62 protein-coding genes and 2 pseudogenes (2 of these 64 running past the window's edge) are annotated in these 54,278 nt (G+C 62.4%); 33 read left to right on the top strand and 31 right to left on the bottom strand.

Annotated elements, in window-relative coordinates; genetic code table 11:
* The 3 genes from PMI04_RS01900 to PMI04_RS01910 all read right to left on the bottom strand — a co-directional run.
* On the bottom strand, positions 1-321 hold the 5' portion of the coding sequence (locus PMI04_RS01900) for a fasciclin domain-containing protein (protein ID WP_007714953.1). 249 nt of this gene lie to the left of the window's left edge; 321 of the gene's 570 nt are visible here — the first part of the coding sequence; the start codon lies at positions 319-321; the stop codon falls past the left edge of the window.
* A gap of 80 nt (positions 322-401) precedes the next feature.
* The gene (locus tag PMI04_RS01905) at positions 402-1,115 is read right to left on the bottom strand and encodes an anti-sigma factor (RefSeq protein WP_007714951.1); all 714 of its coding nucleotides are present in this window, start codon (positions 1,113-1,115) and stop codon (positions 402-404) included.
* Positions 1,108-1,668, bottom strand: a complete 561-nt coding sequence (locus PMI04_RS01910; protein ID WP_007714949.1) for a sigma-70 family RNA polymerase sigma factor — start codon at positions 1,666-1,668, stop codon at positions 1,108-1,110. The genes PMI04_RS01905 and PMI04_RS01910 overlap by 8 nt, the downstream gene beginning before the upstream one ends.
* Before the next feature lie 376 nt (positions 1,669-2,044).
* Between PMI04_RS01910 and PMI04_RS01915 the strand changes: the two genes are divergently transcribed.
* Positions 2,045-3,022 (top strand): crosslink repair DNA glycosylase YcaQ family protein, encoded by a 978-nt coding sequence (locus tag PMI04_RS01915; protein WP_238536009.1) that lies wholly within the window; start codon positions 2,045-2,047, stop codon positions 3,020-3,022.
* A gap of 77 nt (positions 3,023-3,099) precedes the next feature.
* Here the strand turns inward: PMI04_RS01915 and PMI04_RS01920 are convergent, their stop codons facing one another.
* A complete protein-coding gene (locus PMI04_RS01920; RefSeq protein ID WP_283184841.1) occupies positions 3,100-4,605 on the bottom strand; it encodes a L,D-transpeptidase family protein in 1,506 nt (501 codons plus the stop codon).
* 48 nt (positions 4,606-4,653) lie between these two features.
* Positions 4,654-5,625 (bottom strand): L,D-transpeptidase family protein, encoded by a 972-nt coding sequence (locus PMI04_RS01925; RefSeq protein ID WP_007714943.1) that lies wholly within the window; start codon positions 5,623-5,625, stop codon positions 4,654-4,656.
* A gap of 157 nt (positions 5,626-5,782) precedes the next feature.
* Between PMI04_RS01925 and PMI04_RS01930 the strand changes: the two genes are divergently transcribed.
* Positions 5,783-6,319: a YcbK family protein gene (locus PMI04_RS01930; RefSeq protein ID WP_007714940.1), complete on the top strand. Its 537-nt coding sequence runs from the start codon at positions 5,783-5,785 to the stop codon at positions 6,317-6,319.
* 504 nt (positions 6,320-6,823) lie between these two features.
* On the opposite strand, the gene PMI04_RS01935 is transcribed toward PMI04_RS01930, so the two are convergent.
* Positions 6,824-7,486, bottom strand: a complete 663-nt coding sequence (locus PMI04_RS01935) for a sigma-70 family RNA polymerase sigma factor (protein ID WP_007714937.1) — start codon at positions 7,484-7,486, stop codon at positions 6,824-6,826.
* A 223-nt stretch (positions 7,487-7,709) separates the two neighbouring features.
* On the opposite strand from PMI04_RS01935, the gene PMI04_RS01940 reads away from it, so the two are divergent.
* From PMI04_RS01940 to PMI04_RS01970, 7 genes are all read left to right on the top strand, one after another.
* Positions 7,710-8,468, top strand: a complete 759-nt coding sequence (locus PMI04_RS01940; RefSeq protein ID WP_007714935.1) for a hypothetical protein — start codon at positions 7,710-7,712, stop codon at positions 8,466-8,468.
* Between the two features lie 40 nt (positions 8,469-8,508).
* Positions 8,509-9,885: an NAD-dependent succinate-semialdehyde dehydrogenase gene (locus PMI04_RS01945; protein WP_007714933.1), complete on the top strand. Its 1,377-nt coding sequence runs from the start codon at positions 8,509-8,511 to the stop codon at positions 9,883-9,885.
* Between the two features lie 5 nt (positions 9,886-9,890).
* Positions 9,891-11,303 (top strand): dihydrolipoyl dehydrogenase, encoded by a 1,413-nt coding sequence (locus PMI04_RS01950; RefSeq protein ID WP_007714932.1) that lies wholly within the window; start codon positions 9,891-9,893, stop codon positions 11,301-11,303.
* 317 nt (positions 11,304-11,620) lie between these two features.
* Entirely contained in the window at positions 11,621-12,391 is a 771-nt protein-coding gene (locus PMI04_RS01955) for an SHOCT domain-containing protein (RefSeq protein WP_202947616.1), read from the top strand.
* 206 nt (positions 12,392-12,597) lie between these two features.
* Positions 12,598-13,380, top strand: a complete 783-nt coding sequence (locus PMI04_RS01960) for a transglutaminase family protein (protein ID WP_007714928.1) — start codon at positions 12,598-12,600, stop codon at positions 13,378-13,380.
* Between the two features lie 156 nt (positions 13,381-13,536).
* Positions 13,537-13,902, top strand: coding sequence for a hypothetical protein (locus PMI04_RS01965; RefSeq protein ID WP_238536008.1), 366 nt, complete (start codon positions 13,537-13,539; stop codon positions 13,900-13,902).
* Positions 13,903-14,320: 418 nt separating this feature from the next.
* Complete coding sequence (locus PMI04_RS01970) at positions 14,321-14,962, top strand: methyltransferase domain-containing protein (protein WP_007714926.1); 642 nt, start codon at positions 14,321-14,323, stop codon at positions 14,960-14,962.
* A gap of 34 nt (positions 14,963-14,996) precedes the next feature.
* On the opposite strand, the gene PMI04_RS01975 is transcribed toward PMI04_RS01970, so the two are convergent.
* The 7 genes from PMI04_RS01975 to PMI04_RS02005 all read right to left on the bottom strand — a co-directional run bounded on the left by PMI04_RS01975 (position 14,997) and on the right by PMI04_RS02005 (position 20,370).
* Entirely contained in the window at positions 14,997-15,194 is a 198-nt protein-coding gene (locus tag PMI04_RS01975) for a hypothetical protein (RefSeq protein WP_007714924.1), read from the bottom strand.
* Positions 15,194-15,637, bottom strand: coding sequence for a pyridoxamine 5'-phosphate oxidase family protein (locus PMI04_RS01980; protein WP_007714922.1), 444 nt, complete (start codon positions 15,635-15,637; stop codon positions 15,194-15,196). The genes PMI04_RS01975 and PMI04_RS01980 overlap by 1 nt, the downstream gene beginning before the upstream one ends.
* A gap of 62 nt (positions 15,638-15,699) precedes the next feature.
* Positions 15,700-16,497, bottom strand: coding sequence for an alpha/beta fold hydrolase (locus PMI04_RS01985; protein ID WP_007714920.1), 798 nt, complete (start codon positions 16,495-16,497; stop codon positions 15,700-15,702).
* Positions 16,494-17,612: a DUF3182 family protein gene (locus PMI04_RS01990; RefSeq protein ID WP_007714917.1), complete on the bottom strand. Its 1,119-nt coding sequence runs from the start codon at positions 17,610-17,612 to the stop codon at positions 16,494-16,496. Before PMI04_RS01990 ends, PMI04_RS01985 begins: the two co-directional genes overlap by 4 nt.
* 273 nt (positions 17,613-17,885) lie before the next feature.
* On the bottom strand, positions 17,886-18,866 hold the full coding sequence (locus tag PMI04_RS01995) for a TIGR03557 family F420-dependent LLM class oxidoreductase (RefSeq protein WP_007714911.1): 981 nt from the start codon (positions 18,864-18,866) through the stop codon (positions 17,886-17,888).
* A gap of 106 nt (positions 18,867-18,972) precedes the next feature.
* Positions 18,973-19,485 carry a hemerythrin domain-containing protein gene (locus PMI04_RS02000; RefSeq protein ID WP_007714909.1) on the bottom strand — a complete coding sequence of 171 codons (513 nt, stop codon included), beginning with the start codon at positions 19,483-19,485 and terminating at the stop codon, positions 18,973-18,975.
* Positions 19,486-20,208: 723 nt separating this feature from the next.
* Positions 20,209-20,370 carry a hypothetical protein gene (locus tag PMI04_RS02005; RefSeq protein ID WP_007714903.1) on the bottom strand — a complete coding sequence of 54 codons (162 nt, stop codon included), beginning with the start codon at positions 20,368-20,370 and terminating at the stop codon, positions 20,209-20,211.
* A gap of 744 nt (positions 20,371-21,114) precedes the next feature.
* Here PMI04_RS02005 and PMI04_RS02010 point away from each other — a divergent pair.
* From PMI04_RS02010 to PMI04_RS02025, 5 genes are all read left to right on the top strand, one after another.
* Positions 21,115-23,442: an arylsulfatase gene (locus PMI04_RS02010; protein ID WP_007714900.1), complete on the top strand. Its 2,328-nt coding sequence runs from the start codon at positions 21,115-21,117 to the stop codon at positions 23,440-23,442.
* 26 nt (positions 23,443-23,468) lie between these two features.
* Positions 23,469-24,923, top strand: a complete 1,455-nt coding sequence (locus PMI04_RS02015; protein WP_007714898.1) for a DUF1254 domain-containing protein — start codon at positions 23,469-23,471, stop codon at positions 24,921-24,923.
* A gap of 413 nt (positions 24,924-25,336) precedes the next feature.
* On the top strand, positions 25,337-26,341 hold the full coding sequence (locus PMI04_RS02020) for a transporter (RefSeq protein ID WP_007714894.1): 1,005 nt from the start codon (positions 25,337-25,339) through the stop codon (positions 26,339-26,341).
* A gap of 629 nt (positions 26,342-26,970) precedes the next feature.
* Positions 26,971-27,123 carry a hypothetical protein gene (locus PMI04_RS21255; protein ID WP_349293598.1) on the top strand — a complete coding sequence of 51 codons (153 nt, stop codon included), beginning with the start codon at positions 26,971-26,973 and terminating at the stop codon, positions 27,121-27,123.
* Positions 27,124-27,854: 731 nt separating this feature from the next.
* Positions 27,855-28,022 (top strand): DUF6771 family protein, encoded by a 168-nt coding sequence (locus PMI04_RS02025; protein ID WP_007714889.1) that lies wholly within the window; start codon positions 27,855-27,857, stop codon positions 28,020-28,022.
* Here PMI04_RS02025 and PMI04_RS02030 read toward each other — a convergent pair whose 3' ends face one another.
* The 9 genes from PMI04_RS02030 to PMI04_RS02070 all read right to left on the bottom strand — a co-directional run bounded on the left by PMI04_RS02030 (position 28,023) and on the right by PMI04_RS02070 (position 34,270).
* Positions 28,023-28,952 (bottom strand): HEPN domain-containing protein, encoded by a 930-nt coding sequence (locus tag PMI04_RS02030; RefSeq protein WP_007714884.1) that lies wholly within the window; start codon positions 28,950-28,952, stop codon positions 28,023-28,025.
* A gap of 54 nt (positions 28,953-29,006) precedes the next feature.
* Positions 29,007-29,639: a MarR family winged helix-turn-helix transcriptional regulator gene (locus PMI04_RS02035; RefSeq protein WP_238536007.1), complete on the bottom strand. Its 633-nt coding sequence runs from the start codon at positions 29,637-29,639 to the stop codon at positions 29,007-29,009.
* Positions 29,629-30,090: a hypothetical protein gene (locus PMI04_RS02040; RefSeq protein ID WP_007714880.1), complete on the bottom strand. Its 462-nt coding sequence runs from the start codon at positions 30,088-30,090 to the stop codon at positions 29,629-29,631. Before PMI04_RS02040 ends, PMI04_RS02035 begins: the two co-directional genes overlap by 11 nt.
* Before the next feature lie 49 nt (positions 30,091-30,139).
* The gene (locus PMI04_RS02045) at positions 30,140-30,502 is read right to left on the bottom strand and encodes a hypothetical protein (protein ID WP_007714878.1); all 363 of its coding nucleotides are present in this window, start codon (positions 30,500-30,502) and stop codon (positions 30,140-30,142) included.
* A gap of 60 nt (positions 30,503-30,562) precedes the next feature.
* The gene (locus tag PMI04_RS02050; RefSeq protein WP_007714876.1) at positions 30,563-31,144 is read right to left on the bottom strand and encodes a helix-turn-helix transcriptional regulator; all 582 of its coding nucleotides are present in this window, start codon (positions 31,142-31,144) and stop codon (positions 30,563-30,565) included.
* Positions 31,145-31,311: 167 nt separating this feature from the next.
* A complete protein-coding gene (locus tag PMI04_RS02055; protein ID WP_007714874.1) occupies positions 31,312-31,911 on the bottom strand; it encodes a GntR family transcriptional regulator in 600 nt (199 codons plus the stop codon).
* The gene (locus PMI04_RS02060; protein WP_007714871.1) at positions 31,908-32,780 is read right to left on the bottom strand and encodes a phytanoyl-CoA dioxygenase family protein; all 873 of its coding nucleotides are present in this window, start codon (positions 32,778-32,780) and stop codon (positions 31,908-31,910) included. The genes PMI04_RS02055 and PMI04_RS02060 overlap by 4 nt, the downstream gene beginning before the upstream one ends.
* Positions 32,777-33,403, bottom strand: coding sequence for an acyl-homoserine-lactone synthase (locus tag PMI04_RS02065; protein WP_007714869.1), 627 nt, complete (start codon positions 33,401-33,403; stop codon positions 32,777-32,779). Before PMI04_RS02065 ends, PMI04_RS02060 begins: the two co-directional genes overlap by 4 nt.
* A gap of 114 nt (positions 33,404-33,517) precedes the next feature.
* Complete coding sequence (locus tag PMI04_RS02070; protein ID WP_007714868.1) at positions 33,518-34,270, bottom strand: LuxR family transcriptional regulator; 753 nt, start codon at positions 34,268-34,270, stop codon at positions 33,518-33,520.
* Between the two features lie 588 nt (positions 34,271-34,858).
* On the opposite strand from PMI04_RS02070, the pseudogene PMI04_RS02075 reads away from it, so the two are divergent.
* A pseudogene (locus PMI04_RS02075) lies at positions 34,859-35,518 on the top strand (ArdC-like ssDNA-binding domain-containing protein); the annotation flags it as partial.
* A gap of 82 nt (positions 35,519-35,600) precedes the next feature.
* Here PMI04_RS02075 and PMI04_RS02080 read toward each other — a convergent pair.
* Genes PMI04_RS02080 through PMI04_RS02090 form a run of 3 tightly spaced genes read right to left on the bottom strand, consistent with a single transcriptional unit; the run spans position 35,601 to position 38,739 of the window.
* Positions 35,601-36,593: a tyrosine-type recombinase/integrase gene (locus PMI04_RS02080; protein WP_007711089.1), complete on the bottom strand. Its 993-nt coding sequence runs from the start codon at positions 36,591-36,593 to the stop codon at positions 35,601-35,603.
* Positions 36,590-37,531 (bottom strand): tyrosine-type recombinase/integrase, encoded by a 942-nt coding sequence (locus PMI04_RS02085; protein ID WP_007711087.1) that lies wholly within the window; start codon positions 37,529-37,531, stop codon positions 36,590-36,592. Before PMI04_RS02085 ends, PMI04_RS02080 begins: the two co-directional genes overlap by 4 nt.
* Complete coding sequence (locus tag PMI04_RS02090; RefSeq protein WP_007711085.1) at positions 37,528-38,739, bottom strand: tyrosine-type recombinase/integrase; 1,212 nt, start codon at positions 38,737-38,739, stop codon at positions 37,528-37,530. The genes PMI04_RS02085 and PMI04_RS02090 overlap by 4 nt, the downstream gene beginning before the upstream one ends.
* A 147-nt stretch (positions 38,740-38,886) precedes the next feature.
* On the opposite strand from PMI04_RS02090, the pseudogene PMI04_RS02095 reads away from it, so the two are divergent.
* The 3 genes and pseudogenes from PMI04_RS02095 to PMI04_RS02105 all read left to right on the top strand — a co-directional run.
* Positions 38,887-39,195, top strand: a pseudogene (locus PMI04_RS02095) (zincin-like metallopeptidase domain-containing protein); the annotation flags it as partial.
* The gene (locus PMI04_RS02100) at positions 39,192-39,572 is read left to right on the top strand and encodes a DUF2958 domain-containing protein (RefSeq protein WP_007711081.1); all 381 of its coding nucleotides are present in this window, start codon (positions 39,192-39,194) and stop codon (positions 39,570-39,572) included. The pseudogene PMI04_RS02095 and the gene PMI04_RS02100, both read left to right, overlap by 4 nt.
* 137 nt (positions 39,573-39,709) lie before the next feature.
* Positions 39,710-41,500 (top strand): ParB N-terminal domain-containing protein, encoded by a 1,791-nt coding sequence (locus PMI04_RS02105; RefSeq protein ID WP_007711079.1) that lies wholly within the window; start codon positions 39,710-39,712, stop codon positions 41,498-41,500.
* A 672-nt stretch (positions 41,501-42,172) separates the two neighbouring features.
* On the opposite strand, the gene PMI04_RS02110 is transcribed toward PMI04_RS02105, so the two are convergent.
* The 3 genes from PMI04_RS02110 to PMI04_RS02120 form a co-directional block, all read right to left on the bottom strand.
* Positions 42,173-42,490 (bottom strand): HU family DNA-binding protein, encoded by a 318-nt coding sequence (locus tag PMI04_RS02110; RefSeq protein ID WP_162129641.1) that lies wholly within the window; start codon positions 42,488-42,490, stop codon positions 42,173-42,175.
* A 58-nt stretch (positions 42,491-42,548) separates the two neighbouring features.
* Complete coding sequence (locus PMI04_RS02115) at positions 42,549-42,746, bottom strand: hypothetical protein (protein ID WP_238535933.1); 198 nt, start codon at positions 42,744-42,746, stop codon at positions 42,549-42,551.
* Positions 42,747-43,004: 258 nt separating this feature from the next.
* Positions 43,005-43,439, bottom strand: a complete 435-nt coding sequence (locus PMI04_RS02120; RefSeq protein WP_007711073.1) for a DUF488 domain-containing protein — start codon at positions 43,437-43,439, stop codon at positions 43,005-43,007.
* Between the two features lie 431 nt (positions 43,440-43,870).
* Between PMI04_RS02120 and PMI04_RS02125 the strand changes: the two genes are divergently transcribed.
* Complete coding sequence (locus PMI04_RS02125; protein WP_007711071.1) at positions 43,871-44,479, top strand: DUF4142 domain-containing protein; 609 nt, start codon at positions 43,871-43,873, stop codon at positions 44,477-44,479.
* 169 nt (positions 44,480-44,648) lie between these two features.
* On the opposite strand, the gene trxC is transcribed toward PMI04_RS02125, so the two are convergent.
* Both trxC and PMI04_RS02135 read right to left on the bottom strand, forming a co-directional pair.
* Complete coding sequence (trxC, locus tag PMI04_RS02130) at positions 44,649-45,062, bottom strand: thioredoxin TrxC (protein WP_052028077.1); 414 nt, start codon at positions 45,060-45,062, stop codon at positions 44,649-44,651.
* A 44-nt stretch (positions 45,063-45,106) separates the two neighbouring features.
* On the bottom strand, positions 45,107-45,289 hold the full coding sequence (locus tag PMI04_RS02135; RefSeq protein WP_007711064.1) for a DUF3008 family protein: 183 nt from the start codon (positions 45,287-45,289) through the stop codon (positions 45,107-45,109).
* 354 nt (positions 45,290-45,643) lie between these two features.
* On the opposite strand from PMI04_RS02135, the gene PMI04_RS02140 reads away from it, so the two are divergent.
* Positions 45,644-45,964, top strand: a complete 321-nt coding sequence (locus PMI04_RS02140) for a DUF736 domain-containing protein (protein ID WP_007711062.1) — start codon at positions 45,644-45,646, stop codon at positions 45,962-45,964.
* Positions 45,965-46,127: 163 nt separating this feature from the next.
* On the top strand, positions 46,128-46,523 hold the full coding sequence (locus tag PMI04_RS02145; protein WP_007711060.1) for a hypothetical protein: 396 nt from the start codon (positions 46,128-46,130) through the stop codon (positions 46,521-46,523).
* Between the two features lie 64 nt (positions 46,524-46,587).
* Here PMI04_RS02145 and PMI04_RS02150 read toward each other — a convergent pair whose 3' ends face one another.
* The gene (locus PMI04_RS02150) at positions 46,588-46,941 is read right to left on the bottom strand and encodes a hypothetical protein (RefSeq protein ID WP_157178139.1); all 354 of its coding nucleotides are present in this window, start codon (positions 46,939-46,941) and stop codon (positions 46,588-46,590) included.
* On the opposite strand from PMI04_RS02150, the gene PMI04_RS02155 reads away from it, so the two are divergent.
* The 12 genes from PMI04_RS02155 to mobF all read left to right on the top strand — a co-directional run.
* Positions 46,919-47,236: a DUF736 domain-containing protein gene (locus PMI04_RS02155; RefSeq protein WP_007711058.1), complete on the top strand. Its 318-nt coding sequence runs from the start codon at positions 46,919-46,921 to the stop codon at positions 47,234-47,236. The two genes, PMI04_RS02150 and PMI04_RS02155, sit on opposite strands and share 23 nt — an antisense overlap.
* Before the next feature lie 110 nt (positions 47,237-47,346).
* A complete protein-coding gene (locus PMI04_RS02160) occupies positions 47,347-47,547 on the top strand; it encodes a DUF6499 domain-containing protein (protein ID WP_037486624.1) in 201 nt (66 codons plus the stop codon).
* 7 nt (positions 47,548-47,554) lie between these two features.
* Positions 47,555-48,133 carry a DUF2285 domain-containing protein gene (locus tag PMI04_RS02165; RefSeq protein WP_007711055.1) on the top strand — a complete coding sequence of 193 codons (579 nt, stop codon included), beginning with the start codon at positions 47,555-47,557 and terminating at the stop codon, positions 48,131-48,133.
* 136 nt (positions 48,134-48,269) lie between these two features.
* The gene (locus tag PMI04_RS02170) at positions 48,270-48,533 is read left to right on the top strand and encodes a helix-turn-helix domain-containing protein (protein ID WP_007711051.1); all 264 of its coding nucleotides are present in this window, start codon (positions 48,270-48,272) and stop codon (positions 48,531-48,533) included.
* Positions 48,534-48,558: 25 nt separating this feature from the next.
* Positions 48,559-49,410 carry a replication initiator protein A gene (locus PMI04_RS02175; protein WP_238535932.1) on the top strand — a complete coding sequence of 284 codons (852 nt, stop codon included), beginning with the start codon at positions 48,559-48,561 and terminating at the stop codon, positions 49,408-49,410.
* Between the two features lie 220 nt (positions 49,411-49,630).
* Entirely contained in the window at positions 49,631-50,143 is a 513-nt protein-coding gene (locus PMI04_RS02180; RefSeq protein WP_007711045.1) for a DUF2840 domain-containing protein, read from the top strand.
* Complete coding sequence (locus tag PMI04_RS02185; protein ID WP_007711037.1) at positions 50,140-50,730, top strand: S26 family signal peptidase; 591 nt, start codon at positions 50,140-50,142, stop codon at positions 50,728-50,730. Before PMI04_RS02180 ends, PMI04_RS02185 begins: the two co-directional genes overlap by 4 nt.
* Positions 50,717-51,055: a DUF736 domain-containing protein gene (locus PMI04_RS02190; protein ID WP_007711034.1), complete on the top strand. Its 339-nt coding sequence runs from the start codon at positions 50,717-50,719 to the stop codon at positions 51,053-51,055. Before PMI04_RS02185 ends, PMI04_RS02190 begins: the two co-directional genes overlap by 14 nt.
* Positions 51,056-51,162: 107 nt before the next feature.
* Complete coding sequence (locus tag PMI04_RS02195) at positions 51,163-51,741, top strand: lytic transglycosylase domain-containing protein (RefSeq protein ID WP_238535930.1); 579 nt, start codon at positions 51,163-51,165, stop codon at positions 51,739-51,741.
* 286 nt (positions 51,742-52,027) lie between these two features.
* Positions 52,028-52,399 carry a hypothetical protein gene (locus PMI04_RS02200; protein ID WP_007711030.1) on the top strand — a complete coding sequence of 124 codons (372 nt, stop codon included), beginning with the start codon at positions 52,028-52,030 and terminating at the stop codon, positions 52,397-52,399.
* The gene (locus tag PMI04_RS02205; protein WP_007711028.1) at positions 52,396-54,273 is read left to right on the top strand and encodes a type IV secretion system DNA-binding domain-containing protein; all 1,878 of its coding nucleotides are present in this window, start codon (positions 52,396-52,398) and stop codon (positions 54,271-54,273) included. The genes PMI04_RS02200 and PMI04_RS02205 overlap by 4 nt, the downstream gene beginning before the upstream one ends.
* Positions 54,273-54,278, top strand: partial view of a MobF family relaxase gene (mobF, locus tag PMI04_RS02210; protein ID WP_007711025.1) — the 5' portion only. It continues 2,757 nt past the right edge of the window; 6 of the gene's 2,763 nt are visible here — the first part of the coding sequence; it begins with the start codon at positions 54,273-54,275; the stop codon falls past the right edge of the window. The genes PMI04_RS02205 and mobF overlap by 1 nt, the downstream gene beginning before the upstream one ends.

The following is a 54,278-nucleotide window of genomic DNA, read 5'->3' on the forward strand; positions in this document are numbered from 1 at the left end:
CATGGGCTTGTGTTCAGGCTTGAGCAGCGTGTCGACCGTGCCGGCCGGCAGCTTTGCGAAGGCGGCATTGGTTGGCGCAAAGACAGTGAAAGGGCCTTTCCCCTTCAGCGTTTCGACAAGTCCCGCAGCCTTCACCGCCGCGACCAGCGTGGTGTGATCCTTCGAATTGACTGCGTTGTCGATAATGTCCTTGGTTGGATACATTGCCGCGCCGCCAACCATCGGGTTCGCGCTCATGCTTTTCGCCATGATAGGTGCACCGGCCACCAGCAGTGCGGCGCTCGCAAGCGAAAGCGAGAGCTTCGTCAGGTTGATTGTCATCCAAACTTCCTTCCTATGTCGCGCGTCCCTTCGGCGGGCGTGCGACATAGCTACGGGATGGGAAGGTCAACGGACGCAGATCAGATCAAAGATATTTTGCCTGCAGCGATCGGCGCTGAACTGGGCGCATCATGTGGCGCGCCGGCGGCTGTCTCCATCGTGACGGCAAGGGTTGCACCTTCGGTGATGAAAAGACGGTGCGCGGGATCGACAAGGATATCACTGCCCGCGCTGGCCGGTATCAGGCCCAGAGACCGCGGCTTGCCATCAGCAGGGATCACCCACAGTTCCGGCACGAGCGTGCCGGCCTTCACGCCCGATGGTCGCACAATGAGCCGGTTGGTCGTTGGATCGAAACGGGCCAGGACCGTTGGTCCACCGGGCTCGCCGGTCATTTGAGCAATGGCCATCTGTGCTGCTGGCATTGGTACGATTGGTGCGGGGGTTGGACGCAGCAGCAGAACCAAAGCCAGCGCAGCCGCCAGCGCACTGGCCGCTACCGCTCCGCCCCGCCAGAAACGAAGGCTTCGCACCAATGGATCGGGCGAAGTGACTGGAGTGTCGAGGCGAGACTCGATCCCTGCCCACAGACTATCAGGCGGCCCAACGGGTACGTAATCGTCGAAGATCGGCGCCAGCCGCTGATGCCAGGCATCGATCATGTCCGGCCTGAAATCAGGGTCGGCCATCAGTCGGCGCAAGGCGATGGACCGCTCCTCACTTTCGAGCAGTCCCAAAGCCAACTCAGCGGTGAGCGCATCGCGTTCCTCAGGGGACAGTGGAGGCTCAGCCATCGCCGATACACTCCTTGAGCCTCTGCATTCCCCGCCGTATCCAGCTTTTCATCGTGCCCAATGGCACCGCCATGCGATCCGCCAATTGCGCATAGGTCAATCCGTCGAGAAAGGCCGCGCGGATCGAAGCATTTTGCTGCTGGTCGAGTTGATCCAGGCAATCAAACAGGCGCCGCCTATCCTGCTCAATTTCGATAATCATGTCTGCAGATCGCGCCTCATCGGGAATGTCTTCAGCGGCCTCCTGCGGCAGCGTTCTTGGACGATGGGTAGAGCGACACCAGTCGATCGCGCTGTTGCGGGCGATCGTGCACAGCCAGGTGATCGGACTGGCCCGTGTGGCGTCGAACCTGTCGGCTCGCTTCCACACCTTGATGTACACGTCCTGCAAAATATCCTCCGCCGCTTCCCGGTCAGCGCAGATACGGAGGCAGATGCCGAATAGTTTCGCGGACGTCATGTCATAGACAAGATGGAGAGCTGCGCGATCACGAACCGCTACCTGCCGGAGCGCCTCGATCAATTTCCTGCGCTCGGTGTCCTCGTCTCCCACATGGACAGCCTAACAGGCTGGCGACGCAATTCAATAATCTGCTTTAAGCATGCACCAGGATTTGATCGCAACATCACAAATTATGAGCAATCATCGGTGCAATCCGTCAGTCCACGCAAATCCTGCCGGTCGCAAATGACTGAAAACATCTTGCGAATATCTCGCCGGCCTTCGTAACTTCATTAGTGATGAAGATAGAGAAGATCGGACTACCGCTGGCGCGAGGTATTGCGCTGGCCGCCCAGGGTTTTGCCGCCCCTCGCCCCGCAACGCCCGGCATCAGCCATCTGCGCCGTACGGTCGAGCGCGTGCAACTGCATCAGATCGACAGCGTCAATGTCCTGGCGCGGGCACATTATCTCCGGCATTTTCGCGATTGGGGGCCTATGACCGCAGCGATCTTGATCGACTTGCCTGGGGGCCAAGGCGCCAGCGCCGGCTATTTGAATATTGGGCGCACGAAGCCTCGCTGCTGCCGATCGACCTGCAACCGTTGCTGCGCTGGCGGATGGAGAGTGCGGATCGCGGCGAAACCGGATGGACCGGCATGCGCCCCTTCGCTACCGAACGCCGCGCCCAAGCCATGGCGCTCCTGGCGCGTATCCGTTCGGAAGGCCCGATGGCGACATCGGACTTCGAAAGTCACAAGGGGCAGTCGGGCTGGTGGGAATGGAGCGATACCAAGCGCGCATTGGAATGGCTCTTCTGGGCCGGGCACATCACGACGGCAACACGGCGCGGCAGTTTCGAGCGGGTATATGATGTGCCCGACCATGTCCTGCCACCTGACATATTGGCCATCCCGACCCCCGCGGCGCCGGACGCGCATCGGGCCTTGATCGAGCGGGCTGCGCGATCCCATGGCATCGCGACTGAAAGGCAGCTTCGCGACTATTTTCGACAGCCCCCTGCACAGGCGCGCGCCGCGATAGAGGAACTGGCGCAGGAAGGCATATTGATCCCGGTCGCAGTGGAAGGATGGCGACATGCCTGGCTCCACCGCGAGGCGAGGCAGCCCCGTCGCATCGATGCGCGGGCGCTGCTGGCGCCGTTCGACCCGCTCATCTGGGAACGCGACCGGACTGAGCATTTGTTCGGCTTGCGCTATCGCATCGAGATATATGTGCCTGCCGAAAAACGGACATATGGCTATTATGTATTGCCGTTCCTCCTGGGCGACCGCCTGGTTGCCCGCGTCGATCTGAAGGCGGATCGAGCGGCCTCGGTACTGCTCGCGCGTTCGGTGCATCTGGAGCCCGATGCCCCTCCGGATGCCCATGACGCCCTGCTCGAAGAGCTCAGCATCATGGCGACCTGGCTGGGTCTTGCCTCGGTCCGCGTGGGTCAGCCCTAGCGCATTGTCAGCCCGCTGCCGCCACGCCTGGGGCACAGGCTCGCCCACGGTCTGCGCGCGTCCGCCGCGGCAGCCCATCAGGGTCCGACATCATCGCCGCCGGCCCGAAGGCGGGAGCCCTGCCGCTGGCCAAAGCCAAGCGCCTCTGCCACACGATCATTCCAGCCATAAGGGTCTGCCCGGATCACGGGCGCCCCTTCATCGTCGAACAATATCGTCGAATAGAACAGGCGAACCGGGATTTCCCGCGGCAGTTCGACAAAGCCTTCCTTGCCCGTCGCGCGCGCCTTGTTCCATTGATCGAGCATGCCTTCGTCCCGGGCGATCTTCTCGGCAAAACCCACCGCATCCTCCACCCGGACACAGCCATGGCTGCGCTGGCGCTGAACCTCGGCGAACAACTGCTTGGCCGGCGTATCATGAAGATAGATTTCATGGTCGTTCTTCATGTCGAACTTGACCAGCCCCAGCGAGTTTCTGGGGCCGGGCTGCTGCACGATCCAGCCATCCTTCCAGACCATGTTGTTGCGCTTCATGTAGCCAGCGCCCTTGCCCGCGATCTCCTTGTTCTGGATCGATCGAGGAACCGTCCAGGTCGGATTGGCGACCAGCCGATAGATGGGCGACCCCAGTTGGGGCGTTTCGGTGTCCGGTTCGCCCACCACCACCTTGCGCGTGTCGGCAATCTTCCCGTCCCGCCAATAAGTGAGGCGCGCGGCGGCGAGGTTGACGTCGATCCGCGTTCCGGGCGGCGCCCGGTCAAGCCACCGCATCCGCTCCATGGCAACGGCGATTTCCCGCGCCCGATCGGCATCCGACAGGTTGAGGATTTCGAGGGCCTTTTCGCCGATCACGCCGTCGGGCTTGATCCCATAATCGACCTGCATATGCTTGACGGCGCGCACCAGCGGCTCGGCGTAGCGATCGCCGGCATTGTCAGCCCGATCCAGATAGCCGGACGCCACCAGCTGCCGTTCGATCGCGGGCATGCGGCTGTCGGATGTTCCAGGATCGATCGGCTTTCCTGCGTCCGGGATGGGTTTTGCGGTATCGCTTCGCTGCTTCCCAAGCGCCAGATAGGCCCGGGAAAGATTGCGATAGTCTTCCTCCTGCGGCGCAAGGCCATCGAGCCAGCCGCGCAGCTTGCCCGATGCCAGCGCGTCTTTCAGCCCGCGTTCGAGATCCGGCTTGCGCGCCCCCAGTGTGTAGACCTCATAGAGCTTTTTGGGGTCGCTCGCGCCGCCAGCCAGCGCCCTGGCATAGCGCAGGGCGCTACGGGTAAGCGCGTCTTGACCGGCGCCTGTTCCTGGCTCGCCTTCAACGGCGAAGGAGAGATGGTCGAGGCCATGCGCGGCGCGACTCTCAATGGCCTGCTTGAGATCACGGACTGCGTCCTCGTTCCACTGCGCTTGCCGCTGCGCCGACGCCGTGTCGGCCCGGTTTCCGCTGCCCGACTGAATGCCGCAGGCCGCCAGGGTCAGGGCAATGGCGACCACCGGAAGGGCGACAAGGGACTTGGGCACGCATTTCTCCTTACAAGTTCTTTCCTGCAACGCGCGGCCCCGGTCGAGGCTCCGGCGCATCGGCGCGGCCTTGCCATTGATCGGACGCCACAGGCACGACGACGCCCCTCAAGCGACAAATCCGGCGGGTGTGTCGGCCTGCAGCATCTGGGCGAGACGGGCTGCGTCCCAATTGCTCAGGCGAATGCAGCCATGACTTTGCGAACGGCCGATCAGGCTGGGTTCGGGGGTTCCGTGGATGCCATAATGGGGCTTGTCGAGATCGATCCAGACGACCCCCACGGGATTGTTGGGCCCTGCGCTCAGCTGCGCCTTCTGGTCGCTGCTGTCCGCGTCCCAGAAGAGATCGGGGTTATAATGATAGGTGGGCATGAAGGCGGTTGTCCGGACCTTCCATTGCCCCAGCGGCAGTGGATCATGATCGCTGCCCGTCGTCGCGGCGAATTGCGCAATGAGCCGGCCTTGTGCGTCATGGACCCTGAGCACGCTTTGCGATTTGCTGACGATGATCCTGGCTGCGCGGGGCGGGCTCGCACTTATATTGAGATCCGACAGCATGTCCCGCCACCGGGCCGGGAGGCCCGGATCATAGGCCCGATCAGAGGGGATAAGTCCCGGCAGCAGCAATTCCATCCCCGCTCTGGGCGTCTTGAGGCCGGGATTGAGCAGCAGGAGGGTATCGCTGCTTGTATGGAAACGCTCGGACAGCTTCTCGAGCAGGTTGCGATAACCAAGAAAGGGAAGCGAGGCCTGATCGACGATCCTTGAGGGAATGTCGGGCGTGAAAGACGCTTCCAGCGCTTGCGCTCTTAGAACCATGCGAATGAGCGTCGGCGCCCGCTCGCTCGCCAATGACTTGCGGCTCGCGGCATCCAGCACGCCGCTTTGTTCGAGGCCCCGCGCCTCCTGAAAGGCCTTAAGGGCGGCTACGAAGAAGCGGCCATGTTTTCCATCGATGATGCCCGGCGCAAAGCCCGCTCGGTCAAGCTGGACCTGGGCCTGGAATATGGCCGGGTCGATGCCTGCCGGAAGGCTGGCCGGAGCGCCTGTCTGATCCCTGGCAGGTGCGGCGGCCTGCACGGACGCCGCAAAAATGAGACCAACCGAGGCCAGAATCCGAGATTGCCATGGAACCGATCTTTTCACATCGCCAGAAACACCTTATATGACAGGAACATAGGCAACGCTTGCGAGCGGCCTTTATCTCCCTGAAACATGTTCGGGACCAACGACATTTATGATATTCGATCGACGGTCGGTGCTGTTTGGCACCGCGGCCTGCGGCATGGCGCAGTTGTTTCCAGCCGCCGCCTGGGCAGCCATTCCGGAAAGACGGCTTGCCTTTCGCAACCTGCATGATTCCGAGCATATCGACATCTGCTATTTTTCCGGCGGGCGTTTCCGCCGGGACGGCATCGCCGAGCTCAATCATTTCATGCGCGACTGGCGTACGGGCGACACGATCAGGATGGATACGAGCCTGCTCGATACGCTGGTCCACCTCCAGGCAGCGACCGGCGCAGACAAACGCGCCTATTTCACCCTGATTTCGGGCTATCGCTCGCCCAGGACCAATGGCAGGCTGCATCGCAGTTCATCGGGCGTTGCGTCCAAAAGCCAGCATATGCTTGGCAAGGCCGTGGACATAAGGCTCAAGAATGTGCGCCTCGCCAACCTTCACAAGGCGGCCCTCTCACTGCGCGCAGGCGGCGTAGGCTATTATCCCGAAAGCAATTTCGTCCATGTCGATACCGGACGGGTTCGTCATTGGTAGGAAGCGCGTTATGCCGACCTAACCACCACCGCGCTCGTCCCGAGTGGAGCGAACTCACTGAACGATGTGTTAGACGGTGCCATTCGCTCCCGGGGAGAGATGGAGATGGCCAACGCGTATCCTCATCAAAGAAGACGACGCGATGCTCGTTATGAATCTTCCAGTGTTTCGGGAGGAACTGGGCGACGAATGTTGCCCCGTAGCTACCACGCAAGCCGAGGCCGTCCGTGAGGCGCTTGATCACAATCCCGATCTCACCGAATACGACGTCAATCAGTCGGAGAGAAGCGGGCCGGGCGCGGTGATCCGTTCTCGCCTTGGCGATATTCCGGTCATTTGCATGGCCGGCTCCCCCCTGAAGAGGCGAAGATCGCAGACCCTGGCTCACCTGGCATTGCCAAGTCTATCCGGTGGCTCAACCTGCTCGAAGTGACGCGAGAGCACGGCGTACCATCTAATCTGCGTACCGAATCGAAATGGCGGACTGTCGTTCAACGCCCCAAATCAGGCCGCATTCGCGCGCTGGGAGATGTCGACCGGCTTCGCATCGAGCCCATGCCGGGCACGGATCGACTCCAGATAATCGAATATGCTGACAACGACATTGTCCTGCGTGTTGATGTCTGCGCGATTATTTTCGAGACTGCCGCCATTGAGCAGTTCTTCAAGGGCGATCCGCGCTCTTGCGACGCGACTCTTGATCGTCCCGACAGCAACCCCAATAATCTCGGCCGTCTCCTCATAGGAGATGCCGCCAGCCCCAACCAGGATCAGTGCCTCTCGCTGCGGCACGGGCAATTGTATCAATGCGCGCATCATGTCGCGCAGCTCGACGCTCTTTTCCTGGCCGGCGGGCGCTGCAAGGACGCGATCGGCGACGAGCTCGTCCCATTCGCCGACGAACCGCTTGCGCCGCATCTCGCTCAGAAAATGGTTGCGCAGGATAACGAAGGCCCAGGCCCGGAAATTGGTGCCCGCGACATAACGCTCGCGCGCGCGCCAGACCTTGAGCATCGTCTCTTGGACGAGATCGTCCGCCGTATCCCGGTTGCCCGCCAGGCTGCGCGCAAAGGCGCGAAGCTGGGGAAGAACGGCGGCAAGCTGTGTCTTGAAATCCGTGTCCGAAAGACGCGACACTTCAGTTGAGGCCGATATCTCATTCTGCATGCTGCGTCCCTCCATCATTGGTAAAGAGAACATTCCGCCAGCGTATCTGTTCCCGAAGCTCCCCGGGGCATGACCAAAAGCATCAGCAAAAGGCAGAAAGTCGAGGTTGAGCACCTGGTGCCACTTCTTATTGGAAGGAGGAACGATCTAGCGTCTGCCGGATTAGGTTTGTGGACGGCCTGTCTCCGACGCCCGTCTTAAACAAGCGAGGCAGGACCCCGGCATGAAGAAGCTTGCGGACGACTTTTGGAATTTCCGCGGCAGATTTAAAATCGCCGGACTTATCGATGTCGGAACGCAGATGTCCCTCGTCCGTCGGCGAACAGGACGCTTCCTGCTGATCGACAGCTATGGCGTATCCGGTGCTGACCGCGATGCGCTCCTGAAGCTGACCGACAATGGTGCAGCGATCGACGCAATTATCAATGTTCACCCGTTCCACACGCTGCATTGTCGAGCCGCCCACGAACTGGCTCCCGGTGCGCGGCTGTTCGGCACGCAGCGGCACCGCGATCAGGCGCCCGAGCTACCGTGGGAAAAGGACCGTATCGAGGACGGCGCAACGCAGACCCAGTTCGACGAACTTGCGTTTTCGGTTCCGGATGGTCTCGATCTGGTGACCAGCGATGACAGCGTTCACGCGGCATCGGTGCTGGTCCGTCACCGGCCGAGCGGCATCGTCCATGTCGACGACACGTTGATGGTGCTCGCGGCGCCGGGGCTATTACGGCATGTCCTGCCGCAGTCACGGCTGCGCTTCCATCCCAAGCTGGCCAAGGCGCTACAGCCTCGTGCAGGCGCTGCCGACGATTTTACCAGCTGGGCACGCGGGCTTGCCGAAAGCTGGTCAGGAACACGGATCGTCTGCGCGGCGCACTCAGCCGTGCGCCTGCTCACGCCGAATGGCTGGCATGACGAAATGACACGGGCTCTATCCGACCTCCAAAAGACGCTCGACCAGCATCGCTCGCGCCACGGCTGAGGCCGTTTCCCTTTCCCCTTGCAAGCAGGAACCCACAATCATGAGCAACGCTGAGGCCCGCACGATCAACCCTCTCACTGAGGAAGTGATCGCCACCTACCCCTATATGTCGGACGACGAGGCCATGGCGACGGTCCAGGCAAGCCATGAGGCATTCCTGCAATGGCGCCTGCGCAGTCTCGAAGAGCGCGCCGCCGTCATGACCGCGATTGCGCAAGCGCTGCGCGATGCGAAGGAAGAATTCGCGCAGCTCATGACGCGCGAGGTCGGCAAGCTGATCGGCGACAGTCGCAGCGAAGTCGATCTGGTCGCTGCGATCTGTGATTATACCGCTAAGCACGGCCCGACAGTGCTCGCCGACGAGGAACGCGCTGCCGAGGGGGCGACTGCCTATATCACCCATGCGCCGATCGGGGTTATCTATGGCATCCAGCCATGGAACTTCCCCGCCTATCAGGCGGTGCGCTATTCGATCGCAAGCCTGATGGCCGGTAACGGTGTGCTGCTCAAACATGCCGAGAGTTGCACCGGCAGCGGCCTGTTCCTGCGCGATCTGTACGAGCGCGCCGGGTTGCCCAAGGGCCTGTTCGGCGTACTCGTCATTTCGCACGAACAGTCGGACAAGATCATAGAGAATGATCTCGTGCGCGGTGTCACATTGACGGGCAGTGATCGCGCGGGCCGTGCAGTGGCTGCGAAGGCGGGTGAACTGGTCAAGAAGACCGTACTCGAACTCGGCTCTAACGACGCCTATCTGGTGCTCGACGATGCCGATCTCGACCTGGCGATCAGGACCTGTGTGGCTGGGCGAATCTACAACAATGGCCAGACCTGCGTGAACGCCAAGCGCTTCATCGTCACCGAGAAGAATCACGACGCCTTTGTCGAGGGCTATGTCGAAAAGTTTCGCGCTATCGAGATGGGCGATCCCACCGATGATGCCACCAAGCTTGGCCCGCTGGTCAGCAAGGCGCAGCGCGATCAGCTTCACAGCCAAGTGGAGGAAAGCATCGCCAAGGGCGCGCGCGTCCTGGCCGGTGGTGAGGTGCCTGATCGCACGGGGTGGTTCTATCCCGCGACCGTGCTCGTGGATGTGGCCCCCGGGCAGCCTGCCTATGACGACGAGCTGTTCGGTCCGGCCGCATCGATCATCCGCGCGAACGATGACGAGGATGCCATGCGCATCGCCAATGACAGCCGCTACGGTCTTGGCGGCGGCATCTTCAGCCGCAATGTCGAGCGCGCGCGCGCGCTGGCGGCGAAGCATTTCGATACCGGCATGATCTTCATCAACACCTTCGACGTGGCGTCGCCCGACCTGCCGTTCGGCGGCGTCAAGACGTCGGGCTATGGCCGCGAACATGGCCCGGAAGGCCTGAAGGAATTCGTCAACGTCAAGTCGATCAAGATCGGCTGATCGAGATGGCGGAGCCTCTTCAATGCGACGTCGCGGTGATCGGGGCCGGCACCGCCGGTCTCGCCGCCGAAAGGGCCGCGCGCAAGAACGGCGCCTCGACGCTGTTGATCGATCCCGATTTCAACGGGACAACCTGCGCCACGGTTGGCTGCATGCCGTCCAAGCTGCTCATCGCCGCCGGGCGCGAAGCGGTGCAGATCGGCCGGGCCGGGTTGTTCGGAATCGAAGTGGATGGGGTGCGGATTGACGGCCCGGCTGTCCTGCGAAGGGTGCGCGCGGAACGCGACAGATTTGCGGCTGGCACCCGCAAATCGATTGCCCGCCTGCCTGAACATGTCACCATTCGCGCTCGCGCCCGGTTCTCGGGGCCGGGGCGGCTGCTTCTCGACGACGGTCGCAGCGTGGAGGCGAGAGCGATCGTCATCGCCACCGGATCGGCACCGATTCTGCCAGAGCCTTTCGCCGCGCTTGGCGATGCGGCGCTCACGAGTGACAGCATATTCGAGCTGGCGGACCTGCCTCGACGGCTTGCTGTCGTCGGTTCGGGCGCGATCGGGCTCGAACTGGCGCAGGCATTCGCCCATCTGGGCGTGAAGGTTGTGCTTTTCGACAAGGGCGAGCGCATGGCGAAGCTGCGCTGTCCCAAGGTCCATGCCCATTTGCGCGAGGCTCTCGAGGATGATCTCGATCTTCATCTCGGCGTGGAGGTCACTCCGGCATTGGAAGGGGAAGGCGTGCGGCTGCACTGGAGCGGTGCGAGCAAGGGCGACGCCTTGTTCGACAAACTGCTCGTTGCGGTAGGGCGCAAGCCGCAGCTTGATGCGCTCGACCTCGATAGGGTGGGCCTGGAACTGGGTGATCATGGCGTTCCCATCCACGATCGAAAGACGATGCGCTGCGGCGACAGCGCGGTCTTCCTCGCCGGTGATGTGGCGGCGGACCTGGCGCTCCTCCACGAAGCCTCGCACGATGGCGCGATAGCCGGACGCAATGCGGCCGCCTTTCCCGCACCCATTCCGGTCGAACGCAGCACTGCCTTAAGCATCACCTTTACCGAGCCGGTGCTGGCCACGATCGGTGAGGCGGAGGAGGATGGTGCAATTACCGGCACCACCGATTTTGCTGATCAAGGTCGGGCGCGGGTCGATGGAGTCAATCGCGGCGCGCTCACCCTCTATGCTGCGGCTCCGCACGGCCGGCTGATTGGCGCTGACCTGATCGCGCCCGCCGGCGAGCATCTGGCGCACATGCTGGCTTGGGCGATCCAGAGCAGGATGACGGCAACGCAGTTGCTGAAAATGCCCTTTTATCATCCTACGATCGAGGAAGGGCTCAAACAGGCGCTGCGAACGATATGTGCTGCAACGCCCATCGACTTGCCACCGGATCAGGACAGCGGCACACCGTCCGGCGCCTGAGCCTGAATGGATCGAACGATTGGCCTGATTACGGTCAACCACGTCAGTCGCATTCGCTTGGATTGTCGCATCTGCGCTCAAAATCTCGATGGCTTCATCTCGATCCACGGCTTCCGGCACGCGAAAAGCACGATCATCGAAGAAGTCCATGAAGTCATGGCGCGACTACCTAGCTGCGATGACCTTCACCGAGAGTCCATTATGATGCCGAGGAAGGAACCGATAAGCATATCATTCGTCCCAGTCGCATGAATTCCCAGAACCAACAGCAAGTTGTTCCGATACCCCGCCGGCTGACGAAAGCAGGTGGGCATCTCGTGACTGAAGTCTCCGCACGTCACGACATGAGCATCGACGCGACACACGCTCTGCTTCAGGCGATAATCGCGGGCAATGGCCACCAGGCACAGTTCAGTCATCCAGAACTTGGAGGCATGGGCCAATGGTCGAGCGGAGGCATGCTCATGATCGGCGACATGTTCAATAATCGCCTTAAAGTGAAAATCGGTGCTCTCGCCGATGACCTTGCCCGTGCTGCCGCGCAGGAAGATAATCTTTTCGAACCGGTTAGGTTGGATTACCGTTCCGACACTAGCGCTTTATCTCATTGGCCCGAAGAGCTCGGCACACCTTCCGCCACCGGTTCACAGAATGACATGCACTATGCCGTGTTTCCGGCAAGCCGACGGCTCGCAATCATCATCGACGGTCACATGACCATTTACGACACGCACGATCATGTCATTTCCGGCCTCTCACAGCAGCGAGGAAGCGATCAGAGCCTGACTCTAAAAAGCCAGCATGGTCCAGTACCATTGGCCATCCTCGAGCCGGTCGGCCATCAGGAAATCAAGCCGCGTACGCCGAAACCGTCTCCGATGAGGCATGACGGCACTGTTAAGGAGGCGGGCAGCAGCGAGGTCTCCACCGCAGGCCCGGCGCAGAATCGGTCGTCGCAAGATCGAGCAGAAGATGACCATGCAGGCATCTTCGCCAAGATCGAGGGTCTCGCGAACCTTCACGACAAGAAGATAATCACCGCCGAAGAATATTCGGCCAAGAAGGCCGAACTGCTCGGCCGACTGTAGATATGCCAGGAACGTGCCTCATATGGGTGGGAGGCAGCTGACGATACTGTAACAAAGGCCATCGAACCAGCTGCAGAGGCATCTCCGTACCTTCCTCAACGCACTGGGCGAGCCGCCGAGCTCATCATGACCTACGGGATCCCCTCGTCAATCACCGCCCTGATCATAATCCAGTCTGTCATTTCGACCACAAAGGTTCGTCCGTCATGAAACTGAATGTCCATGCGCATCTTGACTATGAATTGGACGAGCCCACCGACGTGCTTTTGCAGGTCGAGGCGGCCGCCATCCCCGAGCAGACCGTAGAGTGGTCAGATCTCGTCCTGCCCAATGCCGAGCACGTCGCACGCGTGCCTGCCCAGGACTGCATCGGCGAGCGCATATGGTTGCGTCTTTCCGGCAAGATGGTGGTCGACTATCGCGCTACCGTGACCGTGAACCGCCTGCTGGCCGACTGCAGAACGCTTCCCAAAGTGCCACCGCACCAGCTCCCAGGCGAGACGGTGCCCTACCTTCTGTCGTCGCGATATTGTGAATCCGACCGCTTTCATACGTTCGTCGATGCTGAATTTGGAAAGATCGAAGGCGGCGAGCTCATCATGGCGATGCGGGACTGGGTCCACGGACATCTGAGCTATGTACCAGGATCGAGCGGCGTCATGACGACGGCGGGTGACACATTCATTTCGCGGCAGGGAGTATGTCGCGACTATGCCCATCTGCTAATCTGCCTGTCGCGTGCCGCCGGCGTCCCTGCCCGGATCGCAAGCGTGTACGCTTTAGGTGTCAATCCTCCGGACTTCCACGCGGTGGCAGAGATATTTCTGGCCGGAGAGTGGCACCTGGTAGATCCGACAGGAATGGCAAAGGAAGCCGCAATGGTTAAGATCGGGGTCGGAAGGGACGCAGCGGATGTCGCTTTCCTAACCGCCTTCGGCAATACGCGGCTGATCACACAATCGGTTTCGGTGGAGCCAAATCTGGACTGAGCAGCCGAAAATGCCAGCCAATTGGTCCGATCGTTTAGCAGAACGTCCGGGATGCGCTGGATGACCGGTCTTCCGGCTTCCTGAGTGACGGTCGCGACTCAAACGATATCGCCCCTGGACGAAGGAACGAGCGCTAATCCCAAAAGTTGATGCAGCATGAAAATGACGACGATACCTATGGCAGCCGCGGTTCTTACCTGCACGATTGCAGCCTGCGATGGCCCGAAGGAAAAGGCGGGCGCCGCACGGGACGAGGCTGCGGCCAATGCTTCAGGCGTACCCTATGAGGGGGATGGCCCTGCTGAGCGCGCTGGCCGAGCCGCAGATCGTGTAGATCGGGCCGCGGCGAAGGCGCGCGACTCCAAGGCTGATGCGCTTGAGGATCAGGGTGACGCTATCGAAGCTCAAGCGGATGCAGAAGCCGACAAGTTGGAACAGCAAGCAAAATCCATTCGCGATGCAGCCAAAGCGAAAGCCAGGGAACTGGACCAACAGGCAGAAGGGCTCAAAGCGCCTTCCTGATTGGCCTATTGTTGCTAGGTCATCACCCATTGAATGCTTCGATTTGTCCGGCTGCGGAAGACAAATGTACCGCCGGTCGTAGCCCTTATCCGTCGCCGCTGCTCATCAACGCAATCTGTCCATAGCGTCACTCAACTGTCCGTCGCCTCGCGAGGGAATCCATTCGCCTGCCCGTCCTGAATGACCAGATGTCCGATGGGTGCCGTCACTCCATGGAGGTATCAAGGCCTGACGCTCGGAGGCAAGGCACATCGCCATTCTCATCGCGCCTCTGTCGCATGCGTCATCAGCAACTCCCGGAGACACATGAGAAATCATGTTGGGGATTGATCTTATTAAGCGTGATTTTTGCCGCGGGCGCTGAAACTACACATGTCTCGGGAGGCTTTTAGAGCAAAGACAATGTTGAGGAGCAGATATGGCCGATGTGCAAGAAGCCGCCCTTTACCCCGCTTCCAGATCTCATGGACGAACAAGCGATCTGAAGGCCCGGCTTGTCGCCACCGCTGAATTCTTGAAAAGCCCGACCATGGTGGGCTCATCATTTCCCGCGTCGCATTGGCTGATAAACCGGATGCTGCACGGCATCGACTGGTCTCGTGTGACGACGATGCTGGAATATGGGCCCGGGACTGGCGCGTTCACCGCTGCCATTCTCACTCGCCTCCCACCCCATGCCAGGCTGATCGCCATCGACACCAGCGCGTCTTTCACCGACCATCTGACATCGGCAATCCCGGATCAACGATTGCATGTCGTCACGGGATCGGCGGCAGATGTGCAGCATATCATGGCCAGTCACGGCCTTTCTCAGGCCGATTGCATCATTTCCGGGCTGCCCTTTTCGACCCTCGAGCCAGAAGTCGCAACGCAGATCATTGATCGCAGCGCTCAACTCCTGTGCCCAGATGGACTCTTCATGGCTTATCAGATGCGGACCGCCGTGCGCCCGCTGCTCGAAGACCGATTTGGGTCGGTGCGGGCCGCATATGAATGGCGCAATATACCTCCCTGTCACCTGTTCTGGGCATCGGAACCCAAACAAGCCATCGCGCAGTGAGCGGCCGGCGCGGCTTTCCGCTGCCCGTCTCGCCTCAGGGCCGCTGATTATAGGATGGGCCGGTATGCTCGGTGGCGACATTATTGCCGGCCGCCTGATCCTGCTCCAGCTCCTCGCCATGCCACAGGTTTCTGCCGACAAATATGACGATGAAAATGGCGATTATGATGCCGACGATGAAGGCGCCGGCTTTTCCCAGCCGTCGCGCGGACGGCTTTTCGTCAGGGGCCATCAATTGTCACCCTCAAGCAGGATTTCACCTTCCTCCTCGCCATCCCAATAATGGGCGCGCTTGCCGATTACCTGGATCAGGACAAGTCCGGGGGTCTGGGTGCCCTGCGGCCACCAGCGTTCCAGCCCCTTCGTCCAATGCGCGTCGAATTGAGCCTGATCCCTGATCAAGACGCCTCGCCCCTCGACCGCAACGAACAAAGGTCGATGGCCGAGCAAGCCAGACTTGCCCTGATAGCTCAGGTTGACAGCGGGATTGGTCTCGATTTCCGAGACCATCAATGCAGTTTCGTCAGTGAAGAACCACGCAGTGCCATCATAATCGACTTCGCGATTGTTGCTCATCGGGCGCGATCCGATCGCGCCGTCTTTGGCATGGGTGGCAAGCATCGCGAAATCGATTTCCTTCATCTTCCGCGACAGATCTTCAAGCGACAATGACATGGCTCTCTCCTTTGCACCCTCAACGCATGACAGGACCTATCGGGCCAAGGCGTCTGACGATGTTATCGGTCCGCCAGCTTGTAAGCCTGGACCGGCAGTTGCCCGGCATCCTGCTGACTGCTTGTCGATGTCCGGCGACCGCCACGGACCATTTCCTCGATCCACGTCAGCAGCAACTGGTTGTAGGCGCGCCGACACCCTTCGTCCCGCAACGAGTGATCAGCGCCTTTGAGGATGCGGTAGCTCAAGGAATTACTGTTGTGGAACGCGGACATGTAGGAACTGATTGTCGCGTGCGGCACATAGTCGTCTTGCTCTGATTCGACGATCAGCACATCGCCCGCAAATTGCTCGCAAGCCGCCAGAGCCTTGTCTTCGCGGCCCGAGCGGAAGCGGGCCCGATAGGCGTTGATAAGATCGCGGTCGAGCATCGCCTTGGGGACATCCCAATGCTCGTCAGGATAGAGAGCAGGCACGCGCAAGGCGAGCCAGTTGACCGGGCGGACGGCAGTGAGGAGCGCGGCGAGATATCCGCCATAGCTTGTGCCGACGACCGCAATGGCAGATGGATCGACCTGGTCCTGACCGACGAGATAATCATAGGCAGCCACGACATCGGCAAGACCATGGGATCGCGTCACCCGGTTGCGCTCTTCGGCGTGCCGGGCATGGCCCCGCAGATCAAAGGTGAAGCAGATACAGCCCAGCTGCGCGATCTCTTCGGCCCGAACCATGTCCTGATCGCGCGAACCGCCCCATCCGTGGATGAAGAGAATGCCAGGAACGAGCTTGTCCGGTGACAGGATGGTCGCGTCCAGACTTTCCCCCTCGACGTCAAAACATATCTGGCTGCCCGTCATTCCAGCTCCATTGCATATTTTGTGATCGGTCCCGCGACCGCATCGATACCGCTATAATAGAGGATGCTACCCTCCGGCGCGGCGTCAAGATGACCATAAATTTCCATCGTGGCGCATGTCACCGCTGACAACTCGCGATCGCGTGCAAAGGCTTCGAAGGCCGCAATCTCGGCGCCGCTTGCACCGCCCGCCCGCCAGCTTTGCTCAAGAACACCGATGCGCATTTCACCGGAAGAATTCATGCCTGCGGCGACGTCATAATTGCGACGAGAGGCCATCAGATCCGGGTAGAATTTCGAGACGGTCGCATCATATGCGATCGCCTTCTCGATCCCCTGCTGCAGATCGTCGGCCAGGCTGAGGCCTGCCAGCTGTTCAAAGCCACCCCTCACCACATGCAGGGTCGAGCCTCCATAGACGGTGGCGCCTTCGTTGTTGGTGGCAAGGCGCTGGGTGCCCCAGTAGGAGATGACCTCTCCAAAAAGGCATGCCATGCCCACGCTGTAAGTGATGACATTGTCGAGATTCTCTTCGATCACGACGCCGTGACGCGCAATGGCATCCGCATCAAGCTGCGCGATCGCTTCTTCCAGCTCTCCTGGCGAAGTGACGACAAATTGTCCGAGCCCCGCCGTCGCCTCGACCTCCTTCAGACGGATCGAACAATAGCGAAGCATGTCGAGACTCGCTTCGCGCACAGCATCAACGCTGAACGCCGACCAGCCAGTAAGAACATAAGGCGCAAGAGCGGCGCCCAGTTCGGGCCGCCATCCCTCAGGAACTTCGTTGTTGGCTGGAAAAACCGGATGCGTGATGACCTTGCTTCCGACGAAGCCATGCGGAACCACGCCCCCGTAAATCTGGCTTTCGTTGCGGATGCCCAGTTGCCGCGCCATTGCCAGGTCAATCGTGCCGGTCGGAATGAAGAGCGTGTCCTGCGCATCACCATCCGGCTCGGAGACTGGCGAAGGGTCGTGATCGACGAATGTCGCCTGACCAAGCCGGGCTATCCGTCGCGCAAGCTCGGCTCTTGCGACCCTGTCATGTTCATTGTTCATGGCCCCGGACCGGGTGGGATAGATCTTCACAAGACGGGTCAGATGCGAACTGGCCATTGAACCTCTCAGATCCTGGAGCAGCTGCCGCGAGGCAGATATTTCAACAACCCGGCGTCACAGGTTTATATCCATTTGCCTTGCGCACCGAATGCGCGCCTTGAGCCTGGTGTCGCTCCACCGCCGGCAACGGCCTCTCGCCTTGCATCAGACGGCGTCGACAAGCGGCGGGGACGGAGGATGGAGAGCCCACTTTCTATCGAGAAAGGTATCGCCTTCTCATTGCCGTCCGACATCGAGCGCCCCTTTTGATCTCCCGATCCTGAGGCGACTTCATCTGGACGGTCCCTTCTCCGGACGCGACAGGGCCGGCTTCAACTCATGTTCGAAGAAATCGATGAATCCTGCCTGGTCGTCGCCAGGACAGGTCAGCACAATATGGTCGAAGCCAGCATCAACATATTGCGAGATCAAATGGACGTGGGCCTGGACATCCGGGCCAGCCGAAACCTTCGACGCCAGGTCCTCAGGCCGGACATACTGGCTTGCGGCTTCGAAGCCCTGGACTGAAGGAACCTCGCTGTTGACCGACCAGTCGAAGGCAGAGAAGCGAAACCTGTCATGAACGATGTCCAGCCCTTGCTGGGCGCTCGGCGCATAGCCAATGACTGCCTCGGCATATCGAGGCCCCGGGTTGCCGGCCTTCGCTTCATAACTCTTCACAAGCTCGCCATCGGGTGCGGTCGTCATGATACCATCGCCCTTTTCAGCGGCGAGTGTGACGGAGGATGGACCACTCACGCCCAGGACGACCGGTATAGGCTGGGTCGGAAGATCATAAAGCTGGGCGTGGTCGACAACAAAATGCGCGCCATTCCAGCTATGAACGCCGCCCTTCCACAGAAGGCGAAAAATGTCGATCGCCTCACCCAGCATTTCGTGGCGCTCGGGCACCGACGGCCACCGGGCGCCTGTGACATGTTCGTTCAGACGTTCACCCGCGCCGACCGCCAGGGCGAAACGATTGTCACTCATAACCGCGATAGTGGCGGCCGCCTGCGCGACGATGACAGGATGATAACGCAGGATCGGGCAGGTAAGGCCGGTCGCGATGCCGATGCGATCCGTAGCATGGGCGATGGCGCCAAGGACGCTCCAGGCAAAGGGGGCGTGGCCCTGTGACTCCAGCCAGGGGTGGAAATGGTCCGAAATGGACAGGAAATCGAACCCCGCTTTCTCTGCGCGAACAGCATTCTCCACGAGCACCTTCGGCCCGTGCTCCTCCGTCATCAGCTTGTACCCGAACTTCGGCATGGGCTTTTCCTTGTAGTGCTCGAGATGTTGCCGCCGCCCCTGTGCGAACCCCGATATCGGTCGGCGCCGCTTTCCAACGTCGGCTGCTCGTCAACCTGAACCCTGCTCAGGCAGGGATCAGGTTGACGGCGGTTAGCTTGGCGGCGGGCAGGCCTCCGGCTTTCGCCTGGGCGGTCAATGCTTCTTTGCGTGCAAGCATCAGATCCCGAAGCGCCACCAGGTCGACATCCGTCTCGCGACACTGCGCAAACATGCCTTCGCCGCGCATTTCTTCCTCATGGACGTGGTGCTTGATCTCTTCGGACAGAACGTTGACCTTGGCGTCGAAGAATCTGTCCTGCGTCGATCCAGCCTCGATGTCATTGATCAGCACCTTGGCACCATCATGCTCGACATAGGCCTCTTCAAGCGTGTCTGCCTCGATCCTGCCTTCAAACGCGGGATAGAAAATCTCTTCCTCGATCAGCGTATGGATATTGAGCTCGGTGCAAATCTGGTGAGCGATATCACCCTTCTTCTTTGCTGAAGCGGCTTTCTCATATTGTTCGAAAAGCTCTTCGACCGTGCGATGATCGGCCTTCAGAAGGGCGATGGCATCACTATATTCGGCCTTGGCCATGACAGATCTCCTCAGTGGTTTTATCCGCTAAGGAAGCCGCAAACAGACGATCGGTTCCGGCAGCCGCTTAACCTGATCCATCTCAATAATCTGCATCAGGGACGAACGCTTTAGCCTGCGCTTCGTGGGGAAAATCTCGATGAATACGGGCCGATCGTCACGCAATTGCCTTGGTGCCCCAAGACAGATTTGTTCGCCGATCGGCGCAACAGCGTTACAGAAGGCTGTAAAGGCCAGCGGCCGACGATCCGATCATCATGGCTGCCAGAAGTGCGGCTTCAATCTTGAGGATCAGGTTCGATCCATCACGGTCATTTTGTGCGTCAGGTTTCAAATATCTGCCTTAAAAAAATACCCCACCAACGCCGGCGGGGTAGTGTCGTCCTGAATATCAGAGGAACGAGAAGAACGAGGCCCCTCACGCATTTGTTCCGGACCTTATCGAATCAAGCCCACGAGGGCGGCGAACAGCGCCCCGCACAGGATGCCCAGCGCCAGGACACCATCTACCTCGAAAAAGGATGTTGCGCGGGCGGTGGGGTCAGTTTCTGGGCGGCGCAACGTTCGTCTCTCCAATGGGCGTTTGGAATGAAACGACCATTCTCGTCGATAGTTGCGCGGGTCAGTCGATCAGGCTGACAATCCCGGCAGCGGCGCTGATGATCATCATCGCAGCGAGCACAATGGCCTCGATGGTCAGGATCATGTCGGGACCGCTGCGCATCAGATATCGATCTCGCGGCGCTCCATCTCGTCCTCGATTGCCATTTCCTGTCTGGTCAACTCGTCCCGATCCTCGATTCTGTTGCAGACCGCGATCAGTTCCATGTCGGTCATTGCAGCGGCGGCAGCGGCGGCAGCGGCGGCTTTGAGGTGATCATCCATGATGATGGCTCCTTTCAGCAAGCAACCTAGCACTGATCGAGTTGGCGATCGCGTGCAAATCGAGCGGCGTGGGAATGGCACTGGCGCGACACGGCACCGTTCACGAAGAAAAGACCCTGCCGTTTCTGGCAGGGTCAGTGAACGATCGATCGTGAAGACAATCGTCGGGTCGCTCGAGTGAGATAGCAGCTTGATCAACGGGCGAAATCACCCGAACGGGGTATCATAGCGGGCAGATATCAGAATCTGCGGTAAGCCGCTCACATCAGCTCATTGGTCGTTAGCGTAACTCTGCCGCGACCTGCCCAAACGGCGGAAAGGGGTGGGTAGCGGACATGGATCTAGCTGCCGCGCAAAGTCAGCAACGCGCCCATTGTCGCCGTCCGGCGCTTCAATTCCGTTTCTCGGAAGCGGTCATTCATTCAGATATGCGCTGCCCATCTGGGGGGGGGAAGCTGTCGGTCGGCCGTCGACCTTCCCGGTCGTTCAGCACCCAATTTTACGCTCACAGGAGCGCCCCGGCAGCTTTCGAGCACGGAGCCCGACAAAGCAGCCGCCAAGTCGTTGCCCTCCCGCAGTAAAACGAGATGCGCGGGGAGTGGGCGTTTGTGGAAAGGCGATAGAACCGCTGAATCTCAGCCTAGACCAGTCCAGTATCCTTCTTCCCGGATTGCAAGGGTTTTCCCCAATAGCTGGCCACAAAGTTCCCCGGGATAACTTGCATGCATCAGCAGGAGGCGCACCGTGTCGCGAAAGTTCCAAGGAAAGATCGAACTCGACATCCGCGATTCCAAGCCGGACTGGGATGCCTTCCTCGACACCAAGGCCCCGGAAGGCGCGCCCAACGTCCTCGTCATCCTCTACGATGATACCGGCCAAGCGGCGTGGTCACCTTATGGCGGACGGATCGAGATGCCGACTCTCGATCGTCTGGCCAAGCACGGGCTGACCTACACCCAATGGCACACCACCGCGGTCTGCTCGCCCACGCGCTCCTGCTTCCTCACCGGCCGCAACCACCACGCCAACGGCTTCGGCTCGATCGCCGAGGCGGCGACGGGTTTTCCCGGCTATAACGGCCACATCCCACCCGAGAACGGCACGATCGCGCATATCCTCCGCAACGCCGGCTACAGCACTTTCTGGATCGGCAAGAACCACAACGTCCCCGTCGACGCGTTCAGCATCGGCGCGAGCAAGAAGGCTTGGCCGCTCGGGCTCGGCTATGACCGGTTCTACGGCTTCATCGGCGGCGAAACCAACCAATGGTATCCCGAGCTGATCGAGGACAACCACTTCATCGACCAGCCCAGCCAGCCCGAGGACGGCTATCATTTCTCGAAGGACATCGCCGACAAGGCGATCAGCTTCATCCGCGACACCAAGCAGTCCGAACCGGCCAAGCCCTGGTATATGTGGTACTGCCCCGGCGCCAACCACGCCCCGCACCATGCGCCGCAGGAATATATCGACAAGTACAAGGGCCAGTTCGACGACGGCTACGAAGCGTACCGTGGCTGGGTGCTCGAGCGGATGAAGGAACGCAGCATCCTGCCCGAGGATACCGAGCTTACCCCGATCAATCCGCTGCCCGACGACGTGCTCCCCGAAGGCGACCGCGTGCGGCCCTGGGACAGCCTCAGCGCCGACGAGAAGCGGTTGTTCAGCCGGATGGCTGAAGTCTATGCCGGCTTCTCCGAATATACCGACGTCCAGATCGGCCGGGTGATCGACTATCTCGAGGAATCGGGCCAGCTCGACAACACGCTGATCTTGTACTGCGCCGACAACGGCGCTTCGGGCGAGGGTTCGCCGAACGGCTCGGTCAACGAGAACAAGTTCTTCAACGGCGTGCCCGACGACATGGCCGACAATCTCGCGCTGATCGATAAGCTCGGCTCGGCCGACACCTACAACCACTACCCGACCGGCTGGGCGGTGGCGTTCTCGACGCCGTACAAGATGTTCAAGCGCTACGGTTCCTATGCCGGCGGCACCTGCGATCCAATGGTGATCCACTGGCCCGCCGGCATCAAGGCGGCAGGCGAGGTCCGCCACCAATATCACCACTGCACGGATATCGTGCCGACGATCCTCGAATGCTGCGGAATCGCTGTCCCCGACGAAGTCGACGGCATCAAGCAGGCCCCGTTCCCCGGGGTGTCGATGAAGTACAGCTTCGATGCCGCCGACGCGCCGACGACCAAGGAAACGCAGTACTACGAAATGGCTGGCACGCGCGGCATCTGGCACAAGGGCTGGAAGGGATCGACGCTGCATGGCCCGATGCCGTCAGACCAGGGCCATTTCGACGAAGACGTCTGGCAGCTGTTCGACACCACCAAGGACCGTGCCGAGGCCCGCGACCTCGCCGGCGAGCACCCCGAGAAGGTTGAGGAGCTCGAGGCGCTATGGCTCGCGGAGGCCAAGAAGAACAACGTCCTGCCGCTCAACGACAGCAGCGTCCAGGTCATGCACGCCGAGCTCGAATATCATGCCGCCGCGCCCAAGAGCGGGCGCTACGTCTTCTATCCCGACACCACCGAAGTGCCCGAGGCGACCGCGCCCCGCACGCTCGGTGCCTCGTTCAAGGCGCTCGCCGAGATCGAGTTCACCGGCGCCACCGAAGGAGTGATCTTCGCGCAGGGCTCGCGTTTCGGCGGCTTCTCGTTGTTCGTGAAGGAGGGCAAGCTGGTCTTCACCTACAACTTCCTCGGCATCCCACCCGAACAGCGGCTGTCGAGCGAGGCGCCCACCTCCGGCCGTCATGTCGTCGGGGTCGAATACGAAAAGCAACGCGTCGGCGAATACGGCGAAACCCATGGCACGATGAAACTTTATGTCGGCGACAAGGCGGTTGCGGACGGGGAGTTCCGCACCCAGTCCGGCCATTATGCGCTGTGCGGCGAGGGGCTGTGCATCGGCTATGACGGCGGCGACGCGGTGAGCAGCGAATACGGCTCCGCGTTCAGGTTCAGCGGCGGCAAGCTCGAAAAGGTGATCTTCGACGTCGCCGACGACCATTACATCGACGTCGAGCGCAAGATGGCCGCGGCGCTGGCGCGGGATTGAGGCCACCAACGCACAAGGAGGTCGTGATGACCGACACGCAAGCGCTAGAACAACAAGCGCCGTCTTTAGCGGCGGAAAACGGTGGCTCGACGGCGTCGCTGTCCGGCGTTGATTACACCTTCGACGGCGGCTGGCCGACGGGCGACACCGCACAGCGCGCGTACGACGATCTCGACCTGGTCCGCGCTCTCCAGATGTACCGGACCTTCTATCCCACCGTGTCGTGCTGGGCGATGTTCCACGGCAATGCGGAGATCGGCGTCTTCCCCAACCGGACCTGGGGCAGCATGAGCACGCTCCCCCGGCATGTCGGATTTACGCTCAATTCCGACACGCCCTACGGCGGCTTCCTGCTCGATCTTAGCATCGGACCGATCGTCATCGAGTTGCCGCCCGGCCCGCTGCTCGGCGCCGGGATGGACCTCAACCAGCGCTGGGTCGCCGATCTCGGGCTGCCAGGCCCCGACGCCGGCAAGGGCGGCAAGCATCTCTTCGTGCCGCCGGGCTATCAGGGCGAAATACCCGACGGCTATTATCTCTGCCATAGCACTACCTTCAAGGTGCTGACCGGCGTCCGCGCCATCCCGGAACACGGCGACCTCGACGGCGCCGTCGCGCGGCTCCGGTCGGTGAACGTGCACCCGCTCGAGCCTGCCGCCGTATGGGAGGGGCTGAAATGGATCGACATGTCTCCGGACCCGCAGGACACCACGCCGCTCAAGGTGGAGGACACTCTCGATTATTGGCGCGCGCTCCACGAAGTCGTCGACAGCGAACCCCCGTTCGAAGGCTATCGCGAGCATTATGGCGAGCTCGCCACGCTCGGCATCGCCAAGGGCCAGCCCTTCGCGCCCGACGAGCGGATGCGCGGCATCCTGGAGAAAGCAGCCAGGCTCGGCTGCCAGCAAATGCGGGTGCAGTCCTTCGCTGATCGCCGGCCGGACCGCGTCGTCTGGCCCGATCGACAATGGCAATGGGCCGGCCTACGCTACGAGAACGGCTCGTTCGACACCGAGAACTACACCGATACCTATGCACGCGAGAAATGGTTTTTCCAGGCGATCGCGACCTCGCCGGCGATGTTTCGGCGCGATACCCAAGCGGGCTCGCTCTATTGGCTTGGCCTGCGCGACGCGAGCGGTGCCTATCTTGAAGGCAGCAAGTCGTATCGGCTCAAGGTACCGCTGCCGGTGCCCGCGCGCCTGTTCTGGTCGGTGACCGTCTACGATACCGAGACCCGCAGCCAGATCGACACCGAACAGGGTAAGGCCGCGCTGCGCTCGCTGTTCGAGCTCGGCGATCTCCCAGGCGATGCCGCCGAGCTGTTCTTCTCCCCCGAGCCGCCCGAAGGTGACGCCGCGAAGCGCTGGATTCAAACGATCCCTGGCAAGGGTTGGTTCGTCTATTTCCGCATCTACGGCCCCGAGGGACCGGCGTTCGACGGGAGCTGGAAGCCCGGCGACTTCGAGATTTCGGACTGATACTGTTTCAAATCCAGGCACGCGGCCTCGAACATGATCACATTTTGGGCAATAGACGCTATCTATAGGCCTGCTGAACGGACGACCGGTTTCGCGTTTGCGTGAGCTCTCTGACTGCTATCCCGGCAACCCGGCTCTAAACCGGACAGTGGCCTACCGGCCAGTCTAGGGCATTCAGAATGGGCAAGTTGCCGGTCCGCACCCTGGGGGCGTGAATTGGGTGCTGGACGACCTGAAGGGTTGCGGGCCGAAGCTGCCTGCTGTGGGCTCCACGAGGATGTCGAGGGTTCAAAATCCCATAGATCAAAGCCGAAAGATAGAGCGCTGCCAGCTTTCTCCAGGATACTCAGGTCTATCCCCGATATCCCAAACCCTCCGACGGTGTAGCTTTGAGCAAACTTCGGAGGATTTTTATGCTGATCTTTCGGCTCAGAGTGTCGGCGATTCAACAGCTATGCGCGATTACTGCGCTTGGGAGTTGCCTGTGGACCGCGCCTTGCCATGCTTCGGAAGGCGGGGCTTCATTCTATCTGCTGGGCGGCAGCGGACCTGGGGCTGCGGTAATGCCACCCGTGGAGGGAGTGTTCTTCGATGACACTGTCTATATCTATGATGGCAAGGCGCAGGCAGATCGCGAATTCGTAATCGGCGGAAACGTTGTTGCAGGAGCACATGCGACACTCGTGGCGGATTTCGGCACTATCATGTGGGTGCCGACCACAAATTTTCTCGGCGGAACCTTGGCGCTGAGCGCCTCGCTGCCCGTTGGCGCCCCAATGGTCGGCGTCACTGCGGTGGTTAGCGGTCCAGGCGGTGGCAGCGCGTCCATCAGTCGACACGATTCGGCCCTTCTTGTTGGCGATCCTGTAGGCGCCGTTCTACTAGGCTGGAAAGCTGGGAAACTTCATTTCCAGGGTTCGGCGACCGTAAACGTCCCGGTCGGCAATTACCGCGATGGTCAACTCGCCAACGTCTCGTTCAACCGCTGGATCGTCGACTCATCTTTCGCGGCAACATGGAACGATCCCAAGGCGGGTTGGGATATCTCCGCAAAAGCCGGTTTCACATTCAACGGCGAAAATCCTGCAACTGATTACAAGACCGGAACTGAATTTCACCTCGAAGGCGCGGTCGAGAAGACACTCTCGCCCGCATTTTCGGCCGGCATCCAGAGCTATTATTTTAAGCAGGTGAGCGGAGACAGCGGCGCGGGAGCTGCGTTGGGTCCCTTCAAGGGAGAGGCGGCCGCGCTCGGCGCAACCGCTGCACTCAACGTCAAGATGGGAGGAGTGCCTGCAACCTTCCGGGTCCGCGCATTCAAAGAGTTCGACGTGACGAACCGATTGAAGGGGGAGGCATATTTTCTCAGCCTCACGCTACCACTCTCCCTGAATATTCCAGAAAGTGCCGCCGAGTGACGCAAAACACGTAATGTCGACGCTAGCCTTCAGCGTGAAGACCGGGCGGCTTTGCTACACAACCATACTTCAATACTGCGTTCTTAAGGTCATTGTGCCGAGAACCAGTAGGCTGACAAGCAGGTCCAAACGTCCCCGCGTGCGAAAGGGTTTGAAGGTCGTCATCATCAATATGCGTTGTGACCAGCAATATCAATTTCGTGATCGCCCAGATTTCTATTCCTACTAGCGGATGGATATTCGCACACTGATTGGGACGTTCACAACATGCAGCGGCCGCAGCGAATGTTTAGGCTGCATATTTTCTACGCCGCCGTGGCAGAAAGTGACGATCTGCTCGACTACCGCGCGCGCCAGGACAAGGCGCCAGAGCATAAGACTGAACTCCCAGCTCTTTTCGATCAACGCATAGCGCCGATCGCCGACCTCAACCGCCTTGCGATTACGCCCTTCACCCGCTCGTCGGTGCGCAGGGAGTTGTGCCGCAGGCCAGTCTCTTGCTCCGTTCGTGCAACAGCGCGATCAAAGTCTCGCTGTTGCAACTGGACAAGCATGTTCGCCCGAAAGCATAGGCTTACACTTCTGACGACGTGACGATCCGCGACGTAGCGCCAACGCCCGTTGCGATCATGGGGAATCGCGGCGATCCGGTGACGATCGGCGCGATGCTCCCGCGGTTCATCGACTGGCGAAAAGCAACCGGGCCATCGCCGAAGGCTAGTCCGATTTTCAACATCTCCCACTCCGATCCACGCACGTCACCCCGGCCGAATATCGCATAGACCTGTCCGTCGGAACTGATCGACCAATAGAGGCGAGCGGTGAGCGGATCCTGAATGGTATCATCCCCGGCGGACGCTGTGCAGTGCTACGTGTTGTCGGCAATACCGACAATCTCGAGCCTGCCGCCCTGTAGCTCTACAGCGATTAGTTGCCTGCCAGCGGGGAGGAGGCGCGCGATTTCCCATTAGCCCAAAATGACAGAAATCAGATAGTAGCCGCTATTTCGGGACCTGATGTAAACGGTCGTCCACGCATCAGTGCCGGAACGGCTTAGGTTGGTCGAGATCCGACGCCGCGCGAATGTCGGCTATCCCCAAGGCGCAGCCCTGAACCGGAATTCGCGTACCGGCCAATCGCGGTCGCTCGAACACCAGGCATTCGACGGCAACAAATGGTCGCTTCCAGATCTCCCGAACTGCCCACGCGCCCAAGTAGGATGATCCCGGCCCACCATATTCGGGGGAATATTAGAGGGTGTTTGTGGCCGAGATCGTCAGCAGCCTAGCGGGCTGAGCGGTAGGGTCAATTAGCATAAACACGAGCATGATGATCAGGCGTGCGCATGTGGTCGTTTCCAGATTGACCGGTTTTCGCCAGCGCCTGGGCGATTCGTTCCCTGAGCCAATCTCCAGATATCCTGTATCACTTCAGAATAACTGATTTTCGCTGCTGAGCAGATGTTCGCGACCAAACATTGCATCGACAGCGATGACCCCCCATAGGCGATCGCATGCGTGAACCGATGCAAGCCGCCATTCTCGCCGTGATAGAACGCGCGCCGATCTGGATCAGGCAGGATCTGACATCGAAGGATCCGCTGGCCCGCACGCGCGCGGAAGAGTCGCTGGCGATGATCATCGCCGACGCCCTCCAGAGGCAATCAGCACAAGCCGATTGATCAGGCGGCAACACCAGCGGTGCGCCTGAGTTCAGCGATGCGCTCGGCGCAGACTTCATGCACGACGCGGCCGAGCTCCTCGATCTGTTTGCCAAGCCAGCCGAGTTCCGCCTCGCTTATCTTGTAATGCTTTGAATAGCGGGCCTTCACATAGGCCTCCTTGAGCTTCTCCCAACGCGCCTGGTCGATGCGGCGCTCACGCGGCCAGATGTCGACCAGGCGGCGATCGAGGCGCTCGGCCTGGGTGCGCAGAAAGCCGATATTATGAACATGAGGAGTGTAGAAGGTCGTGACCAGAAGAACGCAATGATAGAGCCGCTCGGTCGCCTGATGTAGGTCGAAAGCGGCATCCTTTGTGTAGCCTTTCTCGATATCGAACTTCGCGATGTCGAACCGCTTCATTGCAGCAGGAAACCACTCCTCGAAATATTCCTGGGCCATGGCCAGCGCCTGGTCCGGCGTCTTGGGCTTGGGGACGTGGAGCTCCGTGTCCTCGACCTGATAGAGCGCAATGCCGTCTTCGCGCACGTCCATGAAGAAATAGCGGCCATGGGCAAGGCCATCATTCACCTCCTGGAGAGTGTGGACGATGAAGTTGACCGGCGTGCGGATTGCGTGGGTGATCGCAAGCTCGCGATTGAACCGGTCCTCGAGCTTCAGCCAATAATCGACCCGTTCGGTCAGGCGCTTGTCGTTGACGATGATGAGGATGTCATAGTCGGACTGATAGCCCTTGGCCGTGTGCGGTTCATCGACCCAGCCGCCCCTGGCATAGCTGCCATAGAGTATGATCTTTTCGATCCGGCCGCGCTTCTTCCAGCCATGGTTGGCGAGCGCCAGCGCATCCTCGAATTCCTCGAAGATGATCCGCACGACCCGCTCGAGTTCGCGCTGCTTGTCGCCGGGCAAATGATCCAGATCGGTCCGCATCACCCTATCCTAGCTTAGACCGCGTGGCGGCCGCAATGATGGGTCGGCCGATCATCAGTGCCTGTCTTCATTCTGCGCCGCAGGCTGCATCGCGGCGCGCGCTTCGGCATGCCACAGGCGCATGGCCGTCAGCGCGGCTGGAGTGAGCCTGACCAATATGCGGCGGCGATCGCGGGGATCGGCCACGCGTCTGACCACGTCCAGCGCCGCCAGCTTCTTGATCCATCGCTGTGTCGTTGCCGGCGCCAGGCCTGCGGCAATGCCGACCGCCGTGATCGGAAGATCGACGTCCTCGACCATGCAGGCATAGATATCGAGCATCACATCCCATGCCGGCTCGACGGACTGGACCAGCTCGGGAAGATCGGCGCGGCGGCGGCGCATCCGGATGATGGAGCGGATGAACGCTGCGTCATTATCGACCTGCGAGCCGTGGGCAGGATCCTCGCAAATGTTCCGGGGTTGGGCGCTTTCGGGCCGCGGGCTGCTTGCTGGCAGGATCATCGCAGGCCCGAGCCGCTGGCGCGGTTGCTCGGTCATCGCGCTCTGGTCCCGGAGTGGCTGTGGAAAAGCCTGTGGATAAGTCTGTGGACAAATCCAGCTTGCGAGGCGCCTTGCTGGTCTTCCCTTGATCTTGGATGAAAATGTGCGGGCCGGTTTTTCGGAATGCGCGCGTTCAACCACCATGGTCGCCGGCTGGCGGCGGCGACCAGGCCGGATCCGAGCCATGGCGCCTGACCCGATTGCAATGGCGGATGGTGGCGACAGCCAGAAATAGCATCTGCGGCACCGCCCAGAACACATTGCTGATCCAGTAGAGGACCGGGACGATCTGCGGATTGAGCAGCCGGATGACATGGCCCATGACGGCCAGCAGCTGACATGCCGTGATCGCCATCGGCCAGTAGCGGCGCGCGAACAGCATGATCGCGCCCAGCGCGAGCAGCATGGCGAGATCGACCGCGAAGATCGCCGACTGGAAGCCGTCTGGCGGGGGCGGCGCATGGATGGAAATCATGATCGAGGCGAAGATGCCGGCCAGGAAAATCGTGGCGGTGAGCCGTTCGGGGCTGCCGCCCCGGATAAGGGCATAGAAGCAGCAGACAGCCGAGAGGATCAGGAAGGCCAGAAGGATCATGGTTGCTTGTCCGCATTAGAGCTGGCCTTCCCCCTTTTTGCAATCGGGCTCAGGCGGCCGCCACGAGCGTGGCGACGGGTGCCGGCTGCGCCTTCGCCTGCTGGCAGGGCCAGGTGGGACCGAAGCTTTCGGGCGTCGCGCCGAAGCGCCGTGCGATCCGGCCATATTCTGCATGGGCTTCGACGATCGCGGTGCGGCTTTCCATATGCGCGTCGATCGCCCGCCGCAGCTTTGCGAGCGCCGGCTCGGCAATGCCCGCCGGCAACCCATGATCTTCCTGCACCCTGATCGTCGCGATGATGAGCTCTGCCGTCGAGACGATGCCGCTACCGGCGGATTTCTCGGCGAGCTGGACTGCGGCGGCGACAGTCATGATGCCGCCATGGAGCGGATGGTCGGTCGGCTTGGACATGCGCATTCTCCCTGCGCCACACCTGATGGCGCAACTGCTGTGATGCCGGTGCGGGAGATTTCAGTGGGAGAGGCTACGGAGAAAATCCGCGATGCTGAAGAGCATGCCAAGGCCAGCGCTGATCGCGAAGAAGCAGAAGCCGATCGCGATTGCGACCGCCAGCGTCAGCAGCGACCGCGTGGCCAGCGTCATTCCATCCGGTCTCGTTCCATCGAAAATTTCCTGCACGAGCAGGCCAAGGCTGACCTGCCCGCGAGGCGGGGTGACGGACCGCCTCTCACCCTGATGTCCATCCTCCGGTTCGGACGGCTCGATGGTGTTCAGGGCGTGGGGCAGAGATGCGGCAGGGGCGGTGGTTTCGGCTAGACCTAGCAAATCGCCCCCCATTTTCTCGGGGGTGTCGGCAATGACATGACCTGGGGCTTGCGAAACGACCTGGGCCAGATGATCGGCATAGAGAAGTGCCGCGTGGCGGCGATCGCGCGCGCCGATCTTGGTGACCGCGTCACGAATATAGGTATTGACGGTGCCCGGTCGGATATCGAGTGCGCGGGCGATATCCTCCGAACTTTTGAGGTCGCGTACCATCAGCAGGCATTCGCACTCTCGAGGCGTCAGGCGATCAAATGGCGTCTCGGTCATGCGCGGGTCTGGAACCTCTTGGCCTTTTCGGAACGATGTCCTTTTAGGCAATATTGGGTTGCAAATCTCAACGCATTATGACCGTCGATGGCAGTGCGATCTATCGCCGCACAGCCCTGCCCTTGCGCTGCGCGCCGTCTGCGCACGCCGGATGCTTGTTTGCGCTTTTAGTTTTCGCGGACCGCATGGGCCAGGTGCGGGGCAATGGCGCGGCGTCGTGCATGATATTGCTGCAACAGATGGGTAAGCGATTCCCAGCTCCCGGCGCGCGCGGTCTGGTCGATCTCGTCGATTTCGGCGGCGGCGCCGGCCAGCAAGTCCGCTTCCATGCGACGATAGGGACCCAGACGCGCCGCGGCATTGGCGATCGCCCGGTCGAGTTCGCCATTCCCGGCCGCCATGCCGATCGAACCGAACAGGATCGCGCTATGATCGGCGATGCCATTATGGCCATGGGGAATGTCGAGTTGCGCCTCCCCTGTCTCGATCCGTCGCAGCCCGACGCTAAGCAGCATCTCGTGCCAGTCGAGCAGCTGGTTGATGTCCGCTGCATCGAGCCGGGGCACATGGAAGCCTATCCCTGCCGTGGCCTGGACAAGGCGCTCACCACTGAGCCGATTGAGGCTGTCGCGCACCGGCGTGATGCTGACCCCGAGGTCCAGCGCCAGCTTGGTGGCCTCGAGGCGGAAGCCCGATGGCCAGGTCCCGGCAATCAGCCGCCGGCGGAGCGCGTCATAGGTGGGCTCGAGCACATGGGCCGGGCTCATCGCCCTTCTCCGGCGCGCTCGAGATACTGGGCGAGCATCGCCTCCTGGTCGGGCCGCAGCGCATCGATCGCGCCGACATGGTCCGGGATGCCGTCGCGGAGCAGGATCGAAGGACACTGGCCCTCATAATTGCCCAGATTGGGGCGATGCTGGGCATAGCCGGCCAAGGCGGCGAGTTCGGGACTGAAATTCCTGGCAATATCGGGTGGATAGGCGAGCCACTGATTCTCATAGGGTTTGAGCCAGCCCAGGCAGTAGCCGACCACGACCGCGCGCCTGCTGTCATGGCTTCTATTGGCGCCTGCGCCATGGGCCGTGGAGCCCAGGAAGACGATAGCACCGCCCGGCGGGCATTGCGCCACAATGGGTGCGCCCGGATCCGCCCTGGCCATGCCGGTCTCGCCATGGCTGCCCGGGTAGATCAGTGTCGCGCCATTCTCGCGCGTGAAGGGATCGAGCGGCCATATCACATTGACCAGATATTCATGGGCGCCCTTGGCGCCCTGCCACATGTCATGGTCACGATGCGGCAGCTGTTGCGCCTCGCCCGGCAATATCTCGATCGCCTGCATGACATTGAGCTGGATCCGGTCGCAGGCCGGCCTCAGCACCGTTTCGACCAGGTCCATTATGAGGGGGGTGAGGACGAGGGCTTGCGCATGGCGCGAGCGCTTGAGCAGCGCGCCAAAGCGCCTGGTCTTCTCGCCATAGAAGCGCCCCTGGCAGAGCGGCGTGGCGGCAAAGCTCGGTTCAAGATCTGCGGTAAGGGCGTGGATGATCCCTGGCGGCAACACGTTCTCGATGATGCAATAGCCCTGGCGCAGCAGCTTTTCCGTCGCGTCATCGGTGCTGGTCTGGGCGGCGATCATGCGCGCCGCCCCTGATGCGGCGCACTCAGGCGATAGCGAAGCGGCGCATGGATGCCGGCCCGCTCAAGCCCGATCAGTGTCTGTGCATCGACGTGGATGTGGAGAGCGACGAGCTCGTTGCGGCCGTGCTGGTACGGCTGGCCCAGGGCCTCGCACTGCCAGCCGAAGGTGCGGATCTGGTCGAACCAGGGACGCTCGGCAACACCGGTATAGGCGTGGATGTCGTTTGCCAGCGCATGATCGACAAGGGCTGTCACAAGCTGGTTGCGGGCGCTGCGCCGTTCGGGGGCATCAAGGTCGCGATCGAGGCAGAAGCGGGTAATCTCCCTGACATGCTTGCCCATGGGCACCGGTCCCGCACACAGATGCGGATAGAGATCGGCAAGAATATGGGGCCGGTCGGTGCGCAGCAGTCGCGCGGAGGCGCGGTGACGACCGTCCATATCGGTCAGCACGAGATAATGCGCATCGGGCGTGTCGAAATGATCGACCTCATAGCGGTCGGCAAGGACCGGCAGATCCCATTTGAGGAGGTCGATGAAGACTCGCTTGCGCGCTTCGAACATGGCGCGAAGCACCGCGTCCTCGTCGATGTTCGGGCTCTGGATGATCGGGGCTGCCATGCGCTGCTCCTGTCGCGGTTGAAGATGCGCGCATGACATCATCACCGCCTGGTCCCGCCTATACCCAGAAAGGGGGATGGCACCGCCGCGCGCATGGTGCGGCGGTGCGCAGGATCACAGCCGCTCGCGCCAGCGGAAGACGTCGGAGAAGCTGATGAGCCCGTCGAAGAGCGCATAGAGGATGAGCGAGGCGCGGTTGCTCGTGTCGTAGCGGTCGCGCGCTTCCTTCAGATGCTGGATCACCGTTTCCTTGCTGATGCCCAGGATCCTGGCGATCTCCCAATTGGTCTTGCCGCGCGCTGCCCAGAGCACGCAGTCGCGCTGCCGGTCGGTGAGTCGGGGCTTCTTTGCCGTGCGGCACCATCCGGACAGCCGGCTCGCCTGGGCGATCGCGATGGCGCCCAATATGTCGGCGATGGCGAGCATCCGCTCGGGGAGCGGGCGATCGGCACCCGTGACGAATGTGCAGCTGCCGGTGACTGTGCCAGGCAGGTGACGCGGGACCGTAAAGCCATCGACCATGCCATGTCTGCGCCCGGTCTCGAACGTGACCCGCTCGATCGGCGTCATGGGTATGAGCGCTTCGATATCGCGCCACCGAAAGCCCGACAGGCTGCTCTCGCCAGCCCTTCGGACCGGGTCGGTATGAGCGAGGTTGAAACCGATATAAACGTCCGCCCAGCTGGGCGGATAGCTGTGGAGAAGCATCGATGTCCCGCTAGGACCGCCAAGGCCGACCTCGACGCTGAGGGCGAAGCGATCGAACCCCAGCGCGAGGGCGATCCTGTCCATTGCCTCGTGGAGGGCGTCTGCCGACAGGGCACGAATGATGGTCTGACTGAGCGTCTCTATCTGTTCATGGTACATGACTTCGGATCTGCGTCCATGGCGGCGGGCCCAACCCGTTCCGCCATGAAGGCGCCCTTTCCCTGGCTCGGGCCGTTGGCGATGTCCCTCACGCCGCGCCGCAAGCGTTTCTGTCTGCCTCTGGCTGCAACCTTCTCCCTGCTCGCTGAAGGACTCTTCCGGTCTGCGGCGCAACTCTGCCCGAATGACCGGGGGTTTCAAGACAGATTTGTGACAGTCGCCGATTGAGGGGAGGTCTGCCGGCCCGGCCATGCCCGGCCGCGCTCTATCCCGATCCTGATCGGGACCCAGCCCCCTTTGGTCTGGGCCTGCCGGTGACGATCCCTTCCGCAGGATGAGGGGGGCTGCGGTCGCCGCGCGAGCGCGGCGGCGTCGGTCTGGCCGCTTCCTCTCAAAATCGGGAGTGGCCGGCGCTCCCTGCTAGGCGCGTCGCGGCCGGCGGCAAGCTGCTGCGCAGCTGCTCCATTGCCATTTCGCCCTGACGGTGCCGCCGCCCGCTCGAGCGCGCCTCTCCGCTCGCACGCTGCCGCCCACCCCCGCTTTTGCGCGGAAGCGGCTGTTGTGAGGTTCAAGAGCAGGAGGTTAATCATGCGTGGCAAGACCAGCGCTGATGCGCGCGGCGCAAGGAACATGTCGGATCGGGCCAGCCTCTATGATGAGGTGACCAGCCGGATCATCGGGGAACTGGAAGAGGGGCGTCTGCCATGGGTCCAGCCTTGGGGGAACGGGGCGGACCTTGCCCCCGGCCTGCCATGCAATGCCCTTACCGGCCGCGCCTATTCGGGCGTCAATATCCTCATTCTCTGGTCCACCGTGATCGAGCGGGAATATCCCTCGCAGGGCTGGCTGACCTTCAGGCAGGCGTTGAGCGCAGGCGGTCAGGTGAAGAAGGGCGAGAAGGGCACCACCGTCGTTTATGCCGATCGTTTCATCCCACAGGCCGAGCGGGACAAGGCGCGGGCCGGCGAGGAGGCCAAGGCCATTCCCTTCCTCAAGCGCTTTACCGTCTTCAATGTCGCGCAGTGCGAGGGACTACGACCGGGGCTGCTGCCTGATGTTGTGCCCGTGCCCGAGCGCGAGGCCATCCCCTTTGCCGAGGCGGTGATTGCAGCCAGTGGCGTCGAATTCCGGATCGGGGGCGACAAGGCCTATTATGCGCCTGCGGCTGACTTTGTCGCGGTGCCGCCGCAACAGGCCTTTTTCGAGCAGATCAACTATTATCGGACCTGCCTGCACGAACTGACCCATAATGCCGTGATCCGGATTATGCCGCATGGCTTCCGCTGGAAGCCGGTTTTCCGGGCATCGGCCATGCGGCTATTCGGCATAATCAGAGCCCTTCCAAGAACGCGAGGAGTTGATCGTCGGGCCGGAACCGGCCTGACGGAGTGGGCGGAGCCGCGACGCGAGCGAGCGCTTTCTCCTTCATCCGCATGTCGGCGTGGATGTAGATCTGGGTGGTCTCGACGTTCTCGTGACCAAGCCAGAGCGCGATCACCGCTGGATCGACGCCGTGGTGAAGCAGGTCCATCGCCGTGCTGTGGCGCAGCGTATGCGGCGTGACCCGCTTCGTGCCGATGCTCGGACACGCGCGCGATGCCGTGAGGCAGTGCTTACGCACCAGATGTTCGAGCGCATCGCGGCTCAGCCGTTCGCCCCGGATCGACGGGAACAGCGGTCTGCTCTCATCCTTGTCGTTGCCGATCCACGCCGCCAGCATCTTGCCCGTCTCGCGGCGAAGAGGGGTGGCGCGCTCCTTCCGCCCCTTGCCCATGCAGCGGATGTGCGCGCCGTTTCCGAGCACGACATCGCCGCGCGTGAGGCCGACCAGTTCGGATGCCCGGAGGCCGGTCTGAACCGCGAGCAGCAGCAGCGCATGATCGCGCCGCCCCGCCCATGTCGTGCGGTCCGGCGCTGCCAGCAATGCCGCCATTTCGTCGGCGTCGAGGAACGTCACCGTGCGCTTCACATAGCGCTTGTTCGGCATGGCGAGGATGCGCTGGCAGTGCAGCAGCCAGGTCGGATCGCTCATCGCCACGTAGCGGAAGAACGAGCGGATCGCGGCGAGCCGGGTGTTGCGGCTGCGCGCGCTGTTGCCACGCGTCGTCTCGGTATGGACGAGGAAGTCGGCGACCAGATCGGCGTCGATATCCTCGACCGTGAGCCTGACCGGCGGCTTGCCGTGGCGAGCGCTCGCATATCGGAGCAACAGCCGGAACGTGTCGCGATAGCCTGCGACCGTATGACGGCTCGCCTCCATCTGGACGCACAGCCGGTCGGTGAAGAAGCGCTGGATCAGCGCGGGCAAGGCAACCGCGCTCATTGGACTGCCTCCCGGCCATCGGCTGTTGCTCGCGCCATCGCCAGATCGAGCAGTTCCGGGACCGCTTCCAGATACCAGTATGTGTTGGAGGGATCGCTATGGCCCAGATAGGTCGTCAGCCGGATCATCTCGCGAGCCGGGTCTTTGCCCGTGCGATACCAACCGATCATCGTCTTCACCGCGAAGGTGTGGCGAAGGTCGTGGATGCGCGGCCCGCGACCATGCTTGCAGTATGGCTGATGAGCCCGAAGCCCGATCTGCTGGCAAGCCCGCGCGAAGTTGTAGCGGGCCGCGCAGTCGGTGAGCCTCGTCCCCTTGTCTGTGACGAACAGCGGCTTGGCCAGATGGCCGAGCAGCCGGTCGCGTTCGGCAAGATAGTCGATCAACGTCGCGACGACGCTCGGATCGAGCGGCAACAACCGCTCTTTGCCGAGCTTGCCCTGCCGGACGCGCAGCACGCCATGATCGGTATCGAGGTCATCACGATCGAGCCCGAGCGCCTCGTTGATCCTCAGGCCCGTGACCGCTATCAGCCCGAACAACGTCGAGCAGGTCAGCCCGCGCAGGCCGTAGATCGATGGCAGCGTTTCGGCCGCTGCGATGATCGACCCGATCTCGGCATCAGTGTAGATATGCGGGCGCGACCGCTGGAAGCCTCCCGGCAAGAGGCCGCGCGGCGGCGGTTCGTGCCCCGGATCGAAGCTGCTCAGCCACTGCGCGAACAGCCGCACGACGCTGAGCCTCGCCGCTCGCGTCGATGGGCAGGCTTCGGCCAGTGTGGCGTGCCAGCGCAGGAACAGCGCCGTATCGATATGAACGGCACCTTCGCGGTCGGCGAACCGGGTGAAGCGACGCAAGATGCGCTCGCTGGTGCCAAGGTCGTAACCGAGGCTGCGGCGAACGCTCAGATAGCGGTCGAGCTGGGAGGCGAGGCTCATTGCGCGCCTCCCGCCACCGGCCAGGGCTGCGCGACCGACCGCAGTCCGTCGATGTCGAGCCGGGCATATATCATTGTCGATGATCGGGAGCGGTGCCGCAGCACGTCGCCCACTTCGTCGAGCGACGCGCCCGTATTCACGAGCTGGGTGGCAAGGCTATGACGCAGAAGGTGCGATCCCACATAGGGCGTCGCCGGCTTCTTGCCGGTCGCCTTGAGGGCATCCTTGAGGATGGCGTTGACGATCTGCCCATCCTTGAACGGGCGATGCGGCGCGCGATGGGCGACGAACATCGTGCGGCAAGCCGCCGGTCCTCGCTCCTCGCGAAGATAGCGGCTCAGCGCGTCGCCGACCTCCACCGTGATCGGCAGGCGGTCGTGCAGCTTGCCCTTGCCGCGCACCGTAAGCTCGCCCGAGCGCCAGTCGATGTCGTCGAGCTGGATCGCAATGACCTCGGCCGCGCGCAGGCCAAGCCGGGCCATGAGCAACAGCATCGCATAGTCCCGCGCGCCGTGACGGGGATTGTCGCGCACGCAAGCCAGCACTGCCTCGACGCCTTCCGGCGACAGGTGGCGCGGCAATCGCGCTCCCCAGACCTTCGCCGTCTTCGGCACGCTCAGCGCCAGATTGGTCGCCGTGGCCCCGCAGCCGAACAGATATTGAAGGAAGATACGGACATGGGTGGCGACCGTCTTGTCGCGACGGGCGGTGGTCAGCACATGTTCCATGAAGCCGATCACGTCGGCGGGACGCAGGCTGCCCGGATCGATTATCGTCTCGCCGAAGCGATCGTCGAGGAAGCGGCGCGCGAAGCCTATCGTATGGGGGATGCTCCGCGGACTGAGGCCGCGCTGTTTGACGAGATAGGTCTCGAAGTCCGCCAGCAGTGTCGCGCGCGCCTGCTGCACCTCGGTCAATGGCACCGGCTGCGTCACGCCGATATCGAGCAGATGCTGCGCGAAGCGACGGGCCAACTTATACGGCCATGCCGTGCCCGCATGCTTGCGCGGCACTTTGCGGCCCACCTGCTCGGCCATGTCGAGGGTCAACGCCGGAGGGTCGATCCCCTCAGCATCCATCACGTGGCCCACTTTCCGCAGGATCCATCGATAGGCATTGATCGTGGCGGGTGTGTAGTTCTCCGCCGCAAAACTCTCGGCGAACGAGTCCAGATAAGGCTCGATGCTGGTCTGCAAATATTGAGGCATGATCGTCGTGCTCCATGTCGTTGGAGCGACGAAGATTATGCCGAATGGGATTGGCGCGATCATACTGCCAACCGCGCGCTGCCGATCAGATGCGGCATAATCCGGATCACGGCATTATGGCCCTTATGCCGATATCGGCATAAGACCCATGCGACCGGCCATTCCTCCCGGCTGGCGCGCAATCTGGTGACCCAGTTCGGCAGCCGCGATTATGCGCGGGAGGAACTGATCGCCGAAATGGGGTCCGCCTTCCTTTGCGCGGCGCTGGGCATCGTGCCGACCGTGCGTCATGCCGACTATATCGGGTCATGGCTCGAGGTGCTGCGCGAGGATAATCGGGCCATCTTCCGCGCCGCCAGCGCCGCAAGCAAGGCGGCCGACTGGTTGCTTGCCCGGCACGAGGAAGCAGGCGCCGACGCGATCGATGCCACGGCGCAGGGGAGGATCGCAGCATGAGCCTCCTCCCCGACACGCTGCGCGAGGCCCTGCGCGCCAACGCCATCGCCGCCTGCGCGGCCGAGCAGGATGCGGTCGTCATCGATCACCGTCCCCTCGTCAAATTCTTCAATCCGATGGGCGCCGCGACATGGATCGCGAGCGAGCTCTACCCCGATGGCGATAGCCTGTTCGGTCTTGCTGATCTGGGTTTCGGCTGTCCCGAGGTCGGATGCTTCTCGCTTCGCGAGATCGCTGCGATCCACCTGCCCTTCGGGCTGCGGATCGAACGCGACCTGTGTTTCGTGACCCGGCACCCGCTCTCCCGCTGGGCACAGGCCGCGCGGCAATGCGGCTCCCTCATCCATGCCGAACAGCTTTTGCGCGAGGCCCCCTAGGGTGGGCGCACCGTCTTTCCCGCCCTGCTGGTGGCCGGGCGGGATAGCGCGCGGCGCGTTTCGCCGCATTTGAAAGCCGAGCCGCCTGCCTCTCGTCAAAGATCGACGGCCCGGCACTCCAGCAAAGGAGCAATGCCATGAAACTCCAATTCATCCCCCTCGACAAGCTTGCCGTGAGCAAGGCCAATATGCGCTATGCGAAAAAGGCGCCCGACGTGTCCGATATCCTCCCGACCATCCGCGCGCGCGGGATCATCCAGTCGCTGGTCGTCCGCCCGGCGGCCCAGCCCGGCCATTATGAAATCCTTGCCGGGGCGCGGCGCTATCATGCCGCCCTGATCATATCGGCCGAGGCATCGAGCGGCGCGGAAAGTGTCGGGGAAGAGACAGGGGACGCCATGCTACTGCCCTGCGCTATCCTCGACGCGGCCGATGATGCCGCAGCGGTCGAGGCCTCGCTCATCGAAAATCTCGCCCGGCTCGATCCCGACGAGGTGAACCAGTGGGTCAATTTCGTGCGACTGGTGAAGGAAGGCCGGGGCGTTGCCGATATTGCGGAAACCTTCGGCCTACCCGAACTCACCGTGCGGCGCGTGCTGGCACTCGGCAATCTGTTGCCGCGCATCCGCAATCTCTATGGGGCGCAGGAGATCGACCGGGTGACGGTGCGGCACCTCACCTTTGCGAGCAAGAGCCAGCAGCGCGAGTGGCTCAACCTCCACGATGATCCCGACGCTCGCGCGCCGACCGGCCATCAGTTGAAGGCATGGCTCCTTGGCGGCCAGTCCATCGCCACCCGTCATGCGCTGTTCGACCTTGCCGGCTTTGACGGCGCCATCGTCTCCGACCTGTTCGGCGAGGACAGCTATTTCGCGTCGCCCGATCTGTTCTGGACAGCCCAGCAGGCCGAGGTCGAGGCCCGCAAGGCGGCCTATCTGGACGCTGGCTGGCAGGAGGTGGTGATCGTGCCCGCCTCCCAATATTTTCATGCCTGGGAGCATGAGAAAGTCGCCAAGCGCAAGGGCGGGCGCGTCTATATCGAGCTGCGCGCAAGCGGCGAGGTCTGTTTCCACGAAGGCTATATGAGCCGCAAGGAAGCGGCGCGCATCGATCGAGCCGACGCCGTCGAGACCAAGTCCGTCCGGCCCGAGATCACCGCCAGGATGCAGACCTATGTCGATCTTCATCGCCATGCCGCGGTGCGCGCGGCGCTCACTTCTCGCCCGCAGATCGCCCTGCGCCTGATGGTGGCCCACGCCATTTGCGGTTCGGCGCTATGGCGCGTCACCCCCGACCCCCGCACGGCGCGCGACGATCTTGTGGCCGAGAGCGTCGAGAATGCGGTCGGCGAAGCGGATTTCGATCATGCCCGGCGCCGGGTGCTCGACCTTCTGGGCTTCTCGTCCGAGGAACCGCATGTGACCGGCGGCAATGCCCGCGACCAAGGCGTGGCGGGTCTGTTCCTGCGGCTGCTCGCGCTGCCCGACGAGGCCATGCTCGATATCATCGCCATCGTCATGGGTGAGACGCTCGCCAGCGGCAGCGCCGCGCTCGAGGCGGTCGGCAACCATATCGGGGTCGACATGGCCGATTATTGGGAGGCCGATGATGCCTTCTTCGAGCAGCTGCGCGACCGGGACATCCTGACCGCTCTGGTCGCCGAAGTGGTCGATCCGCAGACTGCCGCCGCCAATGCCGGTGCCAAGGGGAAAATCCTTAAGGAGATCATCCGCGATGGCCTCAATGGCACCAAAGGCCGGGAGAAAATGGATCGCTGGGTGCCGCGCTGGATGGCCTTCCCGCCATCGGCCTATGGCGAGAGGGGCGGTGTCGGTTCGCTCGAGGCGTGGCGCAGGGTGGAAGCGGCAAAGCAGATGCTGGAAAATGCGACGGCGGCAGCGGCAGAACCGGGACGGCTTGCCGCCTGACCAGATAGGTCATGGGCGGCCCGATCGCCGCCCATGGATTGATGGCCGCCCGAAAAAATCGCGGCCGCCGCACGCGGCGGCCATTCATGGAAAGGAAGAGCCGATCTCTGGGGCCTCACCCGCCCCTGTTCTGGCGCGATGGCGTTCTTGCATCGCATCCCATTCCCCGACGCGGGCAAGCAATGGTCACAACGCAACACGCAAAAAATTTCGATTGCGTTATTATTTCGTGGAAACAATGATCGATCAATCGGTTATTCCCTCGGCAAGTCTCCATGGCTTGCGCGACCCGACTGGCCCTGCATCGTCCGGTGCAGGGTTTTTCGACCCTCTCGGTTGACCTCGGCCTGCCTGCAGTGGGTGGCCGGCTGAGGTCGCCTCGATGGCGTCCAAGCCATTGCCGAGTGGTTCACATTTCGCTGGTAACAGCCAAACTCATCCAACGGGGCGGCAAGGACTGCGCCAATCTGCTGGATGCCCCGCCTGCCTTTTCAGCGTGAAAGCGACCCGCCTGAGGGCAGGCGGGGCAAGACTTGATCTTTTCCAGCCGGGGCAGAACCTCGACCGGCTCCTCGCGAGGTTCACCCTAGTCGCGGCGCGCGCAAGGCGCAGCCTCGCAGTCAATGCCAGCCCATTGCCACAAGCCTCTGCGGATAGGCCGGCGCGCCGCGATCAGCTGTTGACCTTGTCCTTGAGCGCCTTGGCTGGCTGGAACCCGACCTTGCGCGACGCCGGAATCGTCATCGGCTCGCCCGTCCGGGGATTCTTGCCCTCTCGAGCGGCGCTCTGCTTCACCTTGAACTTGCCGAAGCCCGCGATCGAGACCTCTTCGCCCCTGGCTGCCGCGTCGGCGATGGCGGCCAGTGCCGCGTCGATGATCTTCTTCACATCCGACTTGGTAGCCCCTTGCTGGGTAGCGACGGCTTCGATCAGTTCATTTCCGGTCATGGCACCCTCATCTGCTTTGGAAGCACGCTGTTTGCCAAACATGCCGGCGGCGGTCGAGGGAGGAATATGCTGATTGCGAAACAATCCTGCGCCTCTCTCCTTATTTGCCAGGCCGCGCCAATCGCCGCCGATTCCTGCGAACCGCCTTGCGATAATGGGTGACTGACGCGGTCATCATGGCAGGCGGCGAGCTGCCAAGGCTTCCGGTCATGAACTTCCATTGCAGCAGCGCTGCTGCCTCCACCTTCTCCCTGACCATCAGTTGCGCTTCAGCCATGGCCGTCGCATTGCCGGCCATGAGCCGAGGGAGCCGCATGCCAATGACGGAGCAAGCCTCAAGCCCGAGGCTCCAGCAATCGAATGTCAGGGACAGGGATGATGGGGTGCGCATGCCGCTATAAGGCCGCCCGGCCGCTTAGGTTCCCGACATCGGACAAGATCATGGTGAAGGGAGAAGTCGCGTCCCGCCCGCCATCCACCCTTGCTGCCGACAGATCTGAACTCTCCCACCGACGAAAATCCCGCTCCCGCACCGATTCGTTGCCAAATGCCGCCATCAGCCTGGATAGAGATCTACCCGATCGGCGTCTGGCAGGACGGCATCGAGCAGCAGGGATCGATGGCAGCCCGCAGGATCGCGCTCGAAGCAGAGCAGCGCGGTGGGGCGCGCCGCAGCCAATTCGACCAGTTGCGCTGCCTGAACAATCGCCTCGGGCAGGTCGAGCTGACCCGCATAGATTTCCGTCAGGCGTGCATGCTGCCCTTTGCGCGCCGCTTCGCGACCTGTCGGCGGGGTGCCAAGCGCCTTGAAGCCGACATAGTCGATCCCCGCCTCGCGCAGTCCGGCTGCAAGGATATTCTTCGAAAATCCCGGCCGGCGCGAGAGTGGAACCGCCCGCACATCGGCCAGGACTTCAACGCCCGCTGCGCTGAGCGCCTCCATCAGCTGTGCCTGGGTTACCCCCTCATAGCCGATGGTGAAAATCTTCATGAGCGGGACGCCTTCGCCATTGCCTCTATCAGCGCATCAATCGATCCCGGACCGGCGAGTTCCTGATGGGTCGCCGATCCAAAGCGGCCTCACCGCAGGTGAGCATGAAAAATCAGCATTCCCTAAGGGAAATTTCCCGACCTTGTCCGATCCATACAAGGCGACTCATATGCAAGCCTGTATCTGCGGATCAGCGACCCGAGGCTTTCAGCCTGATACTGCCCGCCCGGCGCATGCCGGGCGGGCTTTTATCTCATGGCGCCATGATGAGTGGCATGGTCGCCTTTCCACTTCCGCTTCTGTCCTCTTCGCTGGAGCGATGACCGGATCCATTTTCCGGCATTTTCAATGCAGGGCTTTTTCATTGCCGCGCTCAGAGGAACGGCGGTCGGTCGTCGGGCGTTCGGGCAACACCCAAAGAGGAGGATGTCATGAGAAATCATCTGTGGATGAGTGTCGCACCGATAGCGGCCCTTGCGCTCGGCGCTTGCAGCCCGAAAGCCGAACAAAAGGCCGATAACGCCTTGAACGATACCGGTGCTGCCGTTTCGGGCGCTCTCAATTCCACCGGCAACGCAATCGACAATGCGCAGCAGGCTCTCACGACAACGCCAACCGGCCAGGAATTCGCGGACGCGGCCGCCAAAAGCGACGCCTTCGAGATAGAAGCCGCCAAGCTGGCGACGACAAATGCCCAGTCTCCCCAGGTGAAGGAATTTGCCCGGATGATGGTCGCCGCCCACACGGAATCGACCGCGAAGATCAAGGCCGCGGCCAAGGCAGCCAGTCCCGCGATTACGCCCGATGCGACACTGACCAAGGACCAGGCGGAGGATCTGGCGGAGCTGAAGACGCTCAAGGGCGCTGCGTTCGACAAGGAATATATCGATGGCCAGGTCGATGCCCATGAAGATGCCCTCGACCTGATGCGCAAATATGCAGCGGACGGGACCGTCGCCTCCCTCAAGCAGGCAGCGGGCGAGATAGCGCCGGTCGTCGAGAAGCATCTTTCAAGCGCCAAAGCGCTCGACAAGGATTGACGGAACGCCGCCTTCGCGCGCCGCGTTTATCCTGTCTACCAATGAGGCGATGACATAGCGACATCGCCTTCATTGCGTAGGCTTCCAGGGGCCCCCGCCAGCATGTCTGGCGGGGGCCTTTTCATGGCTGGAGCCGCCCTGGCTCCTGCTTTCCGACTGATTGCGCTTGTCAGCCTGATCGCAGCGCCTGACGTGCCCATTGGACAATTGCCTGTACCGGCATCGCACCGGATTGTCGGGCAATCTCCTTGCCCTTCTTCAAGATCAGCATCGTCGGGATCGTCCGGATAGCATAGCGCGCCGCGATCGCCTGATCGACCTGCGTATCGAGCTTGCCGAGCCGCAACCAGGGCTCGAGTTGCGGGGCGGCCGCATCAAAGGCCGGCGCCATCTGTCTGCAGGGTCCGCACCAGTCCGCCCAGAAATCCACCAGCAACGGAATGTCGGACCGCAAGGCGTGCGCATCGAAATTCCTGGCGTCGAGTTCTACCGGTGCGGCTGCAAACAGATCGCTGCCACACTTGCCGCATTTCCCTCCCGCACCCAATTTCGACGATGGCACGCGATTGAGCACCGCGCACATCGGACAGGCTATGATCAGCGCCTGGCTGTCGTTACCGGCCAATGTCAGCCTTTCCTGGCAGGCAATTTCTTGCGTTTGGTGGTCGCAAATTCCTCGAGCTGCTTCTCGCTCATCGACTCTTCCATCTGCTTCGAAGCGCCGCGCAACTTCGATTTGGGTTGATCGCCGCGCTTGGCGGCAAGAGCGGCACCGGCAGCCTTTTGCTGCGCCTTGGAGGTTGCAGGCATATCCTCGTCTCCCAACATCAGATAGCCCGCAAACGCATCTTGCCGCCATTGGTGCCGACAAACGATCCTTCTGTCCCGATCGGCGAACAAGGCCCGCATGCGTCCCGATGGGCTATGAGGATTGTGCCGGAGGGGCGTCGATCCTGACCCGGCGCATGACGAAGCCAGGCCTGAAGCCATCTGCCTGCCCGGCCTCATTCTTCCTCATCCTCGCCTTGGAGCGGCGTGACTGCCTCATGCCGTCAACCCCGCAAGGGGGTTCCCGGATGCCATGGCCATCCGTGACGTCGGCAATCAGCCACTCCCTGGGCTGGGACGTCGGGAATGATCCCGGACAGACAAGGAGTTTTCATCATGGCTACCATCGTCGCGAACCTCATCGTCAAGGGCGACAACCTCGAAGGCACGCTCGCCACCCTGACCATCAGCGCCCCCATCCTCGTGATACCCAATCTCCGCAAATCGAAGGAGTCGGAGCCCGATTACCGCATCATCAGCCGCAAGAACGGCTTCGAGCTCGGTGCTGGCTGGAAGAAGTTCGCTCAGTCGACCGGCGCCGAATATGTCTCGGTCGTGCTCTCGGCTCCGGAATTCGGGACCATCTATGGCAATATCGCCAATGCGCCGGGCGACGATCCGATGCGCAAGGTCATCATCTGGAATGCACCGGCCTGACCGACCGATCCCGGTCCGCCCAAAGCGGACCGGGATCACTGCCCGGCGATCGGTGCCGGATTGTGATTCACCGGACCCGCCCGATGGCCTATATTTGTCCGGCAGATTTGCGCTGTGGTGGTGGTGGAAAGCGCGTCCCTCATTCCGTCAAGGAAGGACGCTGATGACCATTTTGCTGCTTGTCCTCGCATTCCTCGCCTGCCTTCAGGCCTGTCGCCTGCTTCTGACCCTCTCGATCAACGCCCTGCCGGTCGGCACCGCGATTGCGACCGCCTTCTGGCTGAACGATTTTGGCCATGGCCTCCTCTTCTCGATCCTGCTTGCACTATTGGTCGGCATGGCGCTCGCAGGCACCGCGCCCTGGCTATGCGCGCGCTGCAACGCGCCCGCCGTCCGGCGGACCGTCATCTTCCTCTTCGTCCTTCCGGCCCGGATTGCGGGCTATAACGGGACAAGGGCCGTCTGCCTGTTGTTGATGCCCCAGGGCGCCGCCGCAGTCATCGCGAGCCTGTTTGCCGGGACTCTCATCGGGATATCTGCGGCCCGGCGCTTGGGTTGAGGGCCGGCACCGGCGGCGAAGCGACATCAGGACTGATGTTCGCCTGATCGAGCGACGGCGCGCATCATCCATAGCTTCGGGCCTTGTCCCCGATCCACGCCTCTCGGTTGTTGCCGATCGTCGCGCATGTCCGTGCCCTGGTCCTGCCGCACCATCGGCCTCTTCCCTTGCGCATCTGCAGCAACATCGCCTGCAGCTGGCCGGCTTGCCGCAAAGGTGCCGCTCGCAGTTTCTTCCCCGCGGCGCTGCGCGCCGCTCCTCGCGCGCCAAGAAACGGCTGCGAGACCCTCCTTCGCTTGCGCTGCGGGCCTGCGGCTGCAGCGCCTGCCTGTTGCTGATTTTCATGCGCATCGAGGCCGCAATGGCGCGGCACGAGCAACAGGAAGGAATGCATCATGTCGAAGATCGGCAGCTTCAAGAAGGTCGCGGGCGAATATCGGGGCCAGATCATCACCCTCGCGCTGCAGGCCGAGTCGGTCCGTATCGTCGAGCAGACGGCGACCAGCGAGCATGCGCCCACCCACCGCGTCTATGCCGGCGAGGCCGAGGTCGGGGCCGGCTGGGTCAAGACCCGCAACGAGGATCGCCCCTATCTCTCCATCAAGCTCGATGATCCCAGCTTCACCGCTCCGATCTTCGCGCAGCTCTTCGAGGGCGAGAATGGCGATCATGACCTGGTCTGGAACCGCCCGACCCGCCGCGGCAAGGATTGAATGGAGGCCGGTTCGCTCCCCAAAAAGGGGCGAACCGTCCCCATTTGCGGGGATAGCGCCCCCCTGTTGTTGGCATGGCTGGCCGTTCGCCGCCACGCCAGTCTTCTGCCATGTCAGAGGCAGCAGGCATCGATGGCACACAGGCGACAGCACGCCAGCTGCTCGATCTGCCCGGCTTCGCGCAGGAATTTCTCCGCCGCAATCCACGTTACCGCGCCGAACATCGAGCGCTGGCCAACCTGCCAGCTGGGCACGCGCCGCCGGCGCGGGAGGTGATGGCCCGGCGGTGGAGCCTGAGCTTTCCCCTGTGAACCCGACATGTTCGCCGACACGCAGCCCGCGCTCTGGCATCCCGAGGAGGTACCGGCCGTCCTCATCCTCGACACCGCCCCGTTCGCCGGCACGGGCCTTGCGCTGCCCGATTTCGCGGATTGGCCGGGCATTCTCGTCGATCGAACGCTTGAAAACGGGCGCCACATGGTCCTGGCAGACGGCAGCGGCCTGCATCGCCTGTGGCTGCGCCCCGGCCCGGCCGACAGATCGCTCGCCTATATGGTCATCCGGGACGACGCGCTCGTGCTTCGTCAGGCCATGGTGCGCCGCTTCGAACAGCGCATGACGGGTAGCCGCGCCGGCCGATCGCCGCCTGGCCTTTGCCCGACGCCATTTCAGCGCCAGCGCCTCTCCATGCTGCTCGATATCCTGGATGCCGCCGGCACCCGCGACGGCGCCCCGCTCACCACGCATGAAATCGCGCGCCGCCATGTCTATGCGCGCATGCAGGTGGGTCAGGGCAGCGAATGGAAATCCTCCTCCCAGCGTCGCCGCACACAGCGCCTCATCGATGAGGCCCGGGCATTGATGGAAGGCGGCTATCGCAGGCTCCTGCGTCCCTGAACGCCGGGGCTGCGCGGTGCGACAAAAGTCCAGCGCCCCAAATAGCCGCTCCACCATGCCTGACGTAGTTCGCCACTCTCCGCCGGACGGACCGCTGATCTTCGATCCCTGGCCCACCCTTCGATGGAGAATGATCATGAGCGCCAATCGCGCCTTGTCCTCGCCGCAATATCTCAGGACACCCGACGCTGCCCTGCATCTGGGTCTCAGCCCGCGCACCCTCGAAAAGCATCGCTGCTATGGCACCGGTCCGGCTTTTCACAAGCTGGGCGGGCGCGTCGTCTATACGATCGACGCGCTCGACAGCTGGGCCGCGCTCGGCCTGCGGCGCTCGACCTCCGACCCTGGTTCGGGCATCTGCCTGCCCGCCCGCAGGTTCGACGGTCCGGTCCGGCGCTGAGCCGATGGCCCGCAACCGCTCCCTAATGCTCCGGGACGAACCCGATCGGGCCCAGCTCGAACTGTTCCTGTCCATCCCCGGCAACATCCCACCACGCGACGCCCAGGATCTGATGGCCTGGCCCTTTTTCAGCCTCGCCAAGTCGCCTCGTATCGTGCCGATCGCCTTTGAAATGGGCCAGACCTGGATATCGGTCGAGGCCGTCCATGAACATGGCATGGCGACCATCTGGGACGCCGACATCCTGATCTGGGCAGCGAGCCAGCTGGTCGAGGCCCGCGACGCCGGCCGCCCGACCTCCCGGCTCATGGCGACCACGCCTTTCGAGATACTGACCTATATCGGGCGCGGGACCGGCCGCGACAATTATGATCGGTTGAAGGCGGCGCTCGATCGGCTGCAGGCGACCAGCGTCGCCACCTCGATCCGGCAGCAGCATGAACGCCGCCGGCATCGCTTCTCCTGGATCAACGAATGGAAGGAGCGGCTCGACAGCAAGGGCCGGCCGCTCGGCATCGAACTGATCCTGCCCGACTGGTTCTATGCCGGCGTCCTTGATCGCGCACTCATCCTGACCATCGATCCGGCCTATTTCCGCCTGACCGGTGGCCTGGAACGCTGGCTCTACCGGATCGTGCGCAAACATGGCGGGCGGCAGGTAGGTGGCTGGAGTTTCGACCTCGCCCATCTGTACAGAAAGTCGGGCGTCCTCTCGCCTTTCAAGCGCTTCGCCTTCGAGCTGCGGGACATCGTCCGCCGTCAGCCACTGCCCGGCTATAGCCTTCTCATCGATCGGGACAGGCTGAGTTTCGCGCCGATCGCGCTCAGCAGCTATGAGCGTGCGCTGCGCCGGAGCCGCCCGAGGCCGTTGCGATGAGCGCGGTCCGGCTCGTCCTATCGGGAACCGGCAGGCTCGTCCTATCAGGAACCCGATCCTCGTCCTATCGGGAACCGAGTTCGGCGATAAACCCCTGCCATCGCGGCCGAAATCCCGGTTCCTCTAACCATGCTAATAGAAAGGAATCTTCCAGATTCCTTCTAACGCCGCGCGCCGCGAGCGCGCCGATCGCATCCGTCGGCCGTGAGGGAGGCGCAAGATGACGCCAGCACGGGACCGCGCCGGGTCAGGCACAGCCATGGCTGCCAGGACGCACAACACCGACATTGAACTCATCTGGATCGAGAAGCGCCTCGAACACTGGATCCGCTTCGGCAAGGCAGTGGACGAGACGATCCTGTCGCGCCGCACGCGCATCTTGCGCTTCCCTCCCGGCAGCTCAGTCGCCTTCGTTCGCTGGTCTGCGAGCGACTATGGCACGATCCGATCGCGCATCGACATCATGCGCACCATGATGCCGGGCGAGGCCTGTTCGCCGCTCCCATTCGTGCGACCGGGCGCGCAAATCTGGCTCAGCATCGAAGGGTCGCCCAAGGTCCGTTGGGTGCTCGAGACGATCGACGCCATCGAAGCGGCCGGCATCGATCCCTGTACGGTCGCGCCCGAACATTGGAGCCATGTCGCCAACCGGATTGCTGCGGGCGAGCCGCCACGCGCATACACGGTCGAGCGCCATGCCGCCTGGCGCAAGCGACAGGCGCTCGGGCTATGAACCGCGCTTTCTATCGGCGCGCGACGCTGAGCGCGGCTGCGGGGTTCGCCATCGCTTTTGCCGCGATTGCTGCCATCGGGCCGCGTGCACGCCTGCTCTGGAACAGCAGTGCGAGCGCGCCCGTCGGGCTTTATCGCGTCCATGTCGGCGCACGCCCGCGGCGCGGTATCTTCGTCGCCGTCATGCCGCCGCCAGGGCTCGCCGCCTTCATGGTCCAGCGTCGCTATCTGGGCGAAAATACGCCGCTGATCAAACGGGTCGCTGCCACGGCCAGCGCCCGCGTTTGCCGCGCTGGCGCCATCATCAGTATCAATGGTGTCGCGCGCGCGGTCGCTCTTGCGCAGGATCGGGAAGGGCGCGCGCTGCCGGGCTGGAGCGGCTGCCGCACGCTCGAGCGGGGCGAACTATTCCTCCTCAATGCGCCAGCCGACAGTTTCGACAGCCGCTATTTCGGGCCGCTTTCCGATCAGACAATGATCGGGACCGTGACGCCCATCCTCACGCGCGTTGTGCCGGATGCGCCCTGGCGCTGGCACGACAATGCGACAGTCCATGCCGACAAGGAGGTGATCCATGCATATCGGTAAGTTCCGCAAGGTGATCGGCGGATATGCCGGCCGGCTTCAGACATTGGGGCTCGATCTCGATATCCGGATCCTGCCCGCCGCGCAGAAGACACGCGCGACAGCACCGGACTGGCATGTCGTCCTTGCGCGCGGTGATGCGCGGATCGACGTCGGCTGTGGCTGGACGCGCAGCAGCGACAAGGCCGGTCCTTTCATCGCTCTGCTGCTCGATTGCCCGTCCTTTGCGCGTCCGCTGCGGGCAAATCTGATGCGATCGGATCGCGATCCCGCAGCCCATGCCATGCTCTGGTCACGCAGCCTGCCGCGACCAAGGGAGGCAAGCTGATGGCCATCGGATCGCCATTCTCCCGCGTTCGACAGGTTTTGCATTTCATCCTGCCATGCGCGTTTGGCTGCGCCATTGCCGCGCCGCCACAGGCGCAGGACCTCGCCATGCCAATCGCCGAGGCGGCACAACGCTTCGACCTTCCCGAGGACCTGATCCGCGCCGTCATGGCGGCTGAAAGTGGCCGGGATATGGGCGCGACATCCCGCGCGGGTGCCATGGGCCTCATGCAGATCATGCCGGGCACCTGGTCTGATCTGAGCCGACGTCATGGCCTTGGCATGTCGCCTTATGAACCACGCGCCAACATATTGGCAGGCGCCGCCTATCTGCGCGAAATGATCGACCGCTACGGAGATCTGCGTCTTGCCCTGGCCGCCTATAATGCGGGCCCCGGACAGGTCGACGCCTATCGCAAGGGTGCACGAGCCCTGCCCGCCGAGACAATCGCCTATATCGCGCGCGTGACGGGGACGCGCAGCCGCAGCACCGGAGAAAGGGTCGGGGCTGTTCCACCCGACTGGCGCGCCTCTGCCCTATTCACGCGCACAAGCGCCGATATGAAGCAGCAGGGCGATCCAGCTCTTGCGGATCCCGCGCTCGCCGCCCCTTGGCCAGGTGAGCGTTCCCCGGTGGAAGCCCCGCCCGCCATCTTCGTGCGCCCCGCTGGTGGCCCGGCGCGATGAGCCACTGCCGCCCCCCGCGGATCGTGCCTGCTTGTCGGGGTGCCGCGCAGTCGAAGCCGCGCATCGAGCTGCGGGCTGATCGAGCCCGCAATTCGGCAAGGTTGCAGGGCTGCGATGCTACGCATCGAGCCGGTAATTCAGATACACACCTCACGCACGGGTGCATCGCGCATTTCTGCTGGTTTGACGGGATGCCAATAGCATCTCGTCACCTTCAGCAGCGAGCATATCACGCTTTTGTGCCGTTTCGCGCGATGGCGGATAGCATCTCGCCGGGGACATTGCGATGAGCGCGCGGGCCCAGACCGTAAGGCTCTCTCCAGCCCAGCATCGCACCCTCGCCGCATTCGCCAGACAGCGCGGTTTGAGCGAATATGCCATGCTCGCCAGAGTCGTGGACATGGGACTGGCTGCCCTCATCCAGGGGACAGGCAGCGCGATCGACACCCGCGAGATCGTGACCGAACTGGCATCGGTCAGCACGCGCATCGTGGACGTGGAACATATGCTGGATCGGGCGCTGTTCACCGCCTGCGCCGCCTATTGCTACGCCCGCAGCGCGGCGAGCGGCACGCGCAAGACCGACGAAGTCCTCACCCAGGAAATCCACGCCGCCTATGATCGGCAGCGACGGCTCGCACAGGATCATCGGCCATGAGTCGCGCCGACGATCGCCGCAACCATGCCGAGGCCCTGCGCAAGCATCATCTGGGGATCGAGTTCGCGCGCCTGAAACGGCAGGCCATCGTCATGCTGGCCTCCATTGCCATCGGCGGCCTGTCCTTGCCCAACATCCTTCTGGGCAAGGACAGCATGCTGGCGAGCGGCACCTTTTATTGGGCCAGGACCAAGCTCTTGGCCGTCTCGAGCTGGAAGGCGGACACGGGTATCGATGTCCATTATCCCGACCATATCGAGCAAGGCCGATCGGCGCGCCAGATCATCGCCCATCCCTATTTCCGCCATCATGTCGGACTTGTCTGGTCCTGCATCAAATGGGGCGGCGTGCTGGGCTTTGCTGGCTGGCTTTTGGCGCTGGTCGCCCTGCGCCATGCGATGGCGCGGCAACGCGAGCGCCTGCTGGCGGATCGCTGGATCGGCGGAACACAGGTGGTGGGCGAGAAGCAGCTGGCAAGGCTCACCCGCAAGCAAGCCAACGCTCGCGCCCTGTCGATCGGAAAGGTGCCGATTCCCGCACGTCTCGAAACCCGTCACCTGGCAATGATCGGCACGACCGGCAGCGGAAAGACCACGGTCTTGCGCCAGCTGCTGGACGGGATCGAAGCGCGCGGCGAAGCCGCCCTGGTCTATGACACCAGCGGCGAGTTCATCGCGCACTATTATGATCCGGCACGTGGCGACGTGATCCTCAATCCGTTCGACGCTCGCTGCGCCTTCTGGTCGCCCTTTGCCGAAATCGCCCATCCCGCCGATGCCGACCGCATTGCCCACCAGTTGATCACCGAGACCGGGAAACATGACAGCGACGTGTGGCTCGACACCAGCCGTATCCTGGTCGCCAACATGATACGGGCCTTGTGGCGGGAGAAGCGGGGCACACTGGCCGACCTGCTCCATGCCCTGAAGAACCGTCCCAAGGATGATCTGAAGCAATGGCTCGCCACCAGTTCATCGTCCCGCACCTTTGCCGAGGATGCCGACCGGGCAACGGGCAGCGTCCTCTTCATGCTCGCCAAAGCCGCGGACCTGATCCAGTTCCTGCGTGCCGAAGACCCCAAGGCCAGTCCCTTCGCCTTTCGCACCTTCTTCGAACGGCTCGACCGACATTCCGGCGCGCGGCCCTGGATCTTCGTGCCGCGGAAGGAGAATTATTTCGAGGCCTCCAAACCGCTGCTCGCCTGCTGGCTGGAATGTGCGGCGAGCGCCGTACTGGGCCTGCCGCCTTCCGACAAGCGGCGCATCTGGTTTGTCCTGGACGAGCTGGCCGACCTGCCCCGCGTCGACAATCTGGCACGGCTGCTGCCCGAAGGCCGCAAGTTCGGCGCGGCAGTGGTGCTGACCTTCCAGGCGCTGGGCCAGATGCAGCACCGCTATGGGCCGCAGATCGCGGAGGCCATGCTGGGCTGCTGCAACAGCAAGCTGTTCCTGCAAAGCATCGACAGCGCCACGAGGCAATGGGCCAGCCAGACCATCGGCAAGTGCGAGATGGAATTCCGGACCAAGACCGATATGGTAGGGGATGGTGATGAGGGCCACCGCATCAATCTGGGCAGGATGCGCGAAGTGCGCCCGGCCGTCCTGGAGAGCGAGCTGCGGCTCGCACGCCATGAGGGCTATCTGTTGCTGCCCGACGGCTTGCCGGTGGCCAGGATCCGGCTGACCGCCGCTCATATCGCGCGGCGCGGTCCCACGGGCCAGCCACCGCTCGTTGAAGCCGATCCGGCGACCATGCTCTGGGGCAAGGCTGCGCCAGCGTCGCTGCCGTCACCGGCGCCGCCAGCACCAGCGACGCCATCGCCAGCGGCATCGTCACCGCTCTCCATCCAGCCCGAAAGCCAGGGGCCGGTGTGATGGTG

The organism is Sphingobium sp. AP49, assembly GCF_000281715.2.
Classification (GTDB): domain Bacteria; phylum Pseudomonadota; class Alphaproteobacteria; order Sphingomonadales; family Sphingomonadaceae; genus Sphingobium.

Bases quoted from the DNA above. Each gene is read 5' to 3' on its own strand.
- PMI04_RS01905 (WP_007714951.1), bottom strand. From the start codon at position 1,115: ATGGCTGAGCCTCCACTGTCCCCTGAGGAACGCGATGCGCTCACCGCT.
- PMI04_RS01920 (WP_283184841.1), bottom strand. From the start codon at position 4,605: ATGCGCCGGAGCCTCGACCGGGGCCGCGCGTTGCAGGAAAGAACTTGT.
- PMI04_RS01930 (WP_007714940.1), top strand. From the start codon at position 5,783: ATGATATTCGATCGACGGTCGGTGCTGTTTGGCACCGCGGCCTGCGGC.
- PMI04_RS01935 (WP_007714937.1), bottom strand. From the start codon at position 7,486: ATGCAGAATGAGATATCGGCCTCAACTGAAGTGTCGCGTCTTTCGGAC.
- PMI04_RS01940 (WP_007714935.1), top strand. From the start codon at position 7,710: ATGAAGAAGCTTGCGGACGACTTTTGGAATTTCCGCGGCAGATTTAAA.
- PMI04_RS01945 (WP_007714933.1), top strand. From the start codon at position 8,509: ATGAGCAACGCTGAGGCCCGCACGATCAACCCTCTCACTGAGGAAGTG.
- PMI04_RS01950 (WP_007714932.1), top strand. From the start codon at position 9,891: ATGGCGGAGCCTCTTCAATGCGACGTCGCGGTGATCGGGGCCGGCACC.
- PMI04_RS01960 (WP_007714928.1), top strand. From the start codon at position 12,598: ATGAAACTGAATGTCCATGCGCATCTTGACTATGAATTGGACGAGCCC.
- PMI04_RS01965 (WP_238536008.1), top strand. From the start codon at position 13,537: ATGAAAATGACGACGATACCTATGGCAGCCGCGGTTCTTACCTGCACG.
- PMI04_RS01970 (WP_007714926.1), top strand. From the start codon at position 14,321: ATGGCCGATGTGCAAGAAGCCGCCCTTTACCCCGCTTCCAGATCTCAT.
- PMI04_RS01975 (WP_007714924.1), bottom strand. From the start codon at position 15,194: ATGGCCCCTGACGAAAAGCCGTCCGCGCGACGGCTGGGAAAAGCCGGC.
- PMI04_RS01980 (WP_007714922.1), bottom strand. From the start codon at position 15,637: ATGTCATTGTCGCTTGAAGATCTGTCGCGGAAGATGAAGGAAATCGAT.
- PMI04_RS01985 (WP_007714920.1), bottom strand. From the start codon at position 16,497: ATGACGGGCAGCCAGATATGTTTTGACGTCGAGGGGGAAAGTCTGGAC.
- PMI04_RS01990 (WP_007714917.1), bottom strand. From the start codon at position 17,612: ATGGCCAGTTCGCATCTGACCCGTCTTGTGAAGATCTATCCCACCCGG.
- PMI04_RS01995 (WP_007714911.1), bottom strand. From the start codon at position 18,866: ATGCCGAAGTTCGGGTACAAGCTGATGACGGAGGAGCACGGGCCGAAG.
- PMI04_RS02000 (WP_007714909.1), bottom strand. From the start codon at position 19,485: ATGGCCAAGGCCGAATATAGTGATGCCATCGCCCTTCTGAAGGCCGAT.
- PMI04_RS02005 (WP_007714903.1), bottom strand. From the start codon at position 20,370: ATGGATGATCACCTCAAAGCCGCCGCTGCCGCCGCTGCCGCCGCTGCA.
- PMI04_RS02015 (WP_007714898.1), top strand. From the start codon at position 23,469: ATGACCGACACGCAAGCGCTAGAACAACAAGCGCCGTCTTTAGCGGCG.
- PMI04_RS02020 (WP_007714894.1), top strand. From the start codon at position 25,337: ATGCTGATCTTTCGGCTCAGAGTGTCGGCGATTCAACAGCTATGCGCG.
- PMI04_RS21255 (WP_349293598.1), top strand. From the start codon at position 26,971: ATGGGGAATCGCGGCGATCCGGTGACGATCGGCGCGATGCTCCCGCGG.
- PMI04_RS02025 (WP_007714889.1), top strand. From the start codon at position 27,855: ATGCGTGAACCGATGCAAGCCGCCATTCTCGCCGTGATAGAACGCGCG.
- PMI04_RS02030 (WP_007714884.1), bottom strand. From the start codon at position 28,952: ATGCGGACCGATCTGGATCATTTGCCCGGCGACAAGCAGCGCGAACTC.
- PMI04_RS02035 (WP_238536007.1), bottom strand. From the start codon at position 29,639: ATGGTGGTTGAACGCGCGCATTCCGAAAAACCGGCCCGCACATTTTCA.
- PMI04_RS02040 (WP_007714880.1), bottom strand. From the start codon at position 30,090: ATGATCCTTCTGGCCTTCCTGATCCTCTCGGCTGTCTGCTGCTTCTAT.
- PMI04_RS02045 (WP_007714878.1), bottom strand. From the start codon at position 30,502: ATGTCCAAGCCGACCGACCATCCGCTCCATGGCGGCATCATGACTGTC.
- PMI04_RS02050 (WP_007714876.1), bottom strand. From the start codon at position 31,144: ATGACCGAGACGCCATTTGATCGCCTGACGCCTCGAGAGTGCGAATGC.
- PMI04_RS02055 (WP_007714874.1), bottom strand. From the start codon at position 31,911: ATGAGCCCGGCCCATGTGCTCGAGCCCACCTATGACGCGCTCCGCCGG.
- PMI04_RS02060 (WP_007714871.1), bottom strand. From the start codon at position 32,780: ATGATCGCCGCCCAGACCAGCACCGATGACGCGACGGAAAAGCTGCTG.
- PMI04_RS02065 (WP_007714869.1), bottom strand. From the start codon at position 33,403: ATGGCAGCCCCGATCATCCAGAGCCCGAACATCGACGAGGACGCGGTG.
- PMI04_RS02070 (WP_007714868.1), bottom strand. From the start codon at position 34,270: ATGTACCATGAACAGATAGAGACGCTCAGTCAGACCATCATTCGTGCC.
- PMI04_RS02080 (WP_007711089.1), bottom strand. From the start codon at position 36,593: ATGAGCGCGGTTGCCTTGCCCGCGCTGATCCAGCGCTTCTTCACCGAC.
- PMI04_RS02085 (WP_007711087.1), bottom strand. From the start codon at position 37,531: ATGAGCCTCGCCTCCCAGCTCGACCGCTATCTGAGCGTTCGCCGCAGC.
- PMI04_RS02090 (WP_007711085.1), bottom strand. From the start codon at position 38,739: ATGCCTCAATATTTGCAGACCAGCATCGAGCCTTATCTGGACTCGTTC.
- PMI04_RS02100 (WP_007711081.1), top strand. From the start codon at position 39,192: ATGAGCCTCCTCCCCGACACGCTGCGCGAGGCCCTGCGCGCCAACGCC.
- PMI04_RS02105 (WP_007711079.1), top strand. From the start codon at position 39,710: ATGAAACTCCAATTCATCCCCCTCGACAAGCTTGCCGTGAGCAAGGCC.
- PMI04_RS02110 (WP_162129641.1), bottom strand. From the start codon at position 42,490: ATGTTTGGCAAACAGCGTGCTTCCAAAGCAGATGAGGGTGCCATGACC.
- PMI04_RS02115 (WP_238535933.1), bottom strand. From the start codon at position 42,746: ATGGCCGGCAATGCGACGGCCATGGCTGAAGCGCAACTGATGGTCAGG.
- PMI04_RS02120 (WP_007711073.1), bottom strand. From the start codon at position 43,439: ATGAAGATTTTCACCATCGGCTATGAGGGGGTAACCCAGGCACAGCTG.
- PMI04_RS02125 (WP_007711071.1), top strand. From the start codon at position 43,871: ATGAGAAATCATCTGTGGATGAGTGTCGCACCGATAGCGGCCCTTGCG.
- trxC (WP_052028077.1), bottom strand. From the start codon at position 45,062: ATGTGCGCGGTGCTCAATCGCGTGCCATCGTCGAAATTGGGTGCGGGA.
- PMI04_RS02135 (WP_007711064.1), bottom strand. From the start codon at position 45,289: ATGCCTGCAACCTCCAAGGCGCAGCAAAAGGCTGCCGGTGCCGCTCTT.
- PMI04_RS02140 (WP_007711062.1), top strand. From the start codon at position 45,644: ATGGCTACCATCGTCGCGAACCTCATCGTCAAGGGCGACAACCTCGAA.
- PMI04_RS02145 (WP_007711060.1), top strand. From the start codon at position 46,128: ATGACCATTTTGCTGCTTGTCCTCGCATTCCTCGCCTGCCTTCAGGCC.
- PMI04_RS02155 (WP_007711058.1), top strand. From the start codon at position 46,919: ATGTCGAAGATCGGCAGCTTCAAGAAGGTCGCGGGCGAATATCGGGGC.
- PMI04_RS02160 (WP_037486624.1), top strand. From the start codon at position 47,347: ATGTCAGAGGCAGCAGGCATCGATGGCACACAGGCGACAGCACGCCAG.
- PMI04_RS02165 (WP_007711055.1), top strand. From the start codon at position 47,555: ATGTTCGCCGACACGCAGCCCGCGCTCTGGCATCCCGAGGAGGTACCG.
- PMI04_RS02170 (WP_007711051.1), top strand. From the start codon at position 48,270: ATGAGCGCCAATCGCGCCTTGTCCTCGCCGCAATATCTCAGGACACCC.
- PMI04_RS02175 (WP_238535932.1), top strand. From the start codon at position 48,559: ATGCTCCGGGACGAACCCGATCGGGCCCAGCTCGAACTGTTCCTGTCC.
- PMI04_RS02180 (WP_007711045.1), top strand. From the start codon at position 49,631: ATGACGCCAGCACGGGACCGCGCCGGGTCAGGCACAGCCATGGCTGCC.
- PMI04_RS02185 (WP_007711037.1), top strand. From the start codon at position 50,140: ATGAACCGCGCTTTCTATCGGCGCGCGACGCTGAGCGCGGCTGCGGGG.
- PMI04_RS02190 (WP_007711034.1), top strand. From the start codon at position 50,717: ATGCATATCGGTAAGTTCCGCAAGGTGATCGGCGGATATGCCGGCCGG.
- PMI04_RS02195 (WP_238535930.1), top strand. From the start codon at position 51,163: ATGCCAATCGCCGAGGCGGCACAACGCTTCGACCTTCCCGAGGACCTG.
- PMI04_RS02200 (WP_007711030.1), top strand. From the start codon at position 52,028: ATGAGCGCGCGGGCCCAGACCGTAAGGCTCTCTCCAGCCCAGCATCGC.
- PMI04_RS02205 (WP_007711028.1), top strand. From the start codon at position 52,396: ATGAGTCGCGCCGACGATCGCCGCAACCATGCCGAGGCCCTGCGCAAG.